Origin of the sequence: Pseudomonas putida, assembly GCF_002906855.1 — a bacterium.
Classification (GTDB): domain Bacteria; phylum Pseudomonadota; class Gammaproteobacteria; order Pseudomonadales; family Pseudomonadaceae; genus Aquipseudomonas; species Aquipseudomonas putida_N.
This window is the reverse complement of sequence record NZ_MINI01000038.1, coordinates 793,500-850,194: the sequence shown is the minus strand read 5'-3', so window position 1 is coordinate 850,194 and position 56,695 is coordinate 793,500. Positions and strand designations below refer to the sequence as shown.

The following is a 56,695-nucleotide window of genomic DNA, read 5'->3' as shown; positions in this document are numbered from 1 at the left end:
TCCTGCGTCCAATTCAATACCCCTCTGAGAGGTTTCGCTCCTAGAGGTGCTTAGATTTCAATGATGAAGTCCGGTACAAAGCCGGTCTTTTCACCTGGATACCCTCTGGGGTTCGATATGAGCCGACATCCCGAAACGATCGTGTCGACCGCGTAATGGGTATGGCCGAAGATCCAGGCATCAGCCTGCGAAACTAGGTCACCCCACTGGTTGAAGTACGCAGCACCGAGGTGGCCCTCATGAGCATCACCAGCGACCGCTTCAATCGGGCAATGATGCGTGACGACGACCGTCTTGCCACCGAAGTCTGAATCGCCCCTGGTTTCGTAGACACCTCCAAGCCTCATAATGAGGCCCAAATAGGAGGTGCCATGAGTCGTCAGCGTTACCCCGAAGAATTCAAGATCGAAGCCCTAAGCGTCGACACAGCAGTGCTATGCAGCTGTCTCCAGTAGAGTATGAGAAACGCTATTTCCTGAGCTTGGAGAGTGTCTAGGAAAGCAGGGGCGATTCAGTCCTTAGCCAACTCCGTAGCCAGAAAGTCCCGCGCACAAATGTTGCGAGCGATGAGATCGACAGGGCGAAGCTTCCTAAAGCCCTCGCCGATTCGGATCTGCGTGAAGTCGCTCATCCACTCCCAGCACAACGACATCGCTACGCGGTAATCCCCTGTGGACGTAAAATCTGTCCACCCCGTCGCCGCTAAAAATCTCACATCACCAACGATCAGTGTATGGTTATCCAGAACATGAACATGCCCAGCTGCCGCCTGTTGCATCTTCGTCAGCGTTCGGTCTAAGTGCCCCCGGTAGAACTCGTGATTCCCAGGGACGTAGATCACTGGACAGTCGAACGCCGCGTTTGCCCACTCGACCCCTTGACCGCGCACAGAGATGTCACCCGCGAGCACGACCAGCTCGACGTCCAGCATAGGTGGCACGAACTCGGAGAACTCGTTGTGTAGGTCGGAGTAAACCGCAATCTTCATACCTCGCTCCATGATACAAGGGCTGGGTCGCTAATCCCGGGCCCGTCCGACGGACGCCCGGGCTTCAAGAACTGGGTCATCACGGACGAAATGACAGAACCATCTCGAGCGAGGCTTGCTTCTTGTATCCGTCGCCGATAAGCAGATAGACGGTGTTGCGAGTCTCAAAAATCCAAGGATGCTCATGCGAGATCGCGTACGTAGATCTCACCCAGCAACCAGGTACGAACCGTCCACGGCTGTCGTATATGACCTCATGAGCGAGCACAATCATCGGCGCGATCCCGTCCGGCAACGGCTCAACCTCATTCGCGGGAATCTCAACGATGATCCAACGCTTCACCAAGCAAAACGCTTTTCCTGGAAAGCGCTGCTCTGCTGCTTGAACCAGCTCTCCTCTATCGTCAGCCCAACCATGGACAACCTCGCCGCCGCCGTAAAGAAACTCTGTAACCTCATCCAACGTGACCGCCATGAATCAACCTCTCGCGCTCGAGTAGACGTGTCCTTCAGACGTGACAAATTCGTAAACCGGGGTCGGCTGGGTACCATCCTTGATCCGAATCTCGGAAAGCAGCTTCATCGAAAACTCGGATTGATTGGTCATCGCCGGTGGAGCAAGCAAATGAACTCGATTGACACTCAGGAAATCCACCGCATCCCCTTTGCACAGGGAGTCAACCACCTCAACGCTCGACACCAAACGCACAGACGGGCCTAGGCATCCATTCACGAAGCCACTTCCTTCAACGACAAAGTAATAGCAATCGGGATTGAGACTTGCTGAATCCCAAAACAGATTCAGGCTGTCCAGAGCTAAAAACTGCCCTCGGAGTTTGGTTCTTTGGGTGACCAGCACAACACACTCCACCTATCAATCGGGGCAACTAGCTAGCACTTCGCCCAGAAACGATTCATATAAATTGACAACTTTGCGCCCAGCAGTAAATGTCCATGCAGAACGCAAGTCATCTGTGGGAGCTAGTGAGACCACCATACCACCATTCCACATTCACTGCCTATAGTACGTGGATGTAGAGTTTTCAGTGTGGCCTTATGCTTCCCTTTGCGGGAAGCTCTCCCATGCCAACGCGATACACTCTGGCAGCAGTCCTTCGCACCACGCGTGCCGCTCGTGGCCTATCCCAAGAACAGCTCGCCTCCACGGTGGAGCCTAGTCATTTGCACAAGATCGAGCACGCGAAATCCAATGTCAGCCTCGAGATGCTCGAAGACATCAGTAAGCGCTTGGACGTCGATTCGGTGGCACTCCTCGCCGCTGCCGCCTCCTACGAACGCCAGGAATCACTCGAAGAGTTTATGACCCACCTCTGGGCGGAGCTGGGCAAGCTGGGTGAGATGCGTGTGATGGAAAGCCTGCCTGCGCAATTCTCGGGTAAAGCATTGATCGCAGCGAAATCAGGTAAGCCGCCAATCCCACCAGACAGAATTCAAGCAATCCTCGACTGCAAGGCAGAGGGCCTCACTCAAAAAGAGACCTCAGTGAAGCTGGAAATGCCATATTCCACAGTCCACAAGTTCTGGCACATGCCAGTTGCAGATCAGTGACGTAAGATGGCGGAACGCTATAGGTCGACCGCCACTTCACGTATTCGACATTGAGACGTGGTCATGCCTCACATCTAGATCATGTCCCCCTAGGCTTAGCTCTTGCAGTTGCTTGTGCGACAAGGGGATCGTCAGGCCAGAAATGCTTGGGGTACCTACCCTTCAAATCCTTCTTCACCTCAACGTAAGTGGAAGCCCAGAAGTTCGCCAAGTCTTGAGTAACCTGAACCGGTCGGCGAGCAGGCGATAGCAAGTGCAGCTTGAGCACTTGGCGACCATTAGCAATGCGCGGCGTATCCGCTTGCCCGAAGAGTTCCTGTAGCCTCACGGCAAGTACAGGGGGACGCTCACCATAGTCCACACGGATGTTCGATCCCGAGGGTACTGCAATCGTCTGAGGCGCCTGTGTGTCTAACTGTTGCGGCAGAGGCCAGGGCAACAAGTTGCGAATGATGCTGGACAGATCGAGCTGGCCAAAATGACTGAGCCGGGTCACCTTTCCCACGTATGGCCCCAACCACTCCTCCAGCGACTGCAGCAATGTTTTATCACGTAAATCAGGCCACGCACTCTTACTACCAGCTTCCTCATCAAGCACGCGCAGCAATTCGACCCTCGCCTGCCACTGACGGAGCTCAGGTGTCCACGGCAGAAGCTCCAGCCCTTTTCGACGCACGTAGTTGAGCAACGCTTGAACTCGCGCTTCATCACCTAGGTTCGTTAGCGGCGCGCGGGACAGAACCAACTCCCCTACTTTCACTTGTCGCTCAGCGCGGAGTCCCCCCTCCCGCTCATCCCATTCAAGTTCATCTACTTGGCTGACCTGGTCTTTCAAGACAGTGTCGAACAACGCTTCGTCTAGGTCGGCAGCGAGGTATATACGTTCCTCACGCTGGCCTTGCCGGCTACCCAAGTCGGCAATCACCAGCCAAGAATGCTTCATCAGTGCATCGGTCTCGGTGAACATCGCTGCACGACCATTTGCCAATCGATATTCAGCTCCACCCGCACGACGCTGTTGAGCGACCCTGTCGGGATACGCCAACGCAAGAAGGCAGCCCACCCACCTCGGGTGGTCTGAATCAGCGACTGATTGCGATCCTGAGCCACGCAAGAATGACCGATACTGCCTGGCGAGTTGCTTCGCACGTTGAGCACCACCTTGCTCACCTCTTTGCGCACGTTGCTCACCAGATAGGATGGCCAAACGACTATGAAGGTCTGCTCCGCCACCACGCTGAATATCGCGCTCACCGAGCAATGCTGCGATGTTGCACGCTGTCTCAGTCAGTCCCAGCTCGTGACCTCGCAGCAGGAGATGAGCAATCCGTGGATGACTCGGCAGCTCGGCCATCGCTTGGCCGTGCTTAGTAAGTTGCCCATCTGGTTGCAAGGCGCAGAGCCGTCGAAGCAAATCGTTCGCTTGCGAGTAAGCAGCTGCAGGTGGGGCATCAAGCCACTTCAGGTCACTTGGATGAACGCCCCATTTAGCAAGCTGCAGGGCTAAACCTGTGAGATCCGCTTGTTGAATTTCGGGCGAACTGAAACCCGCCATTTGGTCGTGCTGGGTTTCAGACCAGAGTCGATAGCAGACACCCGGTTCCAGTCGACCGGCACGCCCTGCCCGTTGGGTGGCACTGGCCTTGGATATCCGCTGAGTATCCAGCCGGGTCATGCCACTGCGAGGATCAAAACGCGGAACACGCTCAAGGCCAGCGTCGATGACCACACGCACACCGTCGATGGTCACACTGGTCTCTGCGATATTCGTGGCCAGCACAACCTTGCGCATGCCTGGAGGGGCGGGATCGATTGCAGCTCGCTGATGATTAAGATCGAGCTCGCCGTGCAGCGGGCAAAGCAGCGTGTTTTTCTGCAGCGACGGTGAGGCATTGAGCCCTTCCTCAAGCCCTGACAACACGCGGCGAATTTCGGCCTGGCCGGGAAGGAAAACCAGAAGGCTGCCGGCCTGATCGGTGAGGGCGTCCAGGCATGCGCTGATGACCCGGGGCTCGATGTACTCACCCGGTTGCTGCGGCTTGCTCCAGATGGTGGTGACCGGGAACATTCGACCCTCGCTCGTCACGATCGGAGCGTCATTCAGCAGGCGCGACAACCTTTCACCTTCGAGCGTTGCCGACATCAGCAGCACCTTCAATGGAGCATCGTCCCGGAAAAGCTCGCGCCCATTGAGCGCCAGCGCCAAACCGAGATCGGCATCCAAGTTTCGAAGGTGGAATTCGTCGAAGATCACCAGGCCGACACCTTCGAGGGCAGGATCGCTCTGCAGGCGGCGCGTAAGAATCCCCTCAGTCACCACCTCGATACGGGTTTTCGGCCCGACCTTGCTATCGAGGCGAATCCGATAGCCCACCGTTTCGCCAACCTTCTCACCAAGCTCGCTGGCCATTCGCTCCGCAGCGGCGCGTGCGGCAAGACGACGTGGTTCGAGCATGATGATCGTTTGGCCCTGCAGCCAGGACTCCTCGAGCAAAGCGAGCGGGACTTTCGTCGTTTTACCTGCACCAGGTGGCGCCTGCAGCACCACCTCATTGCGTTCGCGAAGGGCTTTGAGAAGAGCTGGCAACGCAGCGTCAATTGGCAACGAACTCATGTGTACTCCTGCTTAATGCTCGGCAGTATACAAGCGTTCGATAGGAGACAGAGGGCAGGTGAAGTCGGTGAAAAAGGGCGACCTTGGAAAAGCTAAGGCGACCTTGCTAGGGGCGCCTCGCCTAGCCGGCGCTACTCTCGCTTCGGCATGGTCTTGACGTTGGATAGACGCTTCAACTGATCCTCCAAAAGCCTCACCCGCTCTACAAGCTGGATGTTGTGCGTCATCACTTGATACAACTGCTCCCGCACTACATCCAGCTCACTACGAGCCTTGACGACCTTATCGTTAGCGCGCTTTATCTGAAGAGTTTTTGAGGCAGCCAAGTTACCGAAGCTAGTGCGGAACGCCTCAATCTGAGCAATCAATGCCTCCTGAATTCAACACATAAGTGCAACGCTCACCCCTGTATGCACTTCGTACGGCGTCTTCCAGCCCAAGCGCTTGCGCGGGCGTAGATTGATCCTCGCTACTCATCTGCGCTTGAATCCTTCGGTGTGAGAGCCTGGATTCTACCGGTGGCTGGCTCTCTGCCTCTCGTTTCAAGCGTTGCGCTTATTCTATGAATTCAGGCCTGGTGACTGGGTCTCTTTCTCTTGAGGTAGCCTCTGTCGAAACCGGCCTCAAAGCTGACGATCCCAGCAGTGATCTTCGTGCCATCAAGTCCAACGTGAGCAGCAACGTGAGGCTTCCCAGCCTTAAGACGCTCAAATGCCTCTACGCAGGCTTTTACACCATCACTCGCCATCTCAGGCTACCTCCACTGCTGGAATGAGACGCTCCCTGAATTTTCTCATATTGCTCAGCTCATACTGTACAACTTGATACTCACCACTTCCGGGCTCATACAATTCGAGATCACGCTCGTTATCCTCGATAGCTTCGTCGAGTTTTTCCTTCTCGATAATGCCATCAGCGCAACTTAGACAGCTCACAGCCGCACCGAGTAGGAAGTGCTCACATTTGCCAGTTCGTGTGCATGCACCTAGCAAGGTCGGACGGTATGAGATCTTGCCATCGGCAGCCTGCCTCTCCGTTTCCTTTCGCATGTCAACTATATGCACATCACCGCTTTCTAATTTGCCACGTTGATTTGAAATATAGCTACCAACTCCACCAAACAGAGGAGCGTCATCTCCAAATGCATGTGCCAAAAGATCATATGCGATGTTCATTGGCACACCGGTCTGCACCTCAAAGAGAACGTGAGTCTTAGGAAGTACGTACTCACCCTTCTTCTCGTCATAGTATCCAAATATCGTTTTGAGAAGCTCAAAGTTATTGGCATAGTAACGTGTCATCTGAGTACACAAATGCTTGAACTGCTTCCTAAGGCTAGGCATGGATATGAAACCACTGCTGCTGCCATAGAATGCCAGTGACCTACGAAACTGATGGCTAGTGAAATTCCATGGGCTCCCTACCTGGAAAAATTTCTCATTTGAAAAATCACGACTGGGGTCGGTGAGCTGCAACTCTTCTAAATCAGATGGAGTTATAATAAACCCTTCCAGCAGGAAGTCCGGCTTCGAAACATCATTCCAAAACGGTACGCCGATTTCAGTTTGAGCACGATTAATGATGGCCGGATTTAAGAATAGCGGCATTGCTTTAGGGTCAACACCGTACAACTTGGAAATACCACGACATATGGCACGGGCCACCTCTACCGCGCGAACAGCTTCATCAGTGGCTAACCAAGATACTGTTTTACGATACCCGGTAAACTTAGTAGTGGTAGACAAAACCTTGACTATGATGGGCTTATCCCGTGCCAAGCCACCCTCATCGAGCGTAGCTGACACCACTTCGTCTTGATCGATACAATCGTAAGGCAATCGCAACACCTCCTGGTCTCTCATGCCTGTATACAAATGAATAACCGTCTTAGCTACCCACTGCATCTTCAAAACAGTTGATGACAAAACGCCTCTTCCTGAGCATGAGAAATCACCACTGAACAGAGACTCTATCTTATGAATCTTCAAAGTTTCTTCGAAGACTGGCTCATAAGATTTAGGGGCTTTGTTTCCATTGACCTTTTTTTGGTGATAATGAGTATACCCGTAACGAGGATTATCGAACTCGCCCAAGTACTGCTCAAGCGGCTCGCGATGATCATAAAGAACATCAAGAGACAGACCAAGTGCATTGATTACAGCAAGATAGATTTTGGTCGGAATCACAGGGTGCTGTTTAGCGTCTTCATCAATATCGAAATCGATATCAAATACCCCCTGTAACTTATAGCCAAGCCGATCCTCGCCCACGCTCACCAGATGGCCGAGAAGGGCTCGCATCAGCTTGCGCTGCGTGCTTCCAACCTCATTAACCTTCATCCAGCGAGCGTATGCCGTCAAGTAGGCAGGCGTGGTAAGAAGCTCTTGTAGGGAAATCACTCCCGCCAGTTCACCAGCACCCTTCTCATAGCAAAATCGCGCAGCGGTACGCAGTGTTAGAAAATACTGTGACAGCATACTTACGCTCATCCGACCAATATGGCCAGTGCTGACAAAAAAAAGCAAACAAAAAAGAATCCACTTGATCTCCTCGGTCAGTGAGTTTTGAGCTGTGCCACTTGTGCCAAACACGCCATCAAAGCGAATGGCCCAGATTTTGTTAGCTCTAAGCCGCATTGGATTGAAGTCCCAATAAGGCTTACCAAAGACAGCTGTCGGGTTTCCCTCAAGATCCCTACAAAGAACAAAGTCCGCCGAAGGCCTCCAGCTTTTGCCATGCGATTGCTGAATAACTTCTGCAACCTGTAACCCCTGATTCAATTCATCAAAAAAGTTTTTCATCAGATGTAGATCCCCATTTTCTCATAGCGTTGTAAGCGGCGCTCCCAGAAAGGAGTGAGGATACCCAGTTCAAAAACCTTCTTATTCATAACCCCTATCAAATCAGACGCACTCTTGGATCTTTTTGAAATCCCCTCCAAAATAAAACTAATACGGACGATTACGCCTTTTAAAACTTCTTCGGAGAATTCAAAATTCGGAGCATTTTCCCTAATGGCTTCGACTACATATTTGAAGCTCATCAGCTTATGGATATCAGCCTCATCAGAGTGCACCAAGTAATGTATACAGTACAAACATCCATACTGGCTATTGCAATCAGGTTCAATAGTAACCACGGGAATTTCTGCCACTGGATCATTCAAACCGTCACAGTGGCCTGCAGCAATAGGTATCCCTCCCACTTGGCTTTCAGAACTAAAGCGCTTGGCTGCTTCCAGCATTGAGGCCCAGAACCCTCCAAACTCTTCCTTCTGCTGTTTATCAGTTACTCCACTGTAAAACTGCGCATTCGTGCGCTCAGTATGGTTAAGCACTGCACTCACCAGCATTGGCGAATGACGCAGATGGTGCAGAGTCAAACTCTTAAACTTGCGGACAAGCCTAGGTGGAATATTCTTCGAACTATTACTAACAAAAACCCCTTGCAATTTGTTATAAAATTTCGTGGAGAAATTATTTTCGAGACTAGGGAAATCAGTGGACGGCAGCCCTCGACCATCAACTACATGAAAGAAAAGCAGTTCTGATGAGCGGCCGTTCAGGATCCAGCTACGAAACTCAAGATATTCGCGCAGAAGCTTCATGCCAGGCCCTCTGCCTATAGAGTGGTTAACTACTAACCCCTTCGCTCTCAATTTCACTGCTGACAGCTCTTTTTTCAAAGGAGAACGGACAACTTCAAGGGCGTCTTCGTAAAGAAACTGTATAACCTCACCGGAGTTGGCTCCGACCACTAAGTTTATAAGACACGCGTAAGCCTTCATGGCGAGGCCTGCCAGCCTTACCCTAAATTGATGATGGGAATCCGCATTTGCATCATCAATCACACGCTGAGCTCGCTTAAGAGTTTCGCGCAGGTCAGCTAGTCTAGCCTCAGGTTTAGCTATACTTAGCTCTTCGATAGTAAGGAGGCGGCCCTCTCGGTAATCGTACGCAGAATAACCATGTTCACCCTCTGTCAATGGAGTAATGAATTTACCGGTACCTGGAAAAAAATACGTATGATATTCGTTGGTATCGAATCTTAGAGGGAAGGCTTGAAAACCCACCAAGAACCTTGATACAGATAGCGCAATATTTAGTGTGATGTCTATGTATAGCTTTACGTCGTCTTCATCAGGCGGTTCCAGACCTTCACGACGATTTTTTATTGGTGGAGCACTTGCGATTATGTACCCATAGTCTTCCGGAAATTGCAACGCCAGAACTCTACGAAGAATAGTTTGACGGGCTTGGCAACTTAGTGGCTTCGCTTGGCCACTGGCGATTTCCTGATACAGATAGCTGGTGAACGCCATATATGCACGCTGAGCGCCTTCAGGCGTACACATTACATCACGGTAACCATACCCATCGCACCAATTTATTGCGTACTCAAAATTCTTTACGTCAGTCTCAATGCTATTCCCTTTAGTGCCTGACGACCACATTTTGTCAAGCCAGGCGATGACCATCTTCCGTCGACTAGGAATCAGCGAGCTCTCATCCACCCAATATCCAGCTCCCCGTATTTTTTCACGCACAGAATATACGAACACGCCGATATCTAAGGCCGAAACTCGATTTGACAGTGAAAGAGCTAAACTCTCAGGATGGAGAATCTCATGTTCTTGACCAACATAGGACAAATCAATAGCGTGGATTTTACGAGGCACACGATTAGCCGACATCAACATTATCCAAAATCAAGTCACTGTAACCAGACATTTTGAAAAGCACATTCTCGTAGCTTTCTTGAGCACTGATCTTCTCGGACGTCATCAAGAACAATTTAAGATAGTTCTCCGTCGTCTCACGCCTTTCATGATGAAGCCGAGCTTGAATAATTGTGATTTCTTCTCCGGGCTGAAGTGTACCGTCAGCTATCCGGGGAACTAGTCGTTGATAAATCTGATATGCATACGTCGCACGAAGCCAATGGTATGTAAATTCCGTGGAAAGCTCTTTATTCGCTTTTCTTAAAAGTTTTTTCTTCAATGTGTTCGCAACAGCACCTACTGGTCGTGACTTCGCGTACATGTACCTCGGATCCGTCGACGCCATGTAATAACAATTACACTGCTCAGACAAGAAAACATACATATCCTTATCATCAATTTTTTCAAGCCCTGGATGGTTTAGGGTAAACTCAGATTGGAATTTTTCACGCCTTTTTATAGCAAAGGGGCTTCGCAAATACGTCAGCAAGTCCTGAGCCAATTGCTGAGGGACATATAGGTTTTGAGCCTTACTAAATTTAGTGTCGATCCCAGTACCAGGGCCAGCCTTCAAAAGATAGGAGCCATCTGGCTGTAGCAACCCATTCGCTAGCGCTTCAACATGCCTCACTCTCAGCGTCAGCACGGTTTGTTTGCGCGCGCCTGTCATAAGCGCGAACAAGACGATCAGTCGCTCTTGAGCTGTCCAAGCGTCGCCTTCAATTACTTTCACAACATGCGCTAGCTCAACATTCGTTAAAGGCCGTAGAAGCTCACCTTCATCATTAACAAATCCAGCTGGCGTAGGGGCTTTCGGCGCTAATGCTCTGGTTTGGCTACGTTTTTCTACAGTTACCTTCTTTTGGAACCCGTGAGCCCCTTCAATATAGATACTTATTTGCTTAACTGTATCAACACGTTCTATATCTAGATCATGCCAAAATCTAGACACATACTTGTAGAACTGATAAACCACACCCGTATATTGATTGGCAACCGCCGCACCGCGATTTGGATTATCGAGCAGATATCTGTGGTATTTGTATGTTGGTCGCTGCGGAAGGCGTCGCCCAGAAAAGTCCAGCCAGTCGATACCATGGCTTTCACAAAACATCAAATAATCGAGAAGGCGACTTGCCTTTCTTCTCGCATCATCTGTTGGGCGATTCTGTGCATGCTTGTTCTGAATCAAACTAAGCAGGAAAGAATTTGCCTCTATCCACGGAGTGCCATCTTTATGAAAGATAAACGGCAGATTATATACAGCCCTAGTGAGCGCATCAGGAAGCGCCGCCTCATTTACTTGATAAGCAATGATACTTTCACTAATGCCATTAATAGTTACTGGCATTGAATTAGAAGGTTCATTACTAACGTGCAGTTCAGCAAAAACTTCGCTGACTTCGGGGATTATTACAATGCGGCCTTTGTGTGCCGGATTTTCAAACGCTGCCACCAAACCGCCCCACCCATTCTTCGAGTGTCAAGCCTGAATGTTATGCGTAAGAAAAACAAGATATCAGTCAATGTCAGAATGTTTCACGATAAACACTTTCATTTAACGAGACATGATAGCTTGGGATAGCGCCCCTTCAAGTCCTTCTTCACTTCGGCATAGGTCGTGCGCCAGAAGTTGGCCAGGTCCTGAGTCACCTGCACTGGCCGTCGCGCGGGTGACAACAGGTGCAGTTTCACCTGCTGGCGCCCCTGGGCAATACGCGGGGTATCAGCCAAGCCGAATAGCTCCTGCAAGCGCACGGCAAGAATCGGCGGGGTGTCGCTGTAGTCCAGGCGGATGTTCGAGCCGGACGGGACTGCCAGATGCGCTGGTGCCCATTCGTCCAGCCGCTGTGGCAATGGCCAGGGCAGCAGATTGCGCAGGATTGATGACAGGTCCAGGGCAGCGAAATGGCTCAGACGCGAAACCTTGCCCAGGTAGGGCTGCAGCCAGTCTTCCAGGGTCGCCAGCAGTGCCTCGTCACCCAGATCGGGCCATTCGCTTTGCCCCTCCTTGTCCAGATCCAGTTGGCGCAAAAGCGCCACCCGCGCCTGCCATTGGCGCAGCTCCGGAGTCCAGGTCAGCAGGTTCAGGCCCTTGCGCCGCACCAGGCCAAGCAGCGCCTTGGCCCGGGCTTCATCATCCAGCTTGGGTAACGGTTCGCGGCCCAGCACCAGCTCGCCGACCTTGGTCTGGCGTTCGGCACGCAGCGCCTGCTCGCGCTCGTCCCAGTCGAGGATGTCGATGCGCTCGACCTGCTCGGCCAGCACATCGTCAAGCAGCGCCGGGTCGAACTCGGCCGCCAGGTAGATGCGCTCATCCCGATGGCCCTGGCGGCTACCGAGGTCGGCGATCACCAGCCACGGGCATTTCATCAACGCGTCAACCTCGGCGAACAAGGCGGCACGGCCATTGGCCAAGCGATATTCAGCGCCACCCTCGCGACGCTGCTGGGCAACCCGGTCGGGATAGGCCAGCGCCAGCAAGGCGCCAAGCCAGCGCGGATGATCGGGGTCGGCAACCGCCGCTGCGGCCTTGCCGCGCAACAGGCCACGGTATTGCCGAGCAAGTTGCCGTGCACGCTGCACGCCACCCTGACCACCCCGATTGGCCTTGCTTTCGCCGCTGACCAGCGCCAGGCGACTGTGCAGGTCGGCGCCGCCACCGCGCTGGATATCGCGCTCGCCCAGCAAGGCGGCGACATCGCAGGCCATCGTTGCCAGGCCAAGGTCCTGACCACGTAACAGCAGGTGAGCGATACGTGGGTGAGCCGGCAGCTCGGCCATGGCCTGGCCGTGGTCGCTGAGGTTGTCGCGGCTGCCCGGCTTGAACGCGCCCAGCCGCGCCAGCAGGTCCTGGGCCTGGGAGAAGGCGGCTGCCGGCGGCTGGTCTAGCCAGCGCAACTGGTCAGGGGTAACACCCCAGCGAGCAAGCTGCAGGGCCAGGCCTGCGAGGTCGGCCTGGAGGATCTCGGCGCTGCCGTGGGCGGCCAGTTGGTCATGCTGGGCTTCGGACCACAGGCGGTAGCACACCCCGGGCTCCAGGCGCCCTGCCCGGCCGGCGCGCTGGGTGGCACTTGCGCGGGAGATTCGCTGGGTGTCCAGGCGGGTCATACCGCTACCCGGATCGAAACGCGGTACGCGCGCCAGGCCGGCATCGATGACCACGCGAACACCGTCGATGGTCAGGCTGGTTTCGGCAATGTTGGTGGCCAGCACCACCTTGCGCAAGCCCTCGGCCGGCGGGTCGATGGCGGCGCGCTGGGCATTGAGGTCCAGTTCGCCGTGCAGCGGGCACAGCAGCACATCCGGCCGCTCACCCAAAGCGTCCTGCAGACTTTGATGCACACGGCGGATCTCGGCCTGGCCAGGCAGGAACACCAGCACACTGCCGGGTTGTTCGGCCAATGCCAGCAGCACGTTGTCCACAACCCGCGGCTCGATGAACTCGCCCGGCTGGAACGGACGACCCCAGCGGATATCCACCGGGTGCATGCGGCCTTCGCTGCTCACCACCGGTGCGTCGCCCAGCAAGCGCGACAGGCGCTCGCCTTCCAGCGTCGCCGACATCAGCAGGATTTTCAGCGCAGGGGCGTCACGCAACAGCTCGCGGGCATTGAGGCTCAGCGCCAGGGCCAGGTCGGCATCCAGGCTGCGTTCGTGAAATTCATCGAAAATCAGCAGCCCTACGCCGTCGAGTGCCGGGTCGGCCTGCAAACGGCGGGTGAGGATACCTTCGGTGACCACCTCGATGCGTGTGTTCGGCCCGACCTTGCTGTCCAGGCGGATACGGTAGCCGACGGTTTCACCGACCTTTTCACCGAGTTCGCTGGCCAGGCGCTCGGCCGCCGCCCTCGCAGCCAGCCGGCGCGGTTCGAGCATGAGGATGGTCTGCCCGGCCAGCCACGGCTCGTTGAGCAGCGCCAGCGGCACGCGGGTGGTCTTGCCCGCACCGGGGGGCGCTTCGAGCACGGCTTCGTCGCGGTTTTCCAAGGCTTCGCGCAAGGCGGGCAAGACAGCATCGATCGGTAAAGAAATCATGGTGGTCCTCGAACAGTCTGGCGAGTATAACGGCGAACCCAGCCTGCTCTATCATGGTCTTAGCTTCAGGTGCTGGCGCTTCGCTTGCCCTGCTGAATACTTTTCGGAGATTTACATGCGCATCCCATCCCGCGTCATTGGTGGCGCCCTGATCGTCACCCTGCTGACCCAGCTGACGGCCTGCGGCACCATCTTCTATCCCGAACGCCGTGGCCAGATTGGCGGCAAGATCGACCCCGTGGTTGCCGCGATGGACGCCATCGGCATCCTGTTCTATGTGATCCCGGGCCTGATCGCCTTTGGCATCGACTTCGCCACGGGCGCCATCTACTACAAGGGCGGGCACACGGCCCAGGTCGACCCGGCAAAACTGCGTGACGCCGTAAGCCCCGATGGCAAGGTCGACAACCTCAAGCTGCAGGCCATTCTGGAAAGCGAACTGGGCCAGCGCCTGCCGCTGGATGACCCACGGCTGATCCAGCACCGCGGCAGCGTCGAGCAGCTGGCGGCCTTGGGTCTGGTACCTGCAGCCTGATCTTCACAAGGACATGACCCTGGGCATGATTACCCCGACCGAACACCAGCGCCTGCTGCGCCTGGCCACCCGCGCATCGCTGGCGGTGGCCAGCATTCTGGTCATAAGCAAGGCCGTCGCCTGGTGGCTGAGTGGCTCGGTCAGCCTGCTGGCCGGGCTGACCGACTCGGCACTGGATGCCGTTGCCTCGTTCCTCAACCTGCTCGCCGTGCATTACGCCCTGCGCCCGGCCGATGACGACCATCGTTTCGGCCACGGCAAGGCCGAGGCCCTGGCGGGCATGGCCCAGGCTCTGTTCATCGGGGTCAGCGCGGTGTTGATCGGGGTGCAGGCTGTCGAGCGACTGAAAGCGCCCGAACCGCTGGGCGACACAGCAATCGGCATCGCTGTGATGCTGCTGTCGCTGGCGCTTACCGTGGCCTTGCTGGCATTGCAGCGCAAGGTCATTCGCCTGACCGGTTCCACTGCGGTGCGCGCCGACTCGCTGCATTACCGCTCCGACCTGCTGCTTAACGGCAGCATCCTGCTCGCCCTGCTGCTGGCGCGCTTCGGCTGGCCGCAGCTGGATGCGCTGTTCGGTCTCGGCATCGCGCTCTACATCCTCTGGAGTGCCCTGCAGATCGCCCGCGAAAGCACGGCGACCCTGATGGACAAGGAATTGCCCGGCGACATTGGCGAAGGGATGGTCGAGCTGGTCCTGGGCATTCCCGGCGTGCAAGGCGTACATGACCTGCGTACGCGGGTGTCGGGCAACCAGTGGTTCGTGCAACTGCACCTTGAGCTGCCGGGGCAGCTGCCACTGATTGAAGCCCACGACCTGTGCGTGCAGGCTTCGGCAGTCATCCGCCAGCGTTATCCACGGGCGGATGTGATGGTGCATGCCGATCCGGTGTAAATCAGTTGACGCTATAGCCTCGGCCACTGAAGCAGGCACTCAGCGCCCGTCGGTAATTGCTCGCCACTTCGACAGGTGGCGCATAGGGTGCCGTTGCCGGGTCAAAGCCTGACTGGCTCACAGCCCAGCGGTGGCACTGGTAGCGGTCCTGGTCCTGCTGCTCCTGCCCTTGCCCATACATCGGGTAGGCAATCACGTCGTAGCTGTTGCTGGCCGGGGCTGCCGCCGGCAACGGGGCCGGGGCCATGGCGGGCGGGTTGACCACGACATACTCCTGGCTGTCGGCCAGGTACTGGTAATAGGTGTCGGCCACCAGGAAAAACAGTGCGCCGCCCAGCCAGACTTCCCGCGCATAGGAAGGCAGGTAGTTGACCCGCACGCCGTAAGGCGGGGTCACCACCACATAGCTGCCACCCTGCGGGCGGTACCAGTAGCCACCGGAGTAGAAGTAGTCATTGCCGCGGTACGGCACCTTCCAGTAGCGGTCCGGGAAGTGATCGATGGTGTGCCCTGGGCGATACTGCGGCCCGGGGCCCCAGCCATTGCCGTGGCCATCCGGGCGCCCCTGCCAGTCGCCGCCGGGCCGTTGCCCCGGGCCGCCAGCTTGCCAATGACGGTTGTCGCCGTTATGTCGGGGGATATCCTGGTAATAGCCCTGCCGCGCGGGCTGGGTCTGCTGCACTTCGCCACGCGAGTTGAGCGGGCGGCCAGGGCCACCCTCGTTGCCATGCCCTTCGCCATGCCCCTCATCCGGCCCTTCGGCCATGGCCCCGAGGCTGATGCTCAAACCCAGCAAACCAACACCTGCCAACTGCCAGATGCGCGACTTCATGTTGTTCCTCACGGTAAAGAAAACGGCATGCTGCCAGTCTACCGCGCTGGTACCACGGACAGATGAAATCGCGGACATGAAAAAAGGGAGGCCATTGGCCTCCCTTTGAGAATTGTCGTCCGTGCTCGGCACTTGTGGCGCCGGCTCACCTCACAGCGTCTTCTGGAAGCTGTGTAGCCCGGGGGCCTGCAGATCCTGTTGGATGGCTGGCCGCGACCGCCCGCCTAGGGCGCGTCGCCGTGGACTGATGTCCGGGCAGTGATTCTGTAGGTAACGATACGGGATAGGCTGCGGCAGAGGATTGCGAAGATTGCTCAGATAAATAGCACTTGCGCAATTTTTAACCCTGGATCGATAATTCACCGCAATCCGAACAGAAAAGGCCTTTTCCATGAGCAAACTTGACCGCTACGACCTGAGCATCCTCGCCGAATTGCAGCGCGACGCGCGCATCTCCAATCAGGAGCTGGCCGAGCGCATCGGCCTGTCGCCATCGCCGTGCTCGCGTCGGGTCAAGCAACTGGAAGACGACGGCTATATCTCACGCCAGGTCGCCCTTCTCGATCGCAAGAAGCTCGGCCTGAGCCTGACCGCCTACGTGCTGATCGGCATGGACCGGCACACGCCGGAGCGCTTCGAAACCTTCGAAGCCGCCATCCGCAATCTGCCGCAGGTGCTCGAATGCAGCCTGGTCACCGGTATGGATGCCGACTACCAGCTCAAGGTGGTGGTGCCGGACATGGACCACTATCAGAAACTGCTGCTGGGCAGCCTGACCCGTATCGAAGGCGTGACCAGCGTGCGTTCGAGCTTCGTGCTCAATCAGGTACTGGCGAGCACCGAGCTGCCATTGACCCACCTGCGCTAAACGCCCGCTCGCCCGCGTATAATCGCAAGCTCAGCCTGCCTGGAGAACACAGATGGATCCCGCCGTATTCGAAGAGTGGATGATGATCGTGCTGGTCACCGTACTGATCGGTTTCATGGGCTTCATTGTCTGGGACCTGGCGAAAAAGTCCAAGGCGGGGCGCTTTGGCACGCTGATCCTGTTCTTCGTGCTCGGCCTGGGAGTGCTGGCGTTCATCATCAAGAGCGTGGTGGTGGCGTTTCTCGAAGGGGTCTAGGCCGTTAACGTGTGAGCTTCGGGGCCACTTCGCGCCAACACCCCTGCTCCAGCCCATCCAGCGCCCATTCACCAATCCGCACCCGCACCAGGCGCAAGGTCGGCAAGCCCACTGCAGCAGTCATCCGCCGCACCTGGCGATTACGCCCCTCGCGAATCACCAGCTCCAGCCAACTGGTCGGCACGCTCTTGCGAAAACGTACCGGCGGATTGCGCGGCCATAGCTCGGGCTCGTCGAGGCGCCGGGCTTCAGCAGGCAACGTAGGCCCGTCATTGAGCTCCACACCATCGCGCAATCGCTGGATCTGTTCGTCGCTCGGTTCGCCTTCCACCTGCACCCAGTAGGTCTTGGGCAATTTGTGCTTCGGATCGGCAATACGCGCCTGCAGCCCGCCATCGTTGGTCAGCAGCAACAAGCCTTCACTGTCTCGGTCGAGCCGCCCGGCCGGGTAGATGCCCGGGATGTCGATGAAATCCTTGAGCGTCGCGCGCCCTTCTCCGTCGCTGAACTGGGTCAGCACGTCGAATGGCTTGTTGAACAGGATCAGGCGTGGCTCGGCCGGTGGCGCCTTGGGCTGGCGACGGGGGCCGACAGGCCGCGCCTGGGGGCGGCGCGGCTTGGAACGGGGTGGCAGTGGCATGGATCCTCAGCGGAACGGCGGCTCATCGAAGCTGCGCAGTTTACGCGAGTGCAACGAATTGAGCTCGGTGCGCAGCAGGTCGAGGGCGGCGATGCCGATTTTCAAGTGCTGGCTGACCGCACGGTTGTAGAAGGCATTAGCCGAACCCGGCAGCTTGATTTCACTGTGCAGCGGCTTGTCGGAGACGCACAGCAAGGTGCCGTATGGCACCCGCAGGCGATAACCCTGGGCAGCGATGGTGCCGCTTTCCATGTCCACCGCCACGGCACGCGACAGGTTGATCAACGGTCGTTCCTGGGCCCAGCGCAGCTCCCAGTTACGGTCATCGTAGGTGAGCACGGTGCCGGTGCGCAGGCGCTTCTTCAGTTCTTCGCCACGCTCGCCGGTAACCTGTGCCGCAGCCTCCTGCAGCGCCAGCTGCACTTCGGCCAGGGCCGGAATCGGAATGTTCGGCGGCACCACACGGTCGAGAATGCCATCGCGGCGCATGTAGGCGTGGGCCAAGACATAGTCGCCGATGGTCTGCGACTGACGCAGGCCACCACAGTGGCCGATCATCAGCCAGCAGTGCGGGCGCAGCACCGCCAGGTGGTCGGTAATGTTCTTGGCATTGGACGGGCCGACGCCGATATTGACCAGGGTCACGCCATCACCGTCGCCAGCGATCAGGTGGTAGGCCGGCATCTGATAGCGGTGCCAGACCACGCTGGCCACCAATGCCTGGGTTTCGCCGTGGTCCATGCCCTTTTCGATCACCACGTTACCCGGTAGCACCATGCGCACGAAGCGCGGGTCTTCGCGTAGCTGCTCGAGGCCGTGGCTGATGAACTGGTCGACATAACGGTGGTAGTTGGTCAGCAGGATCCAAGGCTGTACGTGGCGCCAGTCGCTGCCGGTGTAATGCACCAGGCGGCGCAGCGAGAAGTCCACGCGGGCGGCATCGAACAGCGCCAGTGGCAGGGTTTCGGCATTGCCCCAGTCGCACAGGCCATCGGCGATGTTGTCGGTAGCTGCGGACAGGTCGGTGCTGGGGAACACCCGCGCCAGTTCGGCGGCGGTGATGCCACTGCCAGCCAGCTCATCACCCTGGTCGACCACATAGGGGTACGGGATGTTCTGCTCGCTGACGCCGACTTCCACGGTCACCGTGTAGTCATGCATCAACGGGCGCAGCTGCTCCAGCAGGTAACCCCGGAATGCCGCAGGCTGGGTAACGGTGACGCTGTAGGTGCCCGCCACCTGGACCTTGGCATAGGCACGCGTGGTGGCGGCCACTTCACCGTGGCTGTAATAGGTCAGGCGCAGTGCCGGGTAGCGGTACAAGGCGCGCTCGTCGGCACCCGGCTCGGTACGGTCCTTCAGGTAACGCTTGAGGGCCTGGCTCAGAGCCCCGGTGGCCTGTTCATGCAAGGCCGCCAGACGGTCGACGGCCTGTTCGGGGGTATCAACGACTACAAAAGCTTGGCTCACACTGGGCTTCCTGTCTGGAAATGCATGTCAGCCATCTTGCCTGCCTTTGTTGCTAAATACATCCCCGGTGGTCAGCCGTCATATTCAACTTGGCCAGGCCGGTGTCGCCCGCGCCACCAGTGCCCCGACATCGATGCCACGCGGCAAGGCGCCATACACCCGCCCGCCACCGGTCAGCCGACTCCCGATAAAGGCATCGCTGACCACGGCATTGCCTGCTTCCAGCAACAGCTTGGCCTGCAGTGCCAAGGCAATGTCCTCGGTCAACTGACGTGCCCGGTACTGGATATCGCTGGTATCGGCGAAGGCCCCCTTGAGGTTGCCGATATGCGTGGCCAGACGCGGGTCGCCGTGCCCGTCGCCCAGCTCGGCGAACAGCGCATCGAGCACCCCGGGTTCCTTGGACAACGCCCGCAACACGTCCAGGCACTGCACGTTGCCGGAACCTTCCCAGGTCGAGTTGACCGGCGCTTCGCGATAAAGCCGTGGCAGGATGCTATCTTCGACATAACCGGCACCGCCCAGGCACTCGGCGGCCTCGTTGATCATGGCCGGTGCCCGCTTGCAGATCCAGTACTTGCCCACCGCCGTGACCAGCCGCGCGAAGTGCGCCTGCTGCGGATCGTCGAGCTGCTCCAGGGCTTGCCCCATTCGCAGGCTCAGGGCCAGAGCGGCCTCGCTTTCCAGGGCCAGGTCGGCCAGCACGTTCTGCATCAGGGGTTGTTCGCTCAGCACCCGGCCGCCGACCTTGCGATGGGCGCAATGGTGTGCCGCCTGGGTCAGCGCCTGGCGCATCAACGCACTGGAGCCGACCATGCAGTCGAAGCGGGTCATGGCAACCATCTCGATGATGGTCGGCACGCCTCGCCCCTCCTCTCCCACCATCCACGCCAGGGCACCGCGAAACTCGACTTCGCTGGAGGCGTTGGAGCTGTTGCCCAGCTTGTTCTTCAGGCGCTGGATGTAGAACTGGTTGCGGCTGTCATCAGGCCGATGGCGCGGCAGCAGGAAACAGCTCAGGCCCTTGTCGGTTTGCGCCAGGGTCAGGAAGGCGTCGCTCATCGGTGCCGAGCAGAACCACTTGTGCCCGACCAGTTCGTAGGCCTGCCCCGGGCCGGGGCTGCCGACCGGATAAGCGCGGGTGGTATTGGCGCGCACGTCGGTGCCACCCTGTTTCTCGGTCATGGCCATGCCAAGGGTCACACCGGCCTTGTGGCGGTCACCGACATTGCGCGGGTCGTATTCGCGGGCGAGGATCTTCGGTAGCCAGTATTCGGCCAGCTCGGGCTGCAAGCGCAAAGCCGGCACGGCTGCAAAGGTCATGGTGAGCGGGCAGCCGCTACCGGCCTCGGCCTGGCTGTGCAGGTAGGTCATCGACGCCCGCGCCACATGGGCGCCGGGGCGAGGTTCGGCCCAAGGCAAGGATGGCAGGCCGTGTTCGACGGCGGTGCGCATCAGCTCGTGATAAGCGGGGTGGAACTCGACCAGGTCGATGCGATGGCCGTAGCGGTCATGGCTGCTGAATTCCGGCTTGTGCGCATTGGCCAGGAAGCCTGCGGCCATCAACGGCCCGCCGGCCAAGGCACCATAGGCGTCGATCCGCGCTTCGGCCCAACCGGCCCCGAAACGCCGCGACCACTCCTGCAGCGGCAGGTCGAGGCGGTACAGGTTGGCACCGTCGAGTGACGGCGGTTGGTTGGTGACTTCGTGGGTTTCAGCGTACTGGTGCAGGTTCATTGGGAGCTCCTGGATCCGGGCATGCCTGAAAGGCCCAGTGAAGCACTCCCTGCGGGTCAGTCAAAGTGACAATAATGACTAAACATGTGGCCAGCAGCCCTGGAAAAGCCCCCTGAATCAGAATCGAGTAGCACCCGACACAACTCTGCCCGGCGGGATCTGCACCTGTGCAATCGCCACATTCAAAGTCAGCTCGAAGCGGCTCCCCAACCCACGCGTCGACTCATGGGACAGTTTGGCGTCGAGCAGTTCGGCCAACTGCCGACAGATCGACAAGCCAATACCGAGCCCGCCGTAGCGCCGGGTCATCGAACCATCCACCTGGAAGAACCGCTGATAGAGAATCGCTTGGTCCAGGTCATCGAAACCGATGCCACTGTCACTGATGGTGAAGGTCAACGCCAGGCTGTCCGGGCCAAGGCGACGGCCACGGACCTGCACCATCACTCCACCGTGATGCGTGAACTTCAGGCCGTTGTCCACCAGGCAGCCCAGGCAGCGGGCAACTTTTTGCGCATCGCCCAGCAACTCGTCGGGCAGCTCGGCGGGGATATCCAGGCTCAGGTACAAACCCTTGCCCAGGGCTGTTCCGGCATAGCCGGCACGCAGGTCCTGCAGCGTGCGCCGCAGGCTGAACGGCAGCGCCTGCGGGCGCATGCGGCCGGCCTGCAGCTCGGTCAAGGTGAGAATGTCGTCAACCATGCCCATCATGTCCTGGGCCGAGCCGACTGCGGTGCGATGGTACTGAGCCATCTCGGCGGTCATGGGCAGTGTGTGCATCAATTCCAGCGAGCCGATCACGCCATTCATCGGTGTGCGCAGTTCGTGGGTAACGGTGGCGAGGAACTCGTCCTTCAGATGATTGCTCCTGGCCAGTTGCTGGTTCATCTGCTCCAACGCCTCGCCGGTATCACGCAGGGTCTGCGCCTGCTGTTCGCGCATGCTGTTGATGCGGTCGGCCAGCGCCAGCGACAGCAATGCCACCTCCAGCGCCGAGCCCAGCTGGCTGGAATACATGGTGATGAACAGGTTGGGCAGGTAACCCAGCACCATCAGAGTATTGACCAGCCCGCCAAGCAGGAATGCCGTCCAGGCGATGATGAACCAACGCGCCACACGCAGGCCACGTACCCAGGCATACAACCCTGCGGCAAAGATACCCACAGTGAACAGCAGGGCCAGCACCGTGGCCATGCGCAAGGCTATTCCGTAGCGCATGCTCACCGACAACACCATCACCAGCACGCCACCGAGCATCAACAGCTGCAGCAGCCGGTCGAAGCTGCGGCTGATTTTGCCCAACTGCAGGAAGTGGCGCGCGAACTGGCAACCGAACAGGCCCGTAGCGCCGATGAACAGCGGCGTCGCGGCGTTGGCCCACCACGGGCTGTCAGGCCAGAAGTAGGCAACTCCTGCGCCGTTGACCGACACCTGATAAAAGCCGAACGAGGCAATGTAGAGGATGTAGTAGAGGTAACTGGCGTCTCGCACGCTGAGGTAGATGAACAGGTTGTACACCGCCATCACCAGCAGCACGCCATAGATCATGCCCAGCACATAGAGGCGGGTCGGCTGGTCTTCCATGTAGGCTTCGGCTGACCACAGCGCTAGCGGTGCCTGTACCGAACCCTGACTGTGCAGGCGCAGGTAGGCGGTGATCGACTGTCCGGGCTGCAGCGGCAATTCGAACAGGTAATTGTTCTGGCGTATCTGCCGGCTGTCGTAGGGCAAGGCGTCGCCGGTACGCTGGGCCAGGCGGAACGTGCCATCGCTGCCCGGCAGGTACAGCTCGATATGGTCCATGGGAGGGTAAGCCAGCTCCAGCAACCACTGGCGCGGCTGCGCATCGGCAGAGGCCACATAGTGCAGGTCGACCTTGAGCCAGAACACCGAAGTCGAGTAGCCGGCGTTCAGCACGTCCTGGTGATGCGTGCGGAAACGGCTGGCAAAGATCGGCGCGCTGACCTGGGCAATGCTTGCGCTACCATCACGGTCCTCATAGACCTGCATGATTTTGCCCAATGGAAGGTGCCGGGTCGCCTCGTCGAATTCGACGGCTCCGGCCAGCACGGGCAGCAAGCCCAGAAGCACAATCAGCAAATAGCGCATACAGCCCCAGCATGGCTTGTCCGGTCGCGTCGCGATGGCCTCCGATCCTTTTGAGACGACGAAATCCGGCAGAGCCCGTTTGTCGAGTTATCCGAGCACTCTAGCATAGCTTTCAACGCTGTCGACGGGCTACTGTGATTTTCAAAGAAAAGGCTCTAGAACAATGCTTTCAAAGAAAATTAACAAAATAATCTGACCGCTCGATCAACAAATCTCGTTTGTAGGACGATCCGCACAAATGGGTTTGGTGGTAAGCTCGCCGACCATGAATACCTACAGCTCCCGCCCCGTTGTCCTCTGTCTCTCCGGCCACGACCCAAGTGGCGGCGCCGGCTTGCAGGCAGATATCGAAGCCCTGATCGCCCAAGGCTGTCACGCCGCTCCTGCCGTGACCGCCCTGACCGTGCAGGATACCGTCAACGTTTCCGACTTCCGCGTGCTCGACCGCGAGTGGGTCCTGGCCCAGGCCAATGCCGTGCTGGCCGACTCCACGGTCGCCGCCGTCAAGCTGGGCATGCTCGGCTCGATCGACATGGTTGACACCGTCGCCGAACTGCTCAGTGCCCACCCGCACCTGCCGCTGGTCTGCGACCCGGTGCTGCGTGCCGGTGGCGGTGGCCGCCTGGGCAAGGACGAAGTCGGCTATGCCTTGCGCGAACGCCTGCTGCCGCTGGCGACCATCGCCACGCCGAACCTGCCAGAGGCGCGCATTCTGGCCGAACTGCCTGAAGGCACCGCCGACGAGTGTGCCGAAAAACTGTTGCCGTACTGTAAACACCTGTTGATTACCGGTGGTCACGGCGACGAGGATGAAATCCACAATCGCCTGTACAGCCGCGACGGCCAGAGCCACACCTGGACCTGCCAGCGTCTGCCGGGCAGCTACCACGGCTCGGGCTGCACCCTTGCCAGCGCCCTGGCAGGTCGGCTGGCCCTTGGCGAGCAACTGCAAAGCGCGGTGAAAAGCGCCCTGGACTACACCTGGCGCACCCTGCGCGATGCCGAACAGCTGGGCAAGGGCCAGTACGTTCCGCGCCGCCTGCCCCTGGATTTCTGCTCCTGATACGAGGCTTTAAATGAAGCTACGCGGCCTGTACGCAATCACCGATAGCCAGCTGCTCGCCGGCCGTTTCCTGTCTCACGTCGAAGCCGCGCTGGAAGGCGGTGTGTGCCTGCTGCAGTACCGTGACAAGAGCGACGATGCCGCCCGGCGCCTGCGCGAGGCCGAAGCGCTGATGAAGCTTTGCGAGCGCTACAACACCCAGCTGATCATCAACGACGACGCCGAACTGGCCGCGCGCCTGGGCGTCGGTGTGCACCTGGGCCAGACCGACGGCCCGCTGACACCGGCTCGCGCGCTGCTCGGCCGCCAGGCGATCATCGGCTCCACCTGCCACGCCAGCCTCGAGCTGGCCGCCCAGGCTGCCAGCGAAGGCGCCAGCTACGTGGCCTTCGGCCGCTTTTTCAATTCCGTCACCAAGCCCGGTGCGCCGGCTGCCAACGTCGATCTGCTGGAACAGGCCCGCGCCCAGGTGAAACTGCCGATCGCCGTGATCGGTGGCATCACCCTCGACAACGCCGCCCCGCTGATCGCCCATGGCGCCGATCTGCTGGCGGTGATCCACGGCCTGTTTGGTGCCGACAGCGCGCAAGAAGTCACCCGCCGCGCCCGCGCCTTCAACGCCCTGTTCGCTTCCTGATTTCGAGAGAAGATCCCATGTCCCGTTCCGAAGCCCTGTTCGCCCAAGCCCAGAAGCACATCCCTGGCGGCGTCAACTCGCCGGTCCGCGCTTTCAAGAGCGTCGGCGGCACCCCACTGTTCTTCAAGCATGCCGAAGGCGCCTACGTCGTCGACGAAGATGACAAGCGCTACGTCGACTACGTCGGCTCGTGGGGCCCGATGATTCTCGGCCACGGCCACCCGGACGTGCTCGATGCGGTACGCCGCCAGCTGGAGCACGGCCTGTCCTACGGCGCACCGACTGCGATGGAAACCGAGATGGCCGACCTGGTCTGCTCGCTGGTGCCGTCGATGGAAATGGTACGCATGGTCAGCTCCGGCACCGAAGCGACCATGAGCGCCATCCGCCTGGCCCGCGGCTACACCGGCCGTGACGCCATCATCAAGTTCGAAGGCTGCTACCACGGCCACTCCGACAGCCTGCTGGTCAAGGCCGGTTCCGGCCTGCTGACCCAAGGCGTGCCCAGTTCGGCAGGCGTACCGGCGGACTTCGCCAAGCACACCCTGACCCTGCCGTTCAACGACATCGCTGCGGTCGAGAAGACCCTCGCCGAAGTCGGCCAGACCGTGGCCTGCATCATCGTCGAGCCGGTGGCCGGCAACATGAACTGCGTACCGCCGGCGCCAGGCTTCCTCGAAGGCCTGCGCGAGCAGTGCGACAAGCACGGTGTGGTACTGATCTTCGACGAAGTGATGACCGGTTTCCGCGTCTCGCTCGGCGGCGCCCAGGGTTACTACGGCATCAAGCCAGACCTGTCGACCTTCGGCAAGATCGTCGGCGGTGGCATGCCGGTCGGCTGCTTCGGTGGCAAACGCGAAATCATGGGCTGCATCGCCCCGTTGGGCCCGGTCTACCAGGCCGGCACCTTGTCGGGCAACCCGCTGGCCATGGCCGCCGGCCTGACCACCCTGAAGCTGATCAGCCGCCCAGGCTTCCATGACGAACTGACCGCCTTCACCAGCCGCATGCTCGATGGCCTGCAGCAACGTGCCGATGCTGCGGGTGTGCCGTTCGTCACCACTCAGGCAGGTGCCATGTTCGGCCTGTACTTCAGCGGTGCCGACGATATCGTCACCTTCGACGACGTGATGGCCAGCGATGCCGAACGCTTCAAGCGCTTCTTCCACCTGATGCTCGACGGTGGCGTGTACCTGGCGCCGAGTGCGTTCGAGGCCGGCTTCACTTCAATCGCCCACGGTGAGAAAGAGCTGCAGATCACCCTGGATGCGGCTGAGCGGGCGTTCGCTGCACTGAAGTAATGTGGCAACTGTGCCGGCCTCTTCGCGGCTTAAGCCGCTCCACAGAGACCGGCACAGGCAATAAAAGCCCCTGCACAATCAGTTATCTTCCCCACCCGGACAGTTTTTCGCGTAAAACTTTGTAAGGTTGGCGCTGCTTATCCCATAATGTGCCACCAGAGACATTGGCCGCAGCTTTGCAGAGGTAAGTCGATCCCCATGAACCGCACCGGCCGCGCCCTGACCTTGGGCTGCCTGTTGCTTCTTCAGCCCCTGCTGGCTATGGCGGAGGGCGGTAACTCGTTGCTGATTCCGGCAACGGGGCGCTGCACGCTCAATGTTCAGCCAGAAGACCTGCAGAACGCGCTGAAAGCTTGCGAGGAGACAGCGGCGACCGGGGACGCCCAGGCACAGTTCGAGCTGGGCGAGTACTACTACACGCTAACGCCGAAAAACCTGAAAAAGGCCCTGGACTGGTTCGAAAAGGCCTCGCTGCAAGGCCACGCCGAAGCCCAGTACCGCCTTGGCGCCATGTTCTTCCATGGCGAAGGGGTCAAGGCCAACAACGTGCAGGCCTATATCCTGCTGAAGATGGCCGCGGTCAACGGCGCCGAGGATGCGCTGGACATGGCCGACGAAGTGACCGAGCAAATGCCGCGCGACGAGCTGGAGCACGCCACCCAGGTGCTAGGCCAGATCTTCCGCAAATACCTGCTGGAACTGCAAAACGCCGAAGGGCGCACGCCGTTCTCACCACTTCCCTGATTCTTACTTCTCCGGCATCGGCATGGGGAACGGCATCACATTGCCACTGGCCTTGGCCTCGCTGATCTTGGCCGTGCCCAGGCGCTCCACCTCATCGATGCGCACGATCGAATGCATTGGCACAAAACTGCGGATCACCCCTTCGAACTGATTTTTCAGCTTCTCTTCGCTCGGGTCGACCACCACCTGGGTGCGTTCGCCAAAAACGAACTCTTCGATTTCCAGAAAACCCCACAGGTCGCTCTGGTAGATCTGCTTGGCATACATCTCGAAGACTTGCCCCTGGTTGAGGAAGATCACTTTATAGATGGCGGGTTCGCGTTTGCTCATGTTCGGCGGGATAACACATGCGTAAGAAAAGGCGCGCATCATAGCAGAGCAGGCCCTGGCCTGCGCAGGTACACGGCCTGTAGCAACCCTTGATCGTTTCAGTGCTTTCGCCACTGCCCTTCAAGGGTTATTCTTGAGTTCACATTCATTGCCGTCGAGCGGCTAAAAACGACCTTGAACGCACCCATACAACCCCATCGTTTCATCCTCGAACCTTTCGAGGCCCACCGTTTCGCCAACTTGTGCGGCCAGTTCGACGAGCACCTGCGCCTGATCGAACAACGCCTGGCTATCGAAATCCGCAACCGCGGCAACCAATTCGAGCTGATCGGCGAACCCAAGACCACTTCCGCTGCCGAACAACTGCTGCGCCGCCTCTATCGCGAGGCCAAGGCCACAGACCTGTCGCCGGAAACCGTGCACCTGTACCTCCAGGAGTCGACGGTGGAGAACATCGACAACCCGGCGGTCAACGAGGTCAGCGTCTCGCTGCGCACGCGCAAGGGCAATATCCGCCCCCGCGGCGTCAACCAGCAGCGCTACGTCAAGGAAATCCTCGGCAACGATATCAACTTCGGCATCGGCCCGGCCGGTACAGGCAAGACTTACCTTGCCGTGGCCTGCGCCGTCGATGCCCTGGAGCGTGAGCAGGTGCGCCGCATCCTGCTGGTGCGCCCGGCGGTCGAGGCAGGCGAAAAGCTCGGCTTCCTGCCTGGCGACCTGGCCCAGAAGATCGACCCGTACCTGCGCCCTCTGTACGACGCGTTGTACGAAATGCTCGGCTTCGAGCACGTGGCCAAGCTGATCGAGCGCCAGGTGATCGAGATCGCCCCGCTGGCTTACATGCGCGGCCGCACCCTGAACAACAGCTTCATCATCCTCGACGAGAGCCAGAACACCACGCTCGAGCAGATGAAGATGTTCCTCACCCGTATCGGCTTCGGTTCGACCGCGGTGATCACCGGTGACATCACCCAGGTCGACCTGCCCCGTGGCACCAAGTCGGGCCTGGCCCATGTTATCGAAGTGCTCAGGGACGTACCGGGGATCAGCTTCACCCATTTCCAACCCAAAGATGTGGTTCGTCACCCACTGGTGCAGCGTATCGTCGAGGCCTACGACCGCTTCGAAGCGCGCCAGGCCAAGCCCGAGGTCCCCGGCAAAGATGCTTGAACTTGACCTGCAACGGGCCACGGATGCTGCCGCCCCGGATGACGCCGCCTTCCGCAGCTGGTGCGAGCTGGCCCTGCGCCAGCGTACCGCCGACTCGGAAATGACCATTCGTCTGGTCGACGAAGCCGAAGGCCGCGAACTCAACCACACCTACCGGCACAAGGACTACGCGACCAATGTGCTGTCGTTCCCGGCCGACGTGCCCGATGAGCTGCTCGACATCCCACTGCTGGGGGACCTGGTGATCTGCGTGCCGGTGGTCGAGCGCGAGGCGGCCGAACAGGGCAAGTCACTGGAAGCGCACTGGGCTCACCTGGTCATCCACGGTTGCCTGCACTTGCTCGGCTACGACCACATCGAAGACGATGAGGCCGAGGAAATGGAAGCACTGGAACGGGAATTGCTGGCAGAACTGGGTCACCCTGACCCGTACGCCGACGATGAAAACGAACCTCTCACACACTGATACACCAAGGATCACGAGAACCGCCATGAGCGAAGATCGATCGAGCAACGGGCAAAAGTCCTGGCTGGGTAAACTGACCCAGGCTTTTGCCCATGAGCCGAAAAACCGCCAGGAGCTCCTTGAGCTGCTGCGCGAAGCCCATCAGAACAAGCTGCTCGACAGCGAAGCGCTGACCATCGTCGAAGGCGCCATCCAGGTCGCCGACCTGCAGGTTCGCGACATCATGGTTCCGCGTTCGCAGATGATCAGCATCAAGGCGACCCAATCGCCGCGCGAGTTCCTCCCGGCCGTCATCGACGCCGCCCACTCGCGCTACCCGGTGATCGGCGAAAGCCATGACGATGTGCTCGGGATCCTGCTGGCCAAGGACCTGCTGCCGCTGATCCTCAAGGAGAACGGCGACAGCTTCAACATCAAGGACCTGCTGCGCCCGGCCACCTTCGTGCCGGAGTCCAAGCGCCTGAACGTGCTGCTGCGGGAGTTCCGCGCCAACCACAACCACATGGCCATCGTCATCGACGAATACGGCGGCGTGGCGGGCCTGGTGACCATCGAGGACGTACTGGAACAGATCGTCGGTGACATCGAGGACGAGCACGACGTCGAGGAAGACAGCTACATCAAGCCGCTGCCCAGCGGCGATTTCCTGGTCAAGGCACTGACCCCGATCGACAACTTCAACGATTTCTTCGACAGCGAGTTCTCGGATGACGAGTTCGACACCGTCGGCGGCCTGGTGATGAGCGCCTTCGGCCACCTGCCCAAGCGCAACGAGACCACCGAGATCGGCGCCTACAAGTTCCGTATTCTCAATGCCGACAGCCGGCGGATACACTTGCTGCGCCTGACCCCGATCACCCGCTAAGGACAAACATGCGTTGGATCACCCGCCCCGGCTGGCCCGGTAACCTGCTGGCCCTGGCGGCCGGCGCATCGACCCTCCTGGCCCTGGCGCCGTTCGACATCTGGCCGCTGGCCCTGCTGTCCATCGCCCTGCTCTACCTTGGCCTGCGCGAGCTCAGCCCGCGCCAGGCCATGTGGCGTGGCTGGTGGTTCGGCTTTGGCCTCTACGGCGCAGGCACCTGGTGGATCTACGTCAGCATGAACACCTACGGCGGCGCCTCGCCGCTGCTGGCGATCGTGTTGCTGCTGGCGTTCTTCGCCGCCCTCGCCTGGTTCTTCGCCTTGCCCACCTGGTTGTGGGCGCGCTGGTTCAGGCGTAATGAGGCGCCCCTGGCCGACGCCCTGTGCTTCGCCGCCCTGTGGCTGTTGCAGGAGGCCTTCCGTGGTTGGTTCCTTACCGGCTTCCCTTGGCTGTATGCCGGTTACAGCCAGCTCGATGGCCCGCTGGCGGGCCTTGCGCCGCTGGGTGGCGTGTGGCTGATTTCCTTCGCCCTGGCACTGAGCGCCGCGCTGCTGTGCAACCTGCACCGCTTGCGCGAGCGCCCGTCGTTCCTGGCCATCGGTGCAGTACTGCTGCTGGCACCGTGGGTGATCGGCATGGCCCTCAAGGGCCACGCCTGGACCAAGCCAGCCGGAGACCCTCTCAAGGTTGCCGCCCTGCAGGGCAACGTCGAGCAAGACCTGAAATGGGACCCGGCGCACATCGACGCGCAGCTGGCGCTGTACCGCGACATGAGCTTCAGCTCCAAGCCGGTTGACCTCCTGGTGTGGCCGGAAACCGCTGTGCCGGTGCTCAAGGACCAGGCCCAGGGCTACATCGATGTGATGGGCCGCTTTGCCGCCGACCGGCATTCAGCGCTGATCACCGGCGTGCCGGTGCGTGAAGTGGTGCATCACCAGCGCCGCTTCTACAACGGCGTCACTGTTACCGGCGAAGGCGACGGTACCTACCTCAAGCAGAAACTGGTGCCGTTTGGCGAATATGTCCCCTTGCAGGACCTGCTTCGCGGCGCGATCGAGTTCTTCAACCTGCCGATGTCTGACTTTGCCCGCGGCCCGGCGGACCAGACACTGCTGCAGGCCAAGGGCTACCAGATTGCGCCGTTCATCTGCTATGAGGTGGTCTACCCCGAGTTCGCCGCAGGCCTGGCAGCACGCAGCGACCTGCTGCTGACCATCAGCAACGACACCTGGTTCGGCACCTCGATCGGCCCGCTGCAGCACCTGCAGATGGCACAGATGCGTGCGTTGGAGGCCGGCCGCTGGATGATCCGCGCCACCAACAACGGCGTGACTGCACTGATCGACCCGTTTGGCAAGATCACCGCAGAAGTGCCGCAATTCCAGCGGGCTGTGCTGTATGGCGAAGTGGTGCCGATGCAGCAGCTGACGCCTTACCTGCAGTGGCGATCTTGGCCGCTGGCCATTCTGTGTGTGCTGTTGCTGGGTTGGGCGCTGCTGGCCGGGCGTATCGCCAAGACAGTTTGAGGCTTCCTGCACTGGCCTCTTCGCGGGACAAGCCCGCTCCTACACGGCAACGCATTCTGTTGTAGGGGCGGGCTTGCCCCGCGAAGAGGCCAGTGCAGGTGCAACAAGGCTCAGTAGAACAACCGATACCCCACCAACCCCACCGCTTCATTGAGCAACTGCCCGCTTTGCCACATGGCCCGGCTCTCGGGCAGCAAGCCACCGAACGGCCGTGCATGATCGCGCCCCAGGAACCCCACCGGTGCCGGCACCACCTCGAACCCGGCCCGCTCGAAGCTCCAGCGTGAGCGCTGCATGTGCCACGCCTGGGTCACCACCACCACGCGGCGTATACCCAGCGGCCGCAACACCTTGGCGCTCAGCTGGGCGTTCTCCCAGGTGGTGCGACTGGCTTCTTCCTTCCATTTCACCTCGACGGCGAAATCTTCGCGCAGGCGATCCGCCATCAACTGTGCTTCGCTAGGCGGCGTACCGTAATGCAAACCACCGCTGGTCAGCACCGGCAACCCCGAGGCTTTCGCCAGCCGAGCAGCAAAACGCATGCGCTCAAGGGCCGTAGCCGCAGGCTGGTCATCACCGCCCCAGGCCGGGTCACCGCGTTCGCGCCCAGCGCCAAGCACGACGATGGCGTCCGCCCTGCTCGCCAGGCCGGCCCAATCACCCGTCGACAGAGGCGGCTCGGTCTCCAGCAGGCGGGCGGACTCCTGCACCACCAGCGGCAAGCTCATCAGCCACAGGCCTCCCAGCCCCACGGCAAAACACAGCGCCGCCAGCCGCGGGCGCCGCCTGCGCAACCACCACGCAGCGAGCAGCAGCAGAAACAGGACGCCAGGCGGCATCAGCCATTGCTTGATGAAGAACCGAATCGGCATCGACACACCTCCATGGAAGGTGTGCAGCCTATAGAGGATCGACGCCGGCCAACAAGTCCGGGCCGGCGTCGATCATGGGAAGTGTGTTGAAGAACCGGCGCGCGATAGCCCGCGCCTGGCGTCCTGAACGGCTAGCGATGTGGCAGCGTCCTGGATCTCGCCGAATTGGCGGGGCGTTTCTTGTCCTTGAGCCAGATAATCTTGGCCGTTGCCGGTTCCGCTTGCGGGAATGTACCGGCGCAGGCATTTCGGCGTTCCGGGAGGGACTCCAGGTAAGCCTTGATCACTTCGAACTCTGCATGGCTCAAGCCACGCAACTCCAGTTCGGCTGGCATCTCGTCGCGTAATCTCACCGAGGTCCTGGCGACTTCCAGTGCCAGGCCAAGACGGTCGATCAGGCGTTCGTAAAGCTCCGGTTTGCTTGCGGGTAGCTGCGTCTCTCCCATCCGTTCACCTCATTGAAGATAAAGATTATCTCCCCCCACACCTGAGCTTAGCGTCGCAGCAAAAAGCAGCCGGATGCCGCGACCAGCGGGCATTCGCAATCAAGGTTTCCCACGATGCGCGGCGCTGCTGTATGCTACGGCGTTCACTCTAAACGACACCGGAGTGCCGGACGCAGCGAGGTTCCGCTGCCTGGAACAAGGTCTCTTCTCTCTCAGCAAAAAGTAGCCATGCACGAACAATACACGCCCCGTGATATCGAAGCCGCCGCCCAGAACTTCTGGGACGAGCAACAATCGTTCGCTGTTACCGAACAGCCAGGCAAGGACACGTACTACTGCCTGTCGATGTTCCCGTACCCGAGCGGCAAGCTACACATGGGCCACGTGCGCAACTACACCATCGGTGACGTGATTGCCCGCTACCAGCGCATGCTGGGCAAGAATGTCCTGCAACCGATGGGCTGGGACGCCTTCGGCATGCCTGCGGAAAACGCGGCGATGAAGAACAACGTCGCCCCGGCCAAGTGGACGTACGAAAACATCGACTACATGAAGACCCAGCTCAAGAGCCTGGGCCTGGCCATCGACTGGGCGCGTGAAGTCACCACCTGCAAGCCGGACTACTACCGCTGGGAACAGTGGCTGTTCACCCGCCTGTTCGAGAAAGGCATCATCTACCGCAAGAACGGGACCGTGAACTGGGACCCGGCCGACCAGACCGTACTGGCCAACGAGCAGGTCATCGACGGCCGTGGCTGGCGTTCGGGCGCGCTGATCGAGAAGCGCGAAATCCCGATGTACTACTTCCGCATCACCGACTATGCCGACGAGCTGCTGGAAAGCCTCGACGAGCTGCCGGGCTGGCCTGAACAGGTCAAGACCATGCAGCGCAACTGGATCGGCAAGTCGCGCGGCATGGAAGTGCAGTTCCCGTTCGACCAGGCCAGCATTGGCCACGAAGGCACCCTGAAGGTCTTCACCACCCGTCCGGACACCCTGATGGGCGCCACCTACGTCGCCGTTGCCGCCGAGCACCCGCTGGCCACCCAGGCCGCCCAAGGCAACCCGGCACTGCAGGCGTTCATCGACGAATGCAAGAGCGGCAGCGTCGCCGAGGCCGACATGGCCACCCAGGAGAAGAAGGGCATGCCCACTTCCCTGTTCGTCGAGCACCCGCTGACCGGCGAGAAACTGCCGGTGTGGGTCGCCAACTACGTGCTGATGCACTACGGCGACGGCGCCGTGATGGCGGTGCCGGCCCACGACGAGCGCGACTTCGAGTTCGCCCACAAGTACAACCTGCCGGTCAAGGCCGTGGTGCGCACCAGCGCTGGCGATGACGTCGGCGGCGAGTGGCTGGCCGCCTATGGCGAGCATGGCCAGCTGATCAACTCCGCCGAGTTCGACGGCCTGGACTTCGCCGGTGCCTTCGACGCCATCGAAGCGGCCCTGATCCGCAAGGAGCTGGGCAAATCGCGTACCCAGTTCCGCCTGCGCGACTGGGGCATCAGCCGCCAGCGCTACTGGGGCTGCCCGATCCCGATCATCCACTGCCCATCGTGTGGCGACGTACCAGTGCCGGAAGACCAGCTGCCAGTCACCCTGCCGGAAAACGTGGTGCCGGACGGCGCCGGTTCGCCGCTGGCACGCATGCCCGAATTCTACGAATGCAGCTGCCCGAAATGCGGCGCCGCAGCCAAGCGCGAAACCGACACCATGGACACCTTCGTGGAGTCGTCCTGGTACTTCGCCCGCTACGCTTCGCCGAACTACGAAGGTGGCATGGTCGACCCGAAAGCGGCCAACCACTGGCTGCCGGTCGATCAGTACATCGGTGGTATCGAACACGCGATCCTGCACCTGCTGTACGCGCGCTTCTTCCACAAGCTGATGCGCGACGAAGGCCTGGTCACCTCCAACGAGCCGTTCAAGAACCTGCTGACCCAGGGCATGGTGGTCGCCGAGACCTACTACCGCGTGGCCAGCAACGGCGGCAAGGACTGGTTCAACCCGGCCGACGTCGAAATCGAGCGCGATGCCAAGGCCAAGATCATCGGCGCCCGCCTGAAGACCGACGGCTTGCCGGTGGAAATCGGCGGCACCGAGAAGATGTCGAAGTCGAAGAACAACGGCGTCGACCCGCAATCGATGATCGACCAGTACGGCGCCGATACCTGCCGCCTGTTCATGATGTTCGCCTCGCCGCCCGACGCGAGCCTGGAGTGGTCCGACTCCGGCGTCGAAGGTGCAAGCCGCTTCCTGCGCCGCGTATGGCGCCTGGCCCAGGCTCATGTTGCCCAAGGGCTGCCGGGCAAGCTGGATGTCGCCGCACTGGACGACGCGCAGAAGGTCATCCGCCGCGCCATCCACGCCGCGATCAAGCAGGCCAGCACCGACGTGGGCCAGTTCCACAAGTTCAACACCGCCATCGCCCAGGTGATGACCGTGATGAACGTGCTGGAAAAGGCCCCGCAAGCCAGCGAACAGGACCGTGCCCTGCTGCAGGAAGGCCTGGAAGCCGTGACCCTGTTGCTGGCACCGATCACCCCGCACATCTCCCACGAGCTGTGGAAGCAGCTGGGCCACGATCAGGCTGTCATCGACGCTGGCTGGCCGGCGGTCGACGAGAGCGCCCTGGTACAGGACAGCATCACCCTGGTAGTGCAGGTCAACGGCAAGCTGCGCGGCCAGGTGGAAATGCCCGCCGCCGCCAGCCGCGAGGAAGTCGAAGCCGCTGCCCGCAGCAACGAAAACGTCCTGCGCTTCATCGATGGCCTGACCATCCGCAAGGTCATCGTGGTACCGGGCAAACTGGTCAACATCGTCGCCAACTGATGGCAACGCCCACCTGCACCCCATGCGGGTGGGCGGTATCGGCCCACAAGGGAGCAACAACATGATCAAACGCAATCTGCTGGTAATGGGCCTGGCTGTCCTGCTCAGCGCCTGCGGTTTCCAGCTGCGCGGCACCGGCACCAACGCCCTGAGCGTCAAGGAGATGGACGTCAGCGCGCGCAACGCCTACGGCCAGACCGTGGTGCAATTGCGCCAGGCACTTGAGCGCAGCGGCGTCAATGTGCACACCGGCGCACCTTATCGCCTGGTACTGACCAACGAGCAGGAAAATTCGCGCTCGGCGAGCTACGCCGGCGGCAACAGCACAGCCGAATACGAGCTCACCACCACGCTCAACTACAGCATAGTGGGCCTGAACAACCTCGAGCTGCTGAGCGACAAAGTCGACGTACGCAAAGTGTATGTGCGTGACGGCGGCAATATCACCGGCTCCGATCAGGAAGCCCAGCGGGCGCGCGAAGAAATGCGCCGCGACCTGGTGCAGTCGATGGTTGCGCGCCTGCAACTGCTGAGCCCTTCGCAGCTCGATGAGCTGCAACGCAAGGCCGACGCACGCGCCAAGGCTGAAGCTGACGCACTGGAGGCCGCGCGCCGCCAGCAGGCGGAAACGCCGCAGCAGTCGCCTCTGGAAGTCCCGGGCAACTAAGCCCGCGCGGGGCACTCCGGTGCCCCTCCTGCTCCCATGAAACTCGCCCCCGCCCAACTCAACAAGCACCTGCAAGGCAGCCTGGCCCCGGTCTACGTGGTCAGCGGTGACGACCCGCTGCTGTGCCAGGAAGCTGCCGACGCCATCCGCAATGCGGCGCGCCAGCAAGGTTTTGACGAGCGCCAGGTGTTCAGCGCCGACGCCAACTTTGACTGGGGCACCCTGCTGCAAGCGGGTGCCAGCCTGTCGCTGTTCGCCCAGCGGCGTCTGCTGGAGCTGCGCCTGCCTTCAGGCAAGCCCGGTGACAAAGGCGCTGCGGCGCTCATGGAGTACTGCGCCAAGCCCGCCGAAGACACCCTGCTGCTGATCAGCCTGCCCAAGCTCGATGGCAGTGCGCAGAAGACCAAGTGGGGCAAGGCACTGATCGAAGGTGCCCACTGCCAGTTCATCCAGATCTGGCCGGTGGATGCCCAGCAATTACCCCAGTGGATCAACCAGCGCCTGTCTCAGGCCGGGCTGTCGGCCCAACGCGACGCGGTCGACCTGATCGCCGCACGGGTCGAAGGCAACTTGCTGGCCGCCGCCCAGGAAATCGAAAAGCTCAAGCTGCTGGCAGAAGGCAACCAGATCACCGTCGAAACGGTGCAGGCTGCTGTGGCCGACAGTGCGCGCTTCGATGTCTTCGGGCTGGTTGATGCCATCCTTAATGGCGAAGCCGCGCATGCCCTGCGCATGCTCGAAGGCCTGCGTGGAGAAGGCGTGGAACCTCCGGTGATTCTCTGGGCACTGGCCCGTGAATTGCGCTTACTGGCCGGGCTCGCGCAACAGTTCAGTCAAGGTGTGCCGCTGGACAAGGCGTTCAGCCAGGCGCGCCCACCCGTCTGGGACAAACGCCGACCACTGGTCAGCAAGGCCCTGCAGCGCCTCTCGGCACAGCGTTGGGCGCAGTTGCTGCAGGATGCCCAGCGTATCGATGCGCAGATCAAGGGGCAGGCCGAGGGCTCGCCCTGGACCGGGTTGTCGCGGTTGGCGCTGTTGATGGCCGGGCAGCGATTGGTGCTTCCTTCGGAATAAGTTCGAAGCGGCCCCAAGGTCTCAGCCATAAACACAATCAATTGGCCCCGCCACCCTCTCAGGCCTAGAGTGCACCCCGAAACCCACCCAATCGGGAACCCCGCCATGAGCAAGAAGCCGAAAAAGCACGGCCCCAACAAGGCCAAGTCGATCATCGCCCAACCGCTGTTCCACTGCCGCCAGGAACGACCGGAAAAGGGCAAAGGCAGCTACCGCCGCGAAGCCTTCCAATCGAGAGATTGGGAGGCTTCCTACTTTTTGGCCGCATGAAAGCATCGCAAGCGCAGGCATGATATGGTCGGCACCTGACCTGCAATTCTGGATCTGTGCATGCTCTTGAGTCTTCTCCCCCGTTGGAATTCCCGCCAGTTGCTCGCGGCCTCCAGCTTCATCCTGCTCGTCGCCTGCGCGGAAAAACCCACCGCCGCCGACGCCCTGCCGCTGGCCCCCGCCCAGCCTGCCCCGGTGGTTACCCTGCCTGGCGCCACGCCCGACGTCAGCACTGAAATACAGCCGCTGCAAACCTTCGCTCAATGGCAAGCCGGTTTCCGTCAACAGGCACTGCAGGCCGGCATCGCGGCAAGCACCTTCGACAGTGCATTTCTCGGCGTCACGCCAGACATGGACGTGATCAAGGCCGACCGCAGCCAGCCCGAATTCACCCGCCCGGTGTGGGAGTACCTCGATGGAGCGCTGTCGCCCCTGCGCGTGCGCAATGGCAAGAAGCTGCTGGAACAGAACGCCGATCTGCTGACCCGCATCGAGCAGCGCTATGGCGTCGACCGCCAGGCGCTGGTGGCGGTATGGGGCATGGAGAGCAACTTCGGCCAGTTCCAGGGCAGCAAGTCGGTGATCCGCTCGCTGGCCACCCTGGCCTATGAAGGGCGTCGCCCACAGTTCGCTCAGGACCAGCTGATCGCCGCCCTGCAGATCATCCAGCATGGCGATATCCAGCCTGAGGCCATGCGTGGTTCGTGGGCCGGTGCCATGGGCCAGACCCAGTTCATCCCGACCACCTACAACACCTACGCGGTGGACTTCGACGGTGACGGCCGTCGCGATATCTGGAACAGCACACCCGATGCCCTGGCCTCGACGGCCAACTACCTGCAAAGCTCGGGCTGGAAGCATGGCCAGCCGTGGGGTTTCGAAGTGCAGGTGCCAGCAGGCTTCGACTATTGGCAGGCCGACGGCGCGCTGCGCAAGCCGGTCTACGAGTGGCTGCAGATGGGCGTGAAACTACCGGCGGGTACCCAGCTGCCAGCCGGCAGCAACCAGCTGTCAGCGGCCCTGCTGTTGCCGGCCGGTGCCCGTGGACCGGCGTTCCTGGTGCTGGACAACTTCCGCGCGATCCTCAAGTACAACAACTCGTCGTCCTATGCCCTGGCGGTGAGCCTGCTGGGTGATCGCTTCTCGGGCTGGGGCTTCATCAGCGGCAGTTGGCCGAAAGAAGACCTGCCATTGAGCCGCAGCGAGCGGATGGAGTTGCAGAATCTGCTGAATGCCAGCGGGCATGAGGCGGGGAACCCGGATGGCATCATCGGGGCCAATACCCGCAAGGCGATTCGTAATGCCCAGCAGCAGCTGGGGTGGCCGGCGGACGGTTATCCAACCCACAAGCTGCTCGATAGCCTGCGTCAGCGCTGATGCACATGGGGCCGCTTGGCGGCCCCGGCTATTTCAAGCCTTGAACAAATCCTGATCCAGCATCAGCGTCTGCTTATCACTGTCCAGCCTCACCCAGGCCCCCAGCGGCAAGCACACATTCGGATCACAATGCCCACTGCGCCACCCGGCCAGCACCGGCACGCCCAGCGGCCCGAAGGTCTGCTCCAGCAGTGGAACCAACGCCGCAACGGTTATTCCGGCAAAATCCCCCACTAGTACGCCCTTGATGCCCTTTAGCTTGCCTGCCAAGCGCAACTGGGTCAGCAAACGATCCACACGATACAACGGCTCGTTGACGTCCTCGATGAACAGGATGCAGCCTCGGGTATCGATTTCCGCCACCGTCCCCAGGGTCGCCCCCAGCATCGACAGGTTCCCCCCCAGCAAGCGACCGCTGGCGACACCGGGTATCACACAACTCAAGGCGAAGTCGCCCGGGTGGACAATCTGATCACCCTCCCCCAGCAGCCCGGCCAACTGCGCCAGCAGCGACGACTCGGTCGGCTGCAACTTGGCCCCCAACAGGTCGGCATTGAGCATCGCGCCGTGGAAGGTGATCAGCCCGGTACGCTGATAGATCGCCGTGTGCAGCGCGGTGATATCGCTGTAGCCGATCAGCGGCTTGGGGTTGCAACGAATCAGCTCGAAATCGAGCCTATCGAGCAGGCGCATGCTGCCATAGCCACCGCGCATGCACAGGATCGCGTCGACCTCAGTATCGGCAAAGGCCGCATGTAGGTCCTGCAGGCGCTGCTCGTCGCTACCGGCCAGGTAACCCTCGGCCTCGTGAACGCCCGGGTAGATACGGCAGCGGTAGCCACGCTCGGTGAACCACTGGCCAGCCTTCTGCACATCCAGACGGGCCGGGCCGGCCGGAGCAACGATGGCGAAGCAGGCACCTTGCGACAATGGACGGGTTAGGTAGGACTCAATATTCTCAGGGCAATTCATCGCACAACTCCTTGCTGGTAGATGGCTGGCGATTATCTTCGTGATCACCAGCCTCACCCACGGGGATAAAATCCCCCATAAAAAATGCCGATGCCGCCTTTCAGCGTGCATCGGCATGTTCAGCGGGCGCGCGGATCAGAGCTTGATCTTGGCTTCGTGAGCCTGCTGGTCGGCGTGGTACGACGAACGTACCAACGGGCCCGAGGCGACGTTCTTGAAGCCCATCTTGTAGCCTTCCTCGGCGAACCAGGCGAAGGTGTCCGGGTGGACGAAGCGCTGCACCGGCAGGTGGCTGCGCGACGGCTGAAGGTACTGGCCGAGGGTCAGCATGTCGATGTCATGCTCGCGCATGCGGTGCATTACTTCGATCACTTCCTCGTCGGTTTCGCCCAGGCCGAGCATCAGGCCCGACTTGGTCGGTACGTGCGGAACCATCTGCTTGAACTTCTGCAGCAGGTCCAGCGACCAGTCGTAGTCCGAACCAGGGCGCGCGGCCTTGTACAGGCGCGGTACAGTCTCGAGGTTGTGGTTGAACACGTCTGGTGGCGTTTGCGCGGTGATTTCCAGGGCGACGTCCATGCGGCCACGGTAGTCCGGCACCAGGGTTTCCAGCTGCACGCCCGGCGACAAGGCACGGATTTCGCGAATGCAGTCGGCGAAGTGCTGGGCACCACCGTCACGCAGGTCGTCACGGTCCACCGAGGTGATCACCACGTATTTCAGGCGCAGGTCGGCGATGGCCACGGCCAGGTTCTTCGGCTCGTCCAGGTCCAGCGGCTTCGGCCGACCGTGGCCGACATCGCAGAACGGGCAGCGACGGGTGCAGATGTCGCCCATGATCATGAAGGTTGCGGTACCACCGGAGAAGCACTCGCCCAGGTTCGGGCAGGACGCCTCTTCGCACACGCTGTGTAGCTTGTGCTTGCGCAGCAGCTGCTTGATGCGGTCGACTTCCGGGGATACCGGGATGCGCACGCGGATCCAGTCAGGCTTTTTCGGCAGTTCGTCGGTGGGGATGATTTTCACCGGGATACGCGCGACCTTTTCGGCGCCACGCAGTTTAACCCCGGCTTCCACTTTCTTCGGCGCTGGGCGCGCGGTGGCATCCTGGGTAGGGATCAGGTTCGGCACGGCTTCTTGCACAGTTGTCATATTCAGTCGATTCCGCCCGTGAGGGTCGTCTGCTCAGCATAGTCGAGGTGCCTGACCAGCTGTCCGCGCAGCCTTGTCCTGACCTCGTCGAGTTCGATCGGGCCTGCCAGGTCGCGCAGCTGGGTCATGGCCAGCCCCGCATACCCGCAGGGGTTGATTCGGCGGAATGGCGCAAGGTCCATGTCCACGTTCAGAGCAAGGCCGTGGAAGGAACGGCCGTTGCGGATTCGCAGGCCGAGGGAGGCGATTTTCGCTCCGTCGACATAGACACCCGGCGCATCGGGCTTGGCCACGGCATTGACGCCATAGCTGGCAAGCAAGTCGATCAGGGTCTGCTCGATGCGGCTGACCAGCTCGCGCACGCCAAAGCCCAGACGGCGCACGTCCAGCAGCAGGTAGGCCACCAGCTGCCCGGGGCCATGGTAGGTCACCTGGCCACCGCGATCGGTCTGCACCACCGGTATGTCGCCCGGTACCAGCAAGTGCTCGGCCTTGCCGGCCTGGCCCTGGGTGAAGACCGCGGGGTGCTCGACCAGCCAGATTTCATCCTGGCTGTCCGGGCTACGCTGCTCGGTGAAGCGACGCATGGCCTCCAGCACCGGTTCATAGGGCTGCAGGCCAAGCTCGCGAATACCGAGGCTAAGCGACATCAGAGCACCATTTTCACGATGCCGGTGGCACGCAGGGCACTGTTGATGTCGTGTAGCTGGTCTTCACTGGTGGCAACGATATGCAGTTGCACCGTGGTGTACTTGCCTTCCTTGCTTTGACGCTCGGCCAAAGTAGTCATATCGACTTCGGCGTACTTCTTGAGGATCTCGATGACCGTGTCCTTGAAATGGACAACGGTATCGCCGATGACCTTGATCGGGTAATCGGCGCAGGGGAATTCGATCTTGTGCGACTTGACGTCAGGTTCGCTCATGGCGGAAACGGCCTCGTAAGCCGTGGCAACAACAACGCCCCCGCAGGATGCGCGGGGGCTTGCAGGTCACGTATCAGTTGAACAACCCGTAGAAGAATAGACGGATGCTATCCCACATACGGCGGAAGAAACCACCTTCCTCGACGCCATCGAGGGCGATCAGGTCGGCGCTGTGAACCACGTTCTCGTCCAGTTTGACTTCCACTTTGCCGATCACGTCACCTTTGGCGATCGGTGCGGTGAGCTGCGGGTTCATGGTCATCGAAGCCTGCAGGCGCTTCAATTGGCCTTTAGGCATAGTCATGGTCAGGTCGTCGGCCAGGCCTGCCTTGACTTGGCCGGTAGCGCCCTTCCAGACCGGAGCCTGGGCCAGCTCGGTACCCTTCTGGTAGAAAGTCTGGGTTTCGAAGAAGCGGAAACCGTAGGTCAGCAGCTTCTGGGTCTCGGCGGCACGAGCCTGTTCACTGTTGGTACCGAACACCACGGCGATCAGGCGCTGACCGTCACGTACGGCCGAAGCCACCATGCAGTAGCCAGCTTCTTCGGTGTGGCCGGTTTTCAGACCGTCGACAGTTTTGTCACGCCACAGCAGCAGGTTGCGGTTTGGCTGCTTGATGTTGTTCCAGAAGAACTCTTTCTGCGAGTAGATCGCGTAGTGGGCCGGGTCGATGTTGATGATCGCGCGGGCCAGCAGGGCCATGTCGTGAGCCGAGGAGTAGTGCTCCGGGTTCGGCAGGCCGGTCGGGTTCATGAAGTGGCTGTTGGACATGCCCAGTTCAGAAGCCGTTTTGTTCATCATGTCGGCGAAGGCGTCTTCGCTGCCGGCAATGTGCTCGGACAGGGCGACCGAGGCATCGTTGCCCGACTGGATGATGATGCCGTGCAGCAGGTCGCTGACGGTGACCTGGCTGCCGACCTTGATGAACATGCGCGAACCGCCGGTACGCCAGGCGTTTTCGCTGACGGTGACCGGGTCGTTCTCGCCGATCTGGCCACGACGGATGTCGACGGTGGCGATGTAGGCGGTCATCAGCTTGGTCAGGCTGGCTGGCGGCAGACGCTCGTCACCGTTGTTCTCGACCAGCACGTTGCCGCTGGACGCGTCCATGAGTACGTAAGACTTGGCTGCCAGTTGCGGTGGCGCCGGCATCATCTGCTCTGCTGCAAAGGCAGCAGGCGTGAGCATCAGCAGTACGGGCAGGCAAAGTCGTTTGGCAAGGTTGGTGATGTTCATCCGTCTCTCGAAAATCGCTAATGGTCTGATGTTCCCTGGGCCACATCGTGTGCCCAGCGCCAGTCAGTCTAGTTTTGATGGCCATGGCCGGCCCACCCCTGAACGGCTGAATCAGGGTGCGGCTTTATGTCGCTGCGGGCAAAAGCCGACATTGTACATGGCCGGGGCCGGCAATTCATGACAAAACCGACAGTTTGTGGGGGCCAGGGGCCCCACAGAACTGTCAGTCAGCTGTGACCAGCTTGGCCTGGCCAAGGTTCGCCAGGCGAATGCTGTCTTGTGCCTGCTGGATCTCGCCCTGGCTGCTGAACGGCCCCAGGCGCACGCGGTGCAGGGTTTGCTGGTTACGCACGATGGAGCTGATGAATACCGGCGCGCTGACCATGGTGCTGAGCTTGGAGCGCAGCAGTTCGGCAGCATCCGGGTTGGCGAAGGCGCCCACCTGAAGGACGTTGCCAGCAGCGCCAGCTGGCACGTTGCCGCCACCCACCTGCACCGGCACCACTGGCGCCGCGTGCTGCTGCGGCGGCGGGGTCCACTGCTCGACCCGCCCGGTGCTGGCCGGAATCGCCTGGGTCTGGGCGACCTGCGGCTCTTTCAGCATCAACGGCGGCTGCTGGCCCTTCTGTGCCCACCATTGCTGCGGATCGATACCCTCCACTCGCACGTGCGCGGTTCCGATCTCGGCGTAGCCGAGCTTCTTCGCTGCGGCGTAGGACAGGTCGATGATGCGGTCGGAATAGAACGGGCCACGGTCGTTGACCCGCAGGATCACACTGCGGCCGTTGGCCAAGTTGGTCACCCTTACATAGGCCGGCAATGGCAGGGTCTTGTGCGCCGCACTCATGCCGTACAGGTCGTACAGCTCACCGTTGGCGGTGTTCTGGCCGTGGAACTTGGTGCCGTACCACGACGCTGTGCCCTCGGCACGATAGTTGCGCGCGTCCTGCATCGGATAGTAGGTCTTGCCCAACACGGTGTACGGGTTGGCCTTATAGGCACCGGTATGCATGGTCGGGGTGGCATCGGGGATCTTGTTGACGTCCACATCCCACCACGGCGCACCGTCCTTGTGGGCACGGTTGATGTCCAGGCCGGGCTGCGAGCGGACGACGTTGCCACTGCCCTGTGAGGTCGGGCGGCTGGAAGAACAGCTGACCAGCAGCATGCCGACGGTCATGCAGGTCAGCAGTTTGAAGATGTTGCCAGAGAGGATTGCGCGCATTACTTGACGCCCCGTACTTGGACCAGCTGTTCCGCAAGCTGATGCACCGCCATGGCATACATCACGCTGCGGTTGTAGCGAGTGATCGCGTAGAAGTTCTTCAGGCCCATCCAGTACTCGGGGCCTTTGTCGCCATCCAGGCGGAAGGCAGTAACCGGCAGATCATCGCGCAAAGCATCATGGCTCGACCACCCCAGCGCCCGCAACTCCCCGAAGGTTTTCGCCGGCTCGATACCGGTGGTCAGGCCGAGATCCGCCTGTGCGCCACTGACCTGGGCGCGGCTGACCACGCGCTCGCCGGCTACCCAGCCATGGCGCTTGAAGTAGCTGGCCACGCTGCCGATGGCGTCGTCGGGGTTGTTCCAGATATTGATGTGGCCGTCGCCGTCAAAGTCCACCGCGTAGTTGCGGAAGCTGCTCGGCATGAACTGCGGCAGGCCCATGGCCCCGGCATAAGAACCCTTGAGGGTGAGCGGATCGATCTGCTCGTCACGGGCCAGCAGCAGGAACTCACGCAGTTCCTTGCGGAAGAATTCCGCGCGCGGCGGGTAGTCGAAGGCCAGGGTCGACAAGGCATCGATCACCCGGTAATTGCCGGTGTTGCGGCCGAAGAAGGTTTCCACGCCGATGATCGCGACGATGTACTGCGCCGGCACGCCATATTCTCGCTCGGCACGGGCCAGCACCGCTTCGTGCTGGCGCCAGAAGTCAACGCCACGGGCGATGCGCGCGTCGGTGATGAACATCGGCCGGTATTCCTTCCACGGCTTGACCCGTTCGGCCGGGCGCGAGATGGCGTCGAGGATCGACTGCTTGCGCTGCACCTCGCGAAACACACCATTCAATTGCTCGGGGGCAAACCCATTGTCGCGGCTCATCTGGAGCACGAACTCGGTCACTTGCGGCGAGCCGTCGTAATCGCCGGCATGGGCCAGCTGTACAGCGCCGAACAGGCCCACCGCGCCGATCCACGGCGCACAACGGGCAGCCCAGTTACGCACTGCTTGCATGAAATTCTTCACCTTATTCAAACCTGCGCAATCCACTTGCGGTGCGTGTGGATCGACATCAGAACGCCAAACGCTGACAGCAGCGTCACCAACGAAGTTCCGCCATAGCTAATGAAGGGCAGCGGCACGCCCACCACGGGCAACAAGCCGCTGACCATACCGATATTGACGAACACATACACAAAGAAGGTCATGGTCAGGCTGCCCGCGAGCAGCTTGCCAAACAGGGTCTGCGCCTGTGCGGTGATCATAAGCCCGCGGCCGATCAGCAGCAGGTAGACGATCAGCAGCAGGCAGATACCGACCAAGCCGAACTCTTCGCCAAGCACCGCAATGATGAAGTCGGTGTGGCTCTCCGGCAGGAAGTCCAGGTGCGACTGAGTACCCAGCAGCCAGCCCTTGCCAAACACGCCACCGGAGCCGATCGCCGCCTTCGACTGGATGATGTTCCAGCCGGTACCCAGCGGGTCGCTCTCCGGGTCGAGGAAGGTCAGTACACGCTGCTTCTGGTAGTCGTGCATCACGAAAAACCACATCGCCACCGCCACCGGCACCGTCGCCGCGAGCACGCTGAGGATCCAGCGCCAGCGCAGACCACCCATGAACAGCACGAATGCACCGGAGGCGAGAATCAGCAGCGCCGTGCCCAGGTCAGGCTGACGGACGATAAGAATGAACGGCACGCCGATCAACACCAGGCTTATTGCCACGTGTTTCAGGTGCGGCGGCAAGGTGCGCTTGGAGAGGTACCAGGCGATGGTCGCCGGCATGATGATCTTGAGGAATTCCGAGGGCTGGAAGCGGATCACCCCGGGGATGTTGATCCAGCGCGTGGCGCCCATGGCGTTGTGGCCCATGACGTCCACCACCACCAGCAGGAACACCCCGACCAGATACGCCAGCGGTACCCAGCGCGCCATGAAGCGTGGCTCCAGCTGGGCGATGACGAACATCGAGACCAGGCCGATGCCGAACGAGGTAGCCTGCTTGAGCAGCAGGTCCCAGTTCTTGCCGCTAGCCGAATAGAGGACGAACAGGCTGCCGGCCGCAAGGGTCAGCAGGATGATCAACAAGGGGCCGTCGATGTGGATGCGCTGCAGGAAGCTGGCGCGTCGACGCATCACGTCCTCGCTGGAGAGCATGCGATCGAAATTGTTCTTCACTGGGCCGTTTCCTGGGCGACGGTGGCAGGCGCGAATTCGCTTTTCAGCCGGCCGCTCTCGTCGAGCAGCCAGGCGTCCATGATCTGCCGCACCACTGGCGCGGCGACGCCGGAGCCGGACTCACCGTTCTCGACCATCACCGAAACCACGATCTTCGGATCGTCGGCCGGGGCAAAGGCCACGAACAGCGCGTGGTCGCGGTGGCGCTCCTGGAGTTTGTTGCGGTCGTACTTCTCGCCCTGCTTGATCGCTACCACCTGAGCGGTACCGCTCTTGCCGGCGATGCGGTATTGGGCGCCGGCTGCGGCCTTGCGCGCGGTACCGCGGGCGTTGTGCATCACCTGCTCCATGCCGTGGGTGACCTTGGCCCAGTCAGACTTGTCGCGCAGGACGATGTCTTCCATCGGGTTGGGGTCCACCGGCGGCTGGCCTTCGATGGTCTTGGCCAGGTGCGGACGGTTCCACACGCCCTTGTTGGCGATCAGCGCGGTGGCCTGGGCCAGCTGCAGCGGCGTGGCCTGCATATAGCCCTGGCCGATGCCGAGAATCAGTGTCTCACCCGGGAACCAGGCTTGGCGGCGGGTGGCGCGCTTCCACTCGCGCGACGGCATCAGCCCGGGCGACTCCTCGAACATGTCGAGGGCAACCTTCTGGCCGATGCCGAACTTGTTCATGTAGCCGGACAGCCGATCGATACCCATCTTGTGGGCAAGGTCGTAGAAGTAGGTGTCGTTGGAGCGCATGATCGCGGTGTCCAGGTCGACCCAACCGTCACCGGTACGGTTCCAGTTACGGTATTTGTGATCGTAGTTGGGCAACTGATAGTAGCCAGGGTCGAATACTCGGCTGCTGGCATTGACCACCCCGCTGTCGAGGCCGGCGATGGCCACCGCCGGCTTGATGGTCGAGCCCGGCGGGTACAGGCCACGAAGCACGCGGTTGAACAGTGGCCGGTCGATCGAATCACGCAGCTCGGCATAGGCCTTGAAGCTGATGCCGGTGACGAACAGATTGGGGTCGAAACTCGGCTGGCTGACCATCGCCAGCACCTCACCTGTACGCGGGTCGAGCGCCACCACTGCGCCACGTCGGCCACCCAGGGCGGCCTCGGCGGCTTCCTGCAGCTTGATGTCGAGGCTCAGCACGATGTCCTTGCCCGGCTTCGGGTCGGTGCGCTTGAGCACCCGCAGCACCCGGCCGCGAGCGTTGGTCTCGACTTCCTCATAACCGACCTGACCATGCAGCTCGGGCTCGTAGAAGCGCTCGATGCCGGTCTTGCCGATATGGTGGGTGCCGCTGTAGTTGACCGGATCGAGGGTTTTCAGCTCTTTTTCGTTGATCCGGCCGACATAACCGACCGAATGAGCGAAGTGCGCGCCCTGTGGGTAGTGGCGCACCAGCTGGGCGACGACTTCCACACCCGGCAGGCGGAACTGGTTGACCGCCACGCGGGCGATCTGCTCTTCGTTCAGCTCGAACAGGATCGGCACCGGCTCGAACGGCCGACGCCCCTGCTTCATGCGCTTCTCGAACAGCGCCCGGTCGTCCGCTGTCAGGTCAAGCACTTCGACGATGTTATCCAGCACTTCCTGCCAGTTGCCTGCGCGTTCGCGGGTCATCGACAGACTGAAGCTAGGCCGGTTGTCGGCGATGATCACCCCGTTGCGGTCGAAAATCAGGCCACGTGTAGGCGGAATCGGCTGCACATGCACCCGGTTGTTCTCCGACAGCGTCGAGTGATAGTCGTACTGGATGATCTGCAGGTAGTACAGCCGCGCGACCAGCACGCAGATGAGCAGGATGACCGCCACCGCGCCGACCACGACGCGGTTACGCACCAGGCGGGCGTCTTTCTCGTGGTCCTTGAGACGGATCGGCTGCGACATCGGACTGCTTACAGGCTCATTTGTGGTAAGGGTGCCCGGACAACACGGTCCAGGCGCGGTAGATCTGCTCGCCGATGAGTATCCTTACCAACGGGTGCGGCAGGGTCAGCGGCGACAGCGACCAGCGTTGCTCGGCGCGCGCACAGACCTCAGGCGCCAGCCCTTCCGGGCCGCCCACCATCAAATTCACCGTGCGCGAATCCAGGCGCCAGCGGTCCAGCTCAGTTGCCAGCTGCTCGGTACTCCAGGGCTTGCCATGGACCTCGAGGGTGACGATGCGTTCCCCAGGCTGAACCTTGCTCAGCATGGCTTCGCCCTCCTGACGGATCAGGCGGGCGACGTCGGCATTCTTGCCACGGGTGTTCAGCGGGATTTCCACCAGCTCGAGCGACAGCTCCTGGGGCAGGCGCTTGGCATATTCATGCCAGCCTTCCTCGACCCACTTGGGCATGCGCGAGCCGACCGCGATCAGGCGCAGACGCACGACGCTTCCTTATTCCCGGTCTTTCAGCTTGTCGGTGAAGTAGTCGCTGGCGTTTTCCGGGCTGTGGTGCTTGGCATCAACGGCACGGCTCTGCTCGGCACCCAGCCACAGGCGCTCCAGGTCGTAGAACTGACGGGCAGCGGCGGTCATCATGTGCACGATGACGTCGTTCAGGTCCAGCAGTACCCAGTCGCTGTCGCCCTTGCCTTCCTCGCCCAGCGGCTGCGCGCCTTCTTTCTTGACCGTTTCACGGACCTTTTCCAGCATCGCGTTGATCTGGCGGTTGGAGGTACCGGTGGCAATGATCATGTAGTCGGTCAGGCTGTGCTTTTCGCGCACGTCGATGACCTGGATGTCCTGGGCCTTGACGTCTTCCAGGGCGCTGATGGTCAGTTTGACCAGTGCTTCGCCATTGATTTTCTGCTTGCTCATATAAAACTCTTCAACTCGTTTGAATGAGGCGCCCTGGGGCACCGTCAGTTAGGGGCACGATACAGTTCGTGCGCCTCGATGTAGGCCAGTACGGCGTCCGGCACCAGGAACCTCACCGATTTGCCGCTGGCCAGCAGCTGTCGGATCTGTGTAGCCGACACCGCGAGCGGCGTCTGCCAGACGAACGAAATATTCCCCGCCGGGCCGGACATGGCGGTGGGATCGCTCTCCGAGCGCGCAGCCAACAGGTTGCGCAACTCGTCAGGGGGTTCAACGTCGGCATCCGGGCGTTGCAGCACCAGGACGTGACAGTGTTGCAGCAGTTCTTCCCAGCGGTGCCAGGTGGGCAGGCCGCAGAAGGCATCCCAGCCGAGCACCAGGAACAGCTGGTCGTCGACGCCCAGCTCGGCGCGGATCGACTCCAGCGTGTCGATGGTGTACGACGGTTTGTCGCGCTCCAGCTCGCGGGCATCGACGCTGAGGCAGTCAACGCCCTGCACTGCTTCACGGACCATGGCCAGGCGATCCTGCGCCGCCACCTGCGGGGTATCGCGGTGTGGCGGGCGGGCGTTGGGCAACAGGCGCAGCTCATCAAGCGCCATGAACTCGGCCACCTCCAGCGCGCTGCGCAGGTGGCCGATGTGCACGGGGTCGAAGGTACCGCCAAGAATGCCGATGCGCCGGACTGCCTGGGCCTTGCTCAACTCAGCAGGACTCCTGGCCACGCAGCTGGCCGTCACCGATCACCACGTACTTCTCGCAGGTCAGGCCTTCCAGGCCGACCGGGCCGCGGGCGTGCAGCTTGTCGGTGGAAATACCGATTTCCGCGCCCAGGCCATACTCGAAGCCATCGGCGAAGCAGGTCGGGGTGTTGAGCATCACCGATGCCGAATCGACCTCGGCCATGAACTGGCGGGCCTGGCCCTGGTGTTCGGTGATGATCGAGTCGGTGTGGTGCGAGCCGTACTGGTTGATGTGCTCGATGGCCTGGTCCAGGCCGTCGACGACGCGGATCGACAGGATCGCGTCGAGGTACTCGGTGTGCCAGTCGTCTTCAGTGGCCGGCTTGGCGTCGATCAGCGCACGCGTGAGCTCGCAGCCACGCAGCTCGACGCCCTTCTCCTGGAAGCGGCGGGCCATTTCCGGCAGGAAGCCTTCGGCCACGCGCTGGTCGACCAGCAGGGTTTCCATCGCGCCGCAAATGCCGTAGCGGTAAGTCTTGGCGTTGAATGCCACGCGCCAGGCCTTGTCCAGATCGGCGTGCTCGGCCACATAGACGTGGCAGATGCCGTCCAGGTGCTTGATGACCGGCACGCGGGCATCGCGGCTGATGCGCTCGATCAGGCCACGGCCGCCGCGCGGCACGATGACATCGACGAACTCGGGCATGCTGATCAGGGCGCCAACGGCTTCGCGATCAGTGGTCTCGACCACCTGCACCACGGCAGCCGGCAGGCCCGCCGCAGCCAGGCCACGCTGGATGCAGATGGCGATAGCGCGGTTGGAATGAATGGCCTCGGAGCCCCCACGCAAGATGGTGGCGTTGCCCGATTTCAGGCACAGGCTGGCGGCATCGATGGTCACGTTCGGACGCGACTCGTAGATGATCCCGATCACTCCCAGTGGCACCCGCATCTTGCCGACCTGAATGCCCGACGGGCGGTAGCTCATGTCGCGGATCGCGCCGACCGGGTCTGGCAGGCTGGCCACCTGGCGCAAGCCGGTGATCATGCCGTCGATGCGCGCGGGACTCAGTGCGAGGCGGTCAAGCAGCGCGGGCTCCAGGCCATTGGCACGGCCGGCGGCCAAGTCCAGTTCGTTGGCTGCGGCAAGCTCGGCGCGCGCAGCATCCAGCGCATCGGCGGCGGCCTGCAGGGCGCGGTTCTTCTGCGCGGTGCTGGCACGTGCGATGACGCGGGAAGCCTGGCGAGCGGCGCGACCCAGGCGGGTCATGTAGTCAAGAACGGACTCAGTCATGGGTTCGGTGTCTTGGCGAAGGGGAAATCGGCTGATTATAACTGTCGCGCAGGTATACGCCCAGCGGCGGGTGGCGGATGGTAGAAAATGGCTCGCAAGAATCCATAAGAAAGATGTAACTGCGCTTATCGAACTGTCCCGGTTAAGCCTCGATTAAGCTATTCATTGCTATCATCCCCGCCTTTAATGCCACGAACCGCCAGCATGCCAGCCCCAGCTCCCTGCCCTGCACGCGCCCTCCCTGACAGCTTCTTCGACCGCGACGCCCAGACTTTGGCCAAGGCGTTACTGGGCAAAGTCATCCGTCATCGGCATGGCAACCTGTGGTTGGCCGCACGGATCATCGAGACCGAGGCCTATTACCTCACCGACAAAGGCAGCCATGCCTCGCTCGGCTATACCGAAAAACGCAAGGCGCTGTTCCTCGACGGCGGGCACATCTACATGTATTACGCCCGCGGTGGCGACTCGCTCAACTTCAGCGCCCAGGGCCCAGGCAACGCGGTACTGATCAAGTCCGCCTACCCTTGGGTCGATGCCATCTCCGATGCCAACAGCCTGGCACAGATGCAGCTGAACAACCCCGACGCCAGCGGCAACCTGCGCCCACCCGAGCGCCTGTGCGCCGGGCAGACCCTGCTGTGCAAGGCCATGGGCCTGAAAGTGCCGCACTGGGACGCGCAACGCTTCGACCCTGAGCGCCTGTACGTCGAAGACTGCAACATCGCCGTGCCACGGGTGATCCAGGCCGCGCGCCTGGGCATACCCCATGGGCGCGACGAGCACCTGCCGTACCGCTTCGTCGATGCCGAATTCGCCCGTTTCTGCACCCGGAACCCGCTGCGACGGGGCCAAGTCGAAGGGCAAGACTTTTTCATCCTCAAACAAGGAAGCTGAAACATGGGCCAATGGCTCGACAGCCTGACCGGCTGGCTCAGTGCTCACCCCCAGTGGCTTGGCCTGGCGATTTTCCTCGTGGCTTGCGTGGAATGCCTGGCCATTGCCGGCATCATCGTGCCAGGCACGGTACTGCTGTTCGCCGTTGCCGTGCTGGCGGGCAGTGGCGCCTTCAGCCTGGGTGAAACCCTGCTGCTGGGGTTCCTCGGCGGCCTGCTCGGGGACGCGCTGTCGTACACCATCGGCAAGTACTTCCACCAGAACATCCGCCGCCTGCCGCTGCTGCGCCACCACCCGGAATGGATCGGCAGCGCCGAGGCCTACTTCCAGCGCTACGGCATTGCCAGCCTGCTGGTCGGCCGCTTCATCGGCCCGCTGCGGCCGATGCTGCCGATGGTCGCCGGGATGTTCGACATGCCGCTGCCACGCTTCATCGCCGTCAGTCTGGTGGCGGGCGCGGGCTGGTCGGTCGCCTATCTGCTGCCAGGCTGGGCCACCGGTGCGGCCATGCGCCTGCCTTTGCCGGAAGGCTTCTGGCTGGATGCGGGCATCATTGCCGGGACCCTGGCGGTGCTGATCGGCCTGAGCCTGAACAGCAGCCTGCGCGATCAGCGTCATGGCACCCGACTGATCGCCGGCCTCAGTTTCATCGCCTTGACGGCGGTGTTTCTTGGCTGGCCCTACCTGCAGGCCTTCGACCAAGGGGTGATGACGCTGGTGCAGGAGCACCGTAGCAAGGTGATCGACGGCACCGTGGTGCTGGTGACCCGGCTGGGCGACTTCAAGACTCAGTTTTTCCTGGGCGGTTTGCTGACCGGCTTGCTGCTCCTGGCGCGTCAGTGGCGCCATGCCCTGTTCGCGGGCGGCACGCTGATTGGCACGGCGCTGGCCAATGGCACGCTGAAATGGCTGTTCGCCCGTGCCCGCCCGGAAGTACTGAGCGACCCGCTGACCAGCTACAGCATGCCCAGCGGGCACAGTTCGGCTTCGTTCGCGTTCTTCCTGACCCTGGCGGTACTCGCCGGGCGCGGCATGCCGCCGCGCATGCGCCTGACCTGGGTGATGCTGGGCTGCATTCCGGCGCTGGCAATTGCCTTGTCGCGGGTGTATCTGGGCGCGCATTGGCCGACCGACATCATGGCCGGGGCCTTACTGGCCTGTTGCGTGTGTGCGCTGAGCCTGACGCTGGTGCAGCATCGACAGCCGTTGACTGCGCTGCCGCAGAAGGTGTGGTGGCTGGTGTTGCCGGCGTGTATCGCATTGCTGGCATTCTTTGCCATGCATGCGTTGCCCCACGCCCTGCTGCGTTACCAATATTGAGAGGCCGGTACAGGCCACTGAATTCAATCAGGCGAACAATTCGCCCTGAATCCGCTCCAGCAGCTTCTGGATCTCTTCCAGTCGCTGCGCCGGCGAGTCGATCGCGAGCAAGTCCAGCTTGTCTTCTTCCATGAATGGCAGCAAGTAGGCCAGCTGGTTGGCCAGCGCCTGGCGCCCGTCGACTTCCCGCGGCATGTCCAGCGCCTCGACCATCGGATGCTCGCCCAGCGCCACCAAAAGCGCCAGCAGGTCATCGTCGTGCCCGGTGAGCGGGCTGTCCGGCTGCTCCGTCAACCAATGCACCTCGCCCAACAGCAACTGGTCCTTCTGCACTTCGGTCTGGCTCAGCTCGAAGCGTCGTACACCCTCCACCCGAATACCCAGCAAGCCGTTGTCCTGCTGGACGAAGTCGCGGATCACCGCCTCGCAACCGATCGACGCCACCACTGGCGGCGCCTTGCCGACCTGTTCGCCTTCGACGATGCATACCACGCCAAAGCCGGTGCCCTGCTTCATGCAGCGGCCAATCATGTCCAGGTAGCGCGCCTCGAAGATCTGCAGATCTAGCAGGCAACCCGGAAACAACACGGTATTGAGGGGAAACAGCGGTAGCGTCATCACAATTCCTCAAGCCACCAGGCTGACCGCCAACGGCAGGAACACCGCCGTGGCCACCCCCATCAGGCTCATCGCCAGCGCGGCAAAAGCGCCGCATTCATCACTTTCCTGCAAGGCCACCGAAGTGCCCACGGCATGGGCCGTCACCCCCAGCGACATGCCACGCGCCTCCGGGCTGAGCACACCCAGGCGGGTCAGCAGCGCCGGGCCGAAGATCGCTCCGATCACGCCAGTAATCAATACAAACACGGCCGCCAACGCCGCCACACCACCAATCTGCTCGGCCACCAGCATGGCGATCGGCGAAGTGACCGACTTCGGCGCCATGGTCATCAGGATCATGTGCTCGGCACCGAACCACCAGCCCAGCAGCAGGCAGCAGACCGTGGCGAACAGGCCTCCGATTACCAGCGTAGTAAAAGTCGGCCAGAACAGCTGCCGGATGCGTCGCAGGTTGAGATAGAGCGGTACCGCCAAGGCCACGGTGGCGGGGCCGAGGAGGATGTTCATGATTTCGGTGCTCTTGCGGTATTCGGCGTAACTGATGCCGCAGGTCAGCAACACGCCGATCACCAGCAGCATCGATACCAGCACCGGCTGCAGGAAGATCCAGCGGGTCTTTTCATAGGCTGCCAGTACGATCTGATAGGCACCCAAGGTGATGCCGATGCCGAACAAGGGATGATGGATGACTGCGTCGAGCGCGCCTTGCCAGTCAAGAATCATGGCCGCTCCTCACGCTTGCCATGCTGGCGATCGATGAGCTTCTGCATCAACAGGCCGACGAACACCAGGGTCACCAGGCAGGAAATCAGCAAGGCACCCGCAATCGCCCAGAAGTCTGCAGCAATGTCCTTGGCATAGACCATCACCCCCACCGCCGGCGGCACCAGCAGCAGTGGCAGGTAGCGCAGCAGGCTACCGGCGGCCTCGCTCAGCGGCTTGCCGACTTCGCCACGGGCCATGAGGAAGCACAGCAGCAACAACAGGCCAATGATCGGCCCCGGTAGAATTGGCACGCACAAGTAATTGAGCGCCGTACCCAGCAGCTGAAACAGCACCAGCCAGGTCAAACCACGCAACAGCATAAGTATCTCCTTCAGGCATGCCGGCCATTATAAGCATGGGCTGCCTGTAAGCCGATATTCGCCGAAAAGCGGGCATCTTGACTGAAACGGTTCGCCGTGCTGATCTTGCACTCTCGTACCAAATGACAACCTGGAGAGTCGCGATGCCCTATGTACCGGTAAACGAGCTATCGCAGTACGTTGGAAAGGAGCTGGGACGTTCCGACTGGCTGAAGATCGACCAGCAGCGCATCAACCTGTTCGCCGAGGCCACCGGCGATTTCCAATTCATCCATGTCGACCCGGAAAAGGCGGCGAAAACCCCGTTCGGCACCACCATCGCCCATGGTTTCCTGACCTTGTCGCTGATCCCCATGCTGATGCTGGACATCCTGCTGCTGCCTGAGGGGGTGAAGATGGTTGTCAACTACGGGTTGGACAGCGTGCGCTTCATTCAGCCGGTGAAGGTCGACAGCAGGGTACGACTGAAGGTGGACCTGGGTGAGGTGATCGAGAAGAAGCCTGGGCAATGGCTGCTGAAAGCCACCGTTACTCTGGAGATCGAAGGCGAAGAGAAACCGGCCTATATCGCCGAACCCCTCTCGCTCTGCTTCGTCTGATTGGCCCTATTCGCGACGGTTCGACGCCTCGATGAACCCGCTCCCAGCGGTACCGCGCCAGCCTGAAGCTGTACGGCCCCCTGTGGGAGCGGGTTTACCCGCGAAGAATTCAGTACTGATTCAGCCAGATCACAGATACCTGCGCCCCCCATTCTGCGGCATACTCGGCAGACTTTTTGCCTGGATTCCGCCATGCGTCCACTGCTCCCCTTCGCACTGTTCCTGATGCTCGCTGCCTGTGGCGATGGTGAGTCGTTGTCCCCGCCCGACGCGCGCCTGCCCGACGGTGGCCGCTACCGGGGCCAAGTGGTCGATGGGTTGCTGCAGGGCGAGGGGCGCATTGACTACCCCAACGGCAGCTGGTACGCCGGCAGCTTCAAGGACGGCCAATGGCATGGCCAGGGCGAGTGGCACGGCAGCAATGGCGAGATCTACCGTGGCCAGTTCGACAAAGGGCTGTTTCACGGCCTGGGCGACCTGACCACCCCGGGCAGCCACTATGCCGGCACGTTCAGCCACGGCCGGCGCGACGGTGAAGGTAGCCTCAAGCAGGCCGATCAGATCTACCGCGGCCAATTCAAGGACGACCAGTACGAAGGTGCAGGCATACTCGAAATGGCTGACGGCAGCCGTTACCAGGGCTTGTTCGCCAAAGGCAAGCCCAATGGCGCAGGCGTGCGCAGCGATGCCAGCGGCAACCAGTTCAGCGGCCACTTTGTCGATGGCCAGTTGCAAGGCAGCGGCACCTACGACAGCGTCGATGGCGAGCAATACATCGGTGAATTCAAGGACAACC

54 protein-coding genes and 1 pseudogene (1 of these 55 running past the window's edge) are annotated in these 56,695 nt (G+C 60.9%); 22 read left to right on the top strand and 33 right to left on the bottom strand.

Features of this window, described 5'->3' with window-relative positions:
• Positions 1–50: 50 nt before the first annotated feature.
• The 4 genes and pseudogenes from BGP85_RS16480 to BGP85_RS16465 all read right to left on the bottom strand — a co-directional run.
• Positions 51–299: pseudogene (locus BGP85_RS16480) on the bottom strand (serine/threonine protein phosphatase); the annotation flags it as partial.
• 212 nt (positions 300–511) lie between these two features.
• The gene (locus BGP85_RS16475) at positions 512–988 is read right to left on the bottom strand and encodes a metallophosphoesterase (RefSeq protein WP_103448860.1); all 477 of its coding nucleotides are present in this window, start codon (positions 986–988) and stop codon (positions 512–514) included.
• Between the two features lie 79 nt (positions 989–1,067).
• Positions 1,068–1,463: a DUF6957 family protein gene (locus BGP85_RS16470; RefSeq protein WP_028698526.1), complete on the bottom strand. Its 396-nt coding sequence runs from the start codon at positions 1,461–1,463 to the stop codon at positions 1,068–1,070.
• A 3-nt stretch (positions 1,464–1,466) separates the two neighbouring features.
• Entirely contained in the window at positions 1,467–1,847 is a 381-nt protein-coding gene (locus tag BGP85_RS16465) for a hypothetical protein (protein ID WP_028698525.1), read from the bottom strand.
• Between the two features lie 197 nt (positions 1,848–2,044).
• On the opposite strand from BGP85_RS16465, the gene BGP85_RS16460 reads away from it, so the two are divergent.
• Positions 2,045–2,557 (top strand): helix-turn-helix domain-containing protein, encoded by a 513-nt coding sequence (locus BGP85_RS16460; protein WP_080693987.1) that lies wholly within the window; start codon positions 2,045–2,047, stop codon positions 2,555–2,557.
• A 79-nt stretch (positions 2,558–2,636) separates the two neighbouring features.
• On the opposite strand, the gene hrpB (BGP85_RS16455) is transcribed toward BGP85_RS16460, so the two are convergent.
• The 5 genes from hrpB (BGP85_RS16455) to hrpB (BGP85_RS16420) form a co-directional block, all read right to left on the bottom strand.
• Positions 2,637–5,171: an ATP-dependent helicase HrpB gene (gene hrpB, locus BGP85_RS16455; RefSeq protein ID WP_102689296.1), complete on the bottom strand. Its 2,535-nt coding sequence runs from the start codon at positions 5,169–5,171 to the stop codon at positions 2,637–2,639.
• A gap of 749 nt (positions 5,172–5,920) precedes the next feature.
• Positions 5,921–7,972, bottom strand: coding sequence for an integrase (locus BGP85_RS16435; protein ID WP_028698521.1), 2,052 nt, complete (start codon positions 7,970–7,972; stop codon positions 5,921–5,923).
• Positions 7,972–9,864, bottom strand: coding sequence for a hypothetical protein (locus BGP85_RS16430; RefSeq protein ID WP_103449867.1), 1,893 nt, complete (start codon positions 9,862–9,864; stop codon positions 7,972–7,974). The genes BGP85_RS16435 and BGP85_RS16430 overlap by 1 nt, the downstream gene beginning before the upstream one ends.
• Positions 9,854–11,347, bottom strand: coding sequence for a site-specific integrase (locus tag BGP85_RS16425; protein WP_028698519.1), 1,494 nt, complete (start codon positions 11,345–11,347; stop codon positions 9,854–9,856). The genes BGP85_RS16430 and BGP85_RS16425 overlap by 11 nt, the downstream gene beginning before the upstream one ends.
• Positions 11,348–11,445: 98 nt before the next feature.
• Positions 11,446–13,929, bottom strand: a complete 2,484-nt coding sequence (hrpB, locus tag BGP85_RS16420; protein WP_103448857.1) for an ATP-dependent helicase HrpB — start codon at positions 13,927–13,929, stop codon at positions 11,446–11,448.
• 115 nt (positions 13,930–14,044) lie between these two features.
• Here hrpB (BGP85_RS16420) and BGP85_RS16415 point away from each other — a divergent pair, with 115 nt between their 5' ends.
• Positions 14,045–14,464: a hypothetical protein gene (locus tag BGP85_RS16415; RefSeq protein ID WP_060509604.1), complete on the top strand. Its 420-nt coding sequence runs from the start codon at positions 14,045–14,047 to the stop codon at positions 14,462–14,464.
• Positions 14,465–14,489: 25 nt separating this feature from the next.
• A complete protein-coding gene (locus BGP85_RS16410; RefSeq protein WP_103449866.1) occupies positions 14,490–15,359 on the top strand; it encodes a cation diffusion facilitator family transporter in 870 nt (289 codons plus the stop codon).
• 1 nt (position 15,360) lies between these two features.
• Here BGP85_RS16410 and BGP85_RS16405 read toward each other — a convergent pair whose 3' ends face one another.
• Positions 15,361–16,191, bottom strand: coding sequence for a DUF6515 family protein (locus BGP85_RS16405; RefSeq protein WP_103448856.1), 831 nt, complete (start codon positions 16,189–16,191; stop codon positions 15,361–15,363).
• 391 nt (positions 16,192–16,582) lie between these two features.
• Between BGP85_RS16405 and BGP85_RS16400 the strand changes: the two genes are divergently transcribed.
• Positions 16,583–17,059, top strand: a complete 477-nt coding sequence (locus BGP85_RS16400; RefSeq protein ID WP_003249795.1) for an Lrp/AsnC family transcriptional regulator — start codon at positions 16,583–16,585, stop codon at positions 17,057–17,059.
• Positions 17,060–17,111: 52 nt separating this feature from the next.
• Entirely contained in the window at positions 17,112–17,315 is a 204-nt protein-coding gene (locus BGP85_RS16395) for a DUF2788 domain-containing protein (RefSeq protein ID WP_103448855.1), read from the top strand.
• Between the two features lie 4 nt (positions 17,316–17,319).
• Here the strand turns inward: BGP85_RS16395 and BGP85_RS16390 are convergent, their stop codons facing one another.
• The 4 genes from BGP85_RS16390 to BGP85_RS16375 all read right to left on the bottom strand — a co-directional run bounded on the left by BGP85_RS16390 (position 17,320) and on the right by BGP85_RS16375 (position 23,271).
• Complete coding sequence (locus tag BGP85_RS16390) at positions 17,320–17,955, bottom strand: pseudouridine synthase (protein ID WP_103448854.1); 636 nt, start codon at positions 17,953–17,955, stop codon at positions 17,320–17,322.
• Between the two features lie 6 nt (positions 17,956–17,961).
• On the bottom strand, positions 17,962–19,425 hold the full coding sequence (amn, locus tag BGP85_RS16385; RefSeq protein ID WP_103448853.1) for an AMP nucleosidase: 1,464 nt from the start codon (positions 19,423–19,425) through the stop codon (positions 17,962–17,964).
• An 84-nt stretch (positions 19,426–19,509) separates the two neighbouring features.
• Entirely contained in the window at positions 19,510–21,162 is a 1,653-nt protein-coding gene (locus BGP85_RS16380) for an acyl-CoA dehydrogenase family protein (protein ID WP_103448852.1), read from the bottom strand.
• Between the two features lie 117 nt (positions 21,163–21,279).
• Positions 21,280–23,271, bottom strand: coding sequence for a sensor histidine kinase (locus BGP85_RS16375; protein ID WP_103448851.1), 1,992 nt, complete (start codon positions 23,269–23,271; stop codon positions 21,280–21,282).
• A 265-nt stretch (positions 23,272–23,536) separates the two neighbouring features.
• Between BGP85_RS16375 and BGP85_RS16370 the strand changes: the two genes are divergently transcribed.
• The 4 genes from BGP85_RS16370 (at position 23,537) to BGP85_RS16355 (ending at position 27,016) form a co-directional block, all read left to right on the top strand.
• Positions 23,537–24,334 (top strand): hydroxymethylpyrimidine/phosphomethylpyrimidine kinase, encoded by a 798-nt coding sequence (locus tag BGP85_RS16370; protein WP_103449865.1) that lies wholly within the window; start codon positions 23,537–23,539, stop codon positions 24,332–24,334.
• 13 nt (positions 24,335–24,347) lie between these two features.
• Complete coding sequence (gene thiE / locus BGP85_RS16365; RefSeq protein ID WP_103448850.1) at positions 24,348–24,971, top strand: thiamine phosphate synthase; 624 nt, start codon at positions 24,348–24,350, stop codon at positions 24,969–24,971.
• Between the two features lie 17 nt (positions 24,972–24,988).
• Positions 24,989–26,272, top strand: a complete 1,284-nt coding sequence (gene hemL, locus BGP85_RS16360) for a glutamate-1-semialdehyde 2,1-aminomutase (RefSeq protein ID WP_103448849.1) — start codon at positions 24,989–24,991, stop codon at positions 26,270–26,272.
• 198 nt (positions 26,273–26,470) lie between these two features.
• Positions 26,471–27,016, top strand: a complete 546-nt coding sequence (locus tag BGP85_RS16355; protein WP_103448848.1) for a tetratricopeptide repeat protein — start codon at positions 26,471–26,473, stop codon at positions 27,014–27,016.
• Between the two features lie 3 nt (positions 27,017–27,019).
• Here BGP85_RS16355 and BGP85_RS16350 read toward each other — a convergent pair whose 3' ends face one another.
• Positions 27,020–27,346 (bottom strand): DUF1820 family protein, encoded by a 327-nt coding sequence (locus BGP85_RS16350; RefSeq protein WP_103448847.1) that lies wholly within the window; start codon positions 27,344–27,346, stop codon positions 27,020–27,022.
• Positions 27,347–27,520: 174 nt separating this feature from the next.
• Between BGP85_RS16350 and BGP85_RS16345 the strand changes: the two genes are divergently transcribed.
• Genes BGP85_RS16345 through lnt form a run of 4 tightly spaced genes read left to right on the top strand, consistent with a single transcriptional unit; the run spans position 27,521 to position 31,376 of the window.
• Positions 27,521–28,519 carry a PhoH family protein gene (locus BGP85_RS16345; RefSeq protein ID WP_103448846.1) on the top strand — a complete coding sequence of 333 codons (999 nt, stop codon included), beginning with the start codon at positions 27,521–27,523 and terminating at the stop codon, positions 28,517–28,519.
• Positions 28,512–28,985: an rRNA maturation RNase YbeY gene (ybeY, locus tag BGP85_RS16340; RefSeq protein ID WP_103448845.1), complete on the top strand. Its 474-nt coding sequence runs from the start codon at positions 28,512–28,514 to the stop codon at positions 28,983–28,985. The genes BGP85_RS16345 and ybeY overlap by 8 nt, the downstream gene beginning before the upstream one ends.
• Before the next feature lie 25 nt (positions 28,986–29,010).
• A complete protein-coding gene (locus tag BGP85_RS16335; RefSeq protein ID WP_103448844.1) occupies positions 29,011–29,850 on the top strand; it encodes an HlyC/CorC family transporter in 840 nt (279 codons plus the stop codon).
• An 8-nt stretch (positions 29,851–29,858) separates the two neighbouring features.
• Positions 29,859–31,376 (top strand): apolipoprotein N-acyltransferase, encoded by a 1,518-nt coding sequence (gene lnt / locus BGP85_RS16330; RefSeq protein WP_103448843.1) that lies wholly within the window; start codon positions 29,859–29,861, stop codon positions 31,374–31,376.
• Between the two features lie 110 nt (positions 31,377–31,486).
• Here the strand turns inward: lnt and BGP85_RS16325 are convergent, their stop codons facing one another.
• Complete coding sequence (locus BGP85_RS16325) at positions 31,487–32,248, bottom strand: YdcF family protein (RefSeq protein ID WP_103448842.1); 762 nt, start codon at positions 32,246–32,248, stop codon at positions 31,487–31,489.
• Positions 32,249–32,379: 131 nt separating this feature from the next.
• Positions 32,380–32,694: a hypothetical protein gene (locus BGP85_RS16320; RefSeq protein WP_103448841.1), complete on the bottom strand. Its 315-nt coding sequence runs from the start codon at positions 32,692–32,694 to the stop codon at positions 32,380–32,382.
• Positions 32,695–32,922: 228 nt separating this feature from the next.
• Between BGP85_RS16320 and leuS the strand changes: the two genes are divergently transcribed.
• The 5 genes from leuS (at position 32,923) to BGP85_RS16295 (ending at position 38,917) form a co-directional block, all read left to right on the top strand.
• Positions 32,923–35,529 carry a leucine--tRNA ligase gene (leuS, locus tag BGP85_RS16315; RefSeq protein ID WP_103448840.1) on the top strand — a complete coding sequence of 869 codons (2,607 nt, stop codon included), beginning with the start codon at positions 32,923–32,925 and terminating at the stop codon, positions 35,527–35,529.
• A gap of 61 nt (positions 35,530–35,590) precedes the next feature.
• Positions 35,591–36,196: an LPS-assembly lipoprotein LptE gene (locus BGP85_RS16310; protein ID WP_103448839.1), complete on the top strand. Its 606-nt coding sequence runs from the start codon at positions 35,591–35,593 to the stop codon at positions 36,194–36,196.
• 36 nt (positions 36,197–36,232) lie between these two features.
• Entirely contained in the window at positions 36,233–37,270 is a 1,038-nt protein-coding gene (gene holA, locus BGP85_RS16305) for a DNA polymerase III subunit delta (RefSeq protein WP_103448838.1), read from the top strand.
• 105 nt (positions 37,271–37,375) lie between these two features.
• Positions 37,376–37,540, top strand: coding sequence for an alternative ribosome rescue factor ArfA (arfA, locus tag BGP85_RS16300; protein WP_103448837.1), 165 nt, complete (start codon positions 37,376–37,378; stop codon positions 37,538–37,540).
• Positions 37,541–37,600: 60 nt separating this feature from the next.
• Positions 37,601–38,917, top strand: coding sequence for a lytic murein transglycosylase (locus BGP85_RS16295; RefSeq protein ID WP_103448836.1), 1,317 nt, complete (start codon positions 37,601–37,603; stop codon positions 38,915–38,917).
• A 33-nt stretch (positions 38,918–38,950) separates the two neighbouring features.
• Here BGP85_RS16295 and BGP85_RS16290 read toward each other — a convergent pair whose 3' ends face one another.
• The 13 genes from BGP85_RS16290 to BGP85_RS16230 all read right to left on the bottom strand — a co-directional run bounded on the left by BGP85_RS16290 (position 38,951) and on the right by BGP85_RS16230 (position 51,377).
• Positions 38,951–39,889 (bottom strand): S66 peptidase family protein, encoded by a 939-nt coding sequence (locus BGP85_RS16290; protein WP_103448835.1) that lies wholly within the window; start codon positions 39,887–39,889, stop codon positions 38,951–38,953.
• Between the two features lie 135 nt (positions 39,890–40,024).
• On the bottom strand, positions 40,025–41,041 hold the full coding sequence (gene lipA, locus BGP85_RS16285) for a lipoyl synthase (RefSeq protein ID WP_060509515.1): 1,017 nt from the start codon (positions 41,039–41,041) through the stop codon (positions 40,025–40,027).
• Positions 41,042–41,043: 2 nt separating this feature from the next.
• Positions 41,044–41,691: a lipoyl(octanoyl) transferase LipB gene (gene lipB, locus BGP85_RS16280; protein ID WP_103448834.1), complete on the bottom strand. Its 648-nt coding sequence runs from the start codon at positions 41,689–41,691 to the stop codon at positions 41,044–41,046.
• Positions 41,691–41,966 (bottom strand): DUF493 domain-containing protein, encoded by a 276-nt coding sequence (locus BGP85_RS16275; RefSeq protein ID WP_103448833.1) that lies wholly within the window; start codon positions 41,964–41,966, stop codon positions 41,691–41,693. The genes lipB and BGP85_RS16275 overlap by 1 nt, the downstream gene beginning before the upstream one ends.
• 73 nt (positions 41,967–42,039) lie before the next feature.
• Complete coding sequence (locus tag BGP85_RS16270) at positions 42,040–43,200, bottom strand: D-alanyl-D-alanine carboxypeptidase family protein (protein ID WP_103448832.1); 1,161 nt, start codon at positions 43,198–43,200, stop codon at positions 42,040–42,042.
• 223 nt (positions 43,201–43,423) lie between these two features.
• On the bottom strand, positions 43,424–44,425 hold the full coding sequence (locus BGP85_RS16265; RefSeq protein ID WP_103448831.1) for a septal ring lytic transglycosylase RlpA family protein: 1,002 nt from the start codon (positions 44,423–44,425) through the stop codon (positions 43,424–43,426).
• Entirely contained in the window at positions 44,425–45,435 is a 1,011-nt protein-coding gene (mltB, locus tag BGP85_RS16260) for a lytic murein transglycosylase B (RefSeq protein WP_103448830.1), read from the bottom strand. The genes BGP85_RS16265 and mltB overlap by 1 nt, the downstream gene beginning before the upstream one ends.
• Before the next feature lie 17 nt (positions 45,436–45,452).
• Positions 45,453–46,556 carry a rod shape-determining protein RodA gene (gene rodA, locus BGP85_RS16255; protein WP_050437190.1) on the bottom strand — a complete coding sequence of 368 codons (1,104 nt, stop codon included), beginning with the start codon at positions 46,554–46,556 and terminating at the stop codon, positions 45,453–45,455.
• A 38-nt stretch (positions 46,557–46,594) separates the two neighbouring features.
• Positions 46,595–48,484 (bottom strand): penicillin-binding protein 2, encoded by a 1,890-nt coding sequence (gene mrdA, locus BGP85_RS16250; RefSeq protein ID WP_103448829.1) that lies wholly within the window; start codon positions 48,482–48,484, stop codon positions 46,595–46,597.
• A 16-nt stretch (positions 48,485–48,500) separates the two neighbouring features.
• Complete coding sequence (gene rlmH, locus BGP85_RS16245) at positions 48,501–48,968, bottom strand: 23S rRNA (pseudouridine(1915)-N(3))-methyltransferase RlmH (RefSeq protein WP_008090421.1); 468 nt, start codon at positions 48,966–48,968, stop codon at positions 48,501–48,503.
• A 9-nt stretch (positions 48,969–48,977) separates the two neighbouring features.
• A complete protein-coding gene (gene rsfS / locus BGP85_RS16240) occupies positions 48,978–49,400 on the bottom strand; it encodes a ribosome silencing factor (protein WP_103448828.1) in 423 nt (140 codons plus the stop codon).
• A gap of 44 nt (positions 49,401–49,444) precedes the next feature.
• Positions 49,445–50,104: a nicotinate-nucleotide adenylyltransferase gene (gene nadD, locus BGP85_RS16235; protein WP_103448827.1), complete on the bottom strand. Its 660-nt coding sequence runs from the start codon at positions 50,102–50,104 to the stop codon at positions 49,445–49,447.
• 1 nt (position 50,105) lies between these two features.
• Positions 50,106–51,377, bottom strand: a complete 1,272-nt coding sequence (locus tag BGP85_RS16230) for a glutamate-5-semialdehyde dehydrogenase (protein ID WP_103448826.1) — start codon at positions 51,375–51,377, stop codon at positions 50,106–50,108.
• 186 nt (positions 51,378–51,563) lie between these two features.
• Here BGP85_RS16230 and BGP85_RS16225 point away from each other — a divergent pair, with 186 nt between their 5' ends.
• Both BGP85_RS16225 and BGP85_RS16220 read left to right on the top strand, forming a co-directional pair.
• Positions 51,564–52,274 carry a DNA-3-methyladenine glycosylase gene (locus BGP85_RS16225; RefSeq protein ID WP_374755319.1) on the top strand — a complete coding sequence of 237 codons (711 nt, stop codon included), beginning with the start codon at positions 51,564–51,566 and terminating at the stop codon, positions 52,272–52,274.
• 3 nt (positions 52,275–52,277) lie between these two features.
• Entirely contained in the window at positions 52,278–53,594 is a 1,317-nt protein-coding gene (locus tag BGP85_RS16220) for a bifunctional DedA family/phosphatase PAP2 family protein (protein ID WP_103448824.1), read from the top strand.
• Between the two features lie 27 nt (positions 53,595–53,621).
• On the opposite strand, the gene BGP85_RS16215 is transcribed toward BGP85_RS16220, so the two are convergent.
• Genes BGP85_RS16215 through BGP85_RS16205 form a run of 3 tightly spaced genes read right to left on the bottom strand, consistent with a single transcriptional unit; the run spans position 53,622 to position 55,300 of the window.
• The gene (locus BGP85_RS16215) at positions 53,622–54,212 is read right to left on the bottom strand and encodes an LON peptidase substrate-binding domain-containing protein (RefSeq protein WP_103448823.1); all 591 of its coding nucleotides are present in this window, start codon (positions 54,210–54,212) and stop codon (positions 53,622–53,624) included.
• Positions 54,213–54,221: 9 nt separating this feature from the next.
• Complete coding sequence (locus tag BGP85_RS16210) at positions 54,222–54,938, bottom strand: LrgB family protein (protein WP_103448822.1); 717 nt, start codon at positions 54,936–54,938, stop codon at positions 54,222–54,224.
• Positions 54,935–55,300, bottom strand: coding sequence for a CidA/LrgA family protein (locus tag BGP85_RS16205; RefSeq protein WP_103448821.1), 366 nt, complete (start codon positions 55,298–55,300; stop codon positions 54,935–54,937). The genes BGP85_RS16210 and BGP85_RS16205 overlap by 4 nt, the downstream gene beginning before the upstream one ends.
• 143 nt (positions 55,301–55,443) lie before the next feature.
• Here BGP85_RS16205 and BGP85_RS16200 point away from each other — a divergent pair, with 143 nt between their 5' ends.
• On the top strand, positions 55,444–55,899 hold the full coding sequence (locus BGP85_RS16200) for a MaoC family dehydratase (protein WP_103448820.1): 456 nt from the start codon (positions 55,444–55,446) through the stop codon (positions 55,897–55,899).
• A 192-nt stretch (positions 55,900–56,091) separates the two neighbouring features.
• Positions 56,092–56,695, top strand: the 5' portion of a protein-coding gene (locus BGP85_RS16195; protein ID WP_103448819.1) for a C13 family peptidase. It continues 1,130 nt past the right edge of the window; the window shows 604 of its 1,734 coding nt (coding positions 1–604); the start codon lies at positions 56,092–56,094; the stop codon falls past the right edge of the window.

Coding starts and splice junctions, on each gene's coding strand:
- BGP85_RS16210 (WP_103448822.1), bottom strand. CDS start 54,938: ATGATTCTTGACTGGCAAGGCGCGCTCGACGCAGTCATCCATCATCCC.
- BGP85_RS16470 (WP_028698526.1), bottom strand. CDS start 1,463: ATGGCGGTCACGTTGGATGAGGTTACAGAGTTTCTTTACGGCGGCGGC.
- BGP85_RS16215 (WP_103448823.1), bottom strand. CDS start 54,212: ATGACGCTACCGCTGTTTCCCCTCAATACCGTGTTGTTTCCGGGTTGC.
- BGP85_RS16395 (WP_103448855.1), top strand. CDS start 17,112: ATGGATCCCGCCGTATTCGAAGAGTGGATGATGATCGTGCTGGTCACC.
- BGP85_RS16275 (WP_103448833.1), bottom strand. CDS start 41,966: ATGAGCGAACCTGACGTCAAGTCGCACAAGATCGAATTCCCCTGCGCC.
- BGP85_RS16200 (WP_103448820.1), top strand. CDS start 55,444: ATGCCCTATGTACCGGTAAACGAGCTATCGCAGTACGTTGGAAAGGAG.
- BGP85_RS16320 (WP_103448841.1), bottom strand. CDS start 32,694: ATGGGAGAGACGCAGCTACCCGCAAGCAAACCGGAGCTTTACGAACGC.
- BGP85_RS16205 (WP_103448821.1), bottom strand. CDS start 55,300: ATGCTGTTGCGTGGTTTGACCTGGCTGGTGCTGTTTCAGCTGCTGGGT.
- thiE (WP_103448850.1), top strand. CDS start 24,348: ATGAAGCTACGCGGCCTGTACGCAATCACCGATAGCCAGCTGCTCGCC.
- leuS (WP_103448840.1), top strand. CDS start 32,923: ATGCACGAACAATACACGCCCCGTGATATCGAAGCCGCCGCCCAGAAC.
- lnt (WP_103448843.1), top strand. CDS start 29,859: ATGCGTTGGATCACCCGCCCCGGCTGGCCCGGTAACCTGCTGGCCCTG.
- BGP85_RS16225 (WP_374755319.1), top strand. CDS start 51,564: ATGCCACGAACCGCCAGCATGCCAGCCCCAGCTCCCTGCCCTGCACGC.
- BGP85_RS16290 (WP_103448835.1), bottom strand. CDS start 39,889: ATGAATTGCCCTGAGAATATTGAGTCCTACCTAACCCGTCCATTGTCG.
- lipA (WP_060509515.1), bottom strand. CDS start 41,041: ATGACAACTGTGCAAGAAGCCGTGCCGAACCTGATCCCTACCCAGGAT.
- BGP85_RS16370 (WP_103449865.1), top strand. CDS start 23,537: ATGAATACCTACAGCTCCCGCCCCGTTGTCCTCTGTCTCTCCGGCCAC.
- BGP85_RS16435 (WP_028698521.1), bottom strand. CDS start 7,972: ATGAAAAACTTTTTTGATGAATTGAATCAGGGGTTACAGGTTGCAGAA.
- rodA (WP_050437190.1), bottom strand. CDS start 46,556: ATGCGTCGACGCGCCAGCTTCCTGCAGCGCATCCACATCGACGGCCCC.
- BGP85_RS16410 (WP_103449866.1), top strand. CDS start 14,490: ATGATTACCCCGACCGAACACCAGCGCCTGCTGCGCCTGGCCACCCGC.
- BGP85_RS16405 (WP_103448856.1), bottom strand. CDS start 16,191: ATGAAGTCGCGCATCTGGCAGTTGGCAGGTGTTGGTTTGCTGGGTTTG.
- lipB (WP_103448834.1), bottom strand. CDS start 41,691: ATGTCGCTTAGCCTCGGTATTCGCGAGCTTGGCCTGCAGCCCTATGAA.
- BGP85_RS16380 (WP_103448852.1), bottom strand. CDS start 21,162: ATGAACCTGCACCAGTACGCTGAAACCCACGAAGTCACCAACCAACCG.
- holA (WP_103448838.1), top strand. CDS start 36,233: ATGAAACTCGCCCCCGCCCAACTCAACAAGCACCTGCAAGGCAGCCTG.
- hemL (WP_103448849.1), top strand. CDS start 24,989: ATGTCCCGTTCCGAAGCCCTGTTCGCCCAAGCCCAGAAGCACATCCCT.
- BGP85_RS16430 (WP_103449867.1), bottom strand. CDS start 9,864: ATGTCGGCTAATCGTGTGCCTCGTAAAATCCACGCTATTGATTTGTCC.
- mltB (WP_103448830.1), bottom strand. CDS start 45,435: ATGCAAGCAGTGCGTAACTGGGCTGCCCGTTGTGCGCCGTGGATCGGC.
- ybeY (WP_103448845.1), top strand. CDS start 28,512: ATGCTTGAACTTGACCTGCAACGGGCCACGGATGCTGCCGCCCCGGAT.
- BGP85_RS16415 (WP_060509604.1), top strand. CDS start 14,045: ATGCGCATCCCATCCCGCGTCATTGGTGGCGCCCTGATCGTCACCCTG.
- BGP85_RS16375 (WP_103448851.1), bottom strand. CDS start 23,271: ATGCGCTATTTGCTGATTGTGCTTCTGGGCTTGCTGCCCGTGCTGGCC.
- hrpB (WP_103448857.1), bottom strand. CDS start 13,929: ATGATTTCTTTACCGATCGATGCTGTCTTGCCCGCCTTGCGCGAAGCC.
- BGP85_RS16460 (WP_080693987.1), top strand. CDS start 2,045: ATGCTTCCCTTTGCGGGAAGCTCTCCCATGCCAACGCGATACACTCTG.
- BGP85_RS16335 (WP_103448844.1), top strand. CDS start 29,011: ATGAGCGAAGATCGATCGAGCAACGGGCAAAAGTCCTGGCTGGGTAAA.
- BGP85_RS16270 (WP_103448832.1), bottom strand. CDS start 43,200: ATGAACATCACCAACCTTGCCAAACGACTTTGCCTGCCCGTACTGCTG.
- BGP85_RS16310 (WP_103448839.1), top strand. CDS start 35,591: ATGATCAAACGCAATCTGCTGGTAATGGGCCTGGCTGTCCTGCTCAGC.
- BGP85_RS16325 (WP_103448842.1), bottom strand. CDS start 32,248: ATGCCGATTCGGTTCTTCATCAAGCAATGGCTGATGCCGCCTGGCGTC.
- BGP85_RS16265 (WP_103448831.1), bottom strand. CDS start 44,425: ATGCGCGCAATCCTCTCTGGCAACATCTTCAAACTGCTGACCTGCATG.
- BGP85_RS16220 (WP_103448824.1), top strand. CDS start 52,278: ATGGGCCAATGGCTCGACAGCCTGACCGGCTGGCTCAGTGCTCACCCC.
- BGP85_RS16390 (WP_103448854.1), bottom strand. CDS start 17,955: ATGCCACTGCCACCCCGTTCCAAGCCGCGCCGCCCCCAGGCGCGGCCT.
- BGP85_RS16230 (WP_103448826.1), bottom strand. CDS start 51,377: ATGACTGAGTCCGTTCTTGACTACATGACCCGCCTGGGTCGCGCCGCT.
- hrpB (WP_102689296.1), bottom strand. CDS start 5,171: ATGAGTTCGTTGCCAATTGACGCTGCGTTGCCAGCTCTTCTCAAAGCC.
- mrdA (WP_103448829.1), bottom strand. CDS start 48,484: ATGTCGCAGCCGATCCGTCTCAAGGACCACGAGAAAGACGCCCGCCTG.
- BGP85_RS16400 (WP_003249795.1), top strand. CDS start 16,583: ATGAGCAAACTTGACCGCTACGACCTGAGCATCCTCGCCGAATTGCAG.
- BGP85_RS16350 (WP_103448847.1), bottom strand. CDS start 27,346: ATGAGCAAACGCGAACCCGCCATCTATAAAGTGATCTTCCTCAACCAG.
- BGP85_RS16355 (WP_103448848.1), top strand. CDS start 26,471: ATGAACCGCACCGGCCGCGCCCTGACCTTGGGCTGCCTGTTGCTTCTT.
- arfA (WP_103448837.1), top strand. CDS start 37,376: ATGAGCAAGAAGCCGAAAAAGCACGGCCCCAACAAGGCCAAGTCGATC.
- BGP85_RS16295 (WP_103448836.1), top strand. CDS start 37,601: ATGCTCTTGAGTCTTCTCCCCCGTTGGAATTCCCGCCAGTTGCTCGCG.
- rsfS (WP_103448828.1), bottom strand. CDS start 49,400: ATGAGCAAGCAGAAAATCAATGGCGAAGCACTGGTCAAACTGACCATC.
- BGP85_RS16475 (WP_103448860.1), bottom strand. CDS start 988: ATGAAGATTGCGGTTTACTCCGACCTACACAACGAGTTCTCCGAGTTC.